Here is a 56884-nt window from a genome sequence, read left to right as displayed (position 1 = left end):
TAACGCCGATTGAAAACAGGACCACCGACCAGTATGGAAGGTGATCAATATGGACGATTGGGCGAAGATACGCCAACTGTTTTCGACGGGTGAGTACTCGAAGCGGGAGATCGGGCGGCTCGTCGGCGTCTCGCGGGGGACGGTGGAGCGGGCGCTGGAAACGGACCGGCTGCCGAAGTACCAGCGGCCCGCTGTCGGGTCGAGTTTCGACGCGTTCGCCCCGCAGGTTCGGGCGTTGTTGGCCGTGACGCCGTCGATGCCGGCGTCGACGTTGGCCGAGCGCGTCGGCTGGCCCGGGTCCGCGTCGGTGTTCCGCGAGAAGGTCGCCGGCGTCCGGCCGGAGTATGTCCCGCCGGATCCCGCGGACCGCCTCGTTCACGAGCCGGGCCGGCAGGTCCAGTGCGACTTGTGGTTCCCGCACGAGCCGTTGCCGCTGGGACACGGGCAAGAGGGCATGCCGCCGGTGCTGGTGATGACGTCGACGTTCTCCGGGTTCTTCCAGGCGCTGATGTTGCCGTCGCGGAAGACACCCGATCTGCTCGGCGGGATGTGGTCTCTGCTGCAAGCCGCGCAGGCGGTGCCGAAACGGCTGCTTTGGGACAACGAGACCGGCATCGGCCGCGGCAAACTCACCGAGCCTACGGCCGCGTTCGCCGGGACGCTGGGCACCGCGATCAAGCTCCTCAAGGCGCTTGATCCGGAGTCCAAGGGCATGGTCGAGCGCCGCAACCGGTTCTTCCGCTCGTCGTTCATGCCGGGCCGCGGCTTCGCCTCACCGCAGGACTTCAACGAACAGATGGCGGCCTGGCTGCCGATCGCGAACGCGCGGCACTCCCGCTCACGGCGGGCCAGTCCGATCGACCTGATCGCCCAGGACCGGGCCGCGATGCGCCCACTCTCACCTGTGGTCCCAGATGTTTTGTTCCGCAACACGGTTCGGCTGCCGCGGGATTACTACGTTCGGGTGCACTCGAACGACTACTCCGTCGCGCCGGCCTTGATCGGCAGGCTTGTGGACGTGACCGCTGACCTCGAGCGCATCCACGTCGCTCACAACGGTGTCACCGTCACCTCCCACGACCGCGCTTGGGCCAGGCAGTTGACCGTCACCGACCCCGACCACGTCGTCCAGGCGGCCGTGTTGCGCCGCCAGTTTCAGACGCTGCGCCGCCATCAACGACCCCAGGCTCACGTCGCTTTCGTCGAGACAGCCAGCCTCTCGTCCTACGACGACGTGTTTGGTGTTGACACCGGTCGCGGCCTGACTGATCTGAGCCTGATCGCATGAGCGCGACGGCATCTCAGATCGAGTACTGCGCCCGCGCGCTGCGCGCCCCGAGGATCGGCGACGCGTTCCGGCGCCTGGGCGACCAAGCCCGCGACGCCGGCTGGTCGCACGAGGAATACCTCGCCGCGGTCCTTTCCCGCGAGGTCTCTGAGCGGGAAGCGTCAGGTGCGGCGCTGCGGATCAAAGCCGCCCGGTTCCCTGGGCACAAGACGTTGGAGGACTTCAACTTCGATCACCAACCCTCCGCCGACCGGAACCTGATCGCGCACCTGGGCACGAGCACCTTCGTCACCGAGGCGAAGAACGTCGTCCTCCTCGGCCCGCCCGGCACCGGCAAGACACACCTCGCCGTCGCACTCGGCGTTCAGGCCGCCAAGCACGGCCACCGCGTCCTCTTCGACACCGCAACGGGCTGGGTCGCCCGCCTCCAGGACGCCCATTCCCGCGGGAAACTCGCCGCGGAGCTGACCCGGCTGCGCCGCTACAGCGTCCTGATCTGCGATGAAGTCGGCTACATCCCGTTCGATCAGGACGCTGCGAACCGGTTCTTCCAGCTCATCGCGAGCCGCTACGAACACGCGTCGCTGATCATGACGAGCAACCTGTCATTCGGGCTCTGGGGCGAGGTCTTCGGCGACCCGACCGTCGCCTCCGCGATGATCGACCGCATCGTCCACCACGCCGACGTGATCAGCCTCAAAGGCACCAGCTACCGGCTCAGAAGCCACCAGCCGACGCCCGGTAGGCATAGTAGAAACACACACAGTGGCCCTGTTTTCAATCGGCACTATTGGCCCTGTTTTGGGTCGGCGTTAACAACTCTCGCTGAACCGCCCCGTTCTGGGTCAGATCCGAGCTTCAACAACATACACCGGGTCCGGAAGCGCCTTGGCGTTCATCCGACTCGGTCAGTCCAGCCTGAGCTCCTGCACGGCAGGAACTCAGCTGGCGACGGGAGGTTCGGGCACTTGGGTCAACGGGACATCTCGCTCCGTTACCGCCTCTGTGAACCAGAACGCCAACTGGTCCAACGGGTGGCAGCGGGACCGTGGGAGCGGATACACCAATGAAGGCCGTTACTGCGAGTTGATCTAAGGCTCTGCAAGCTGTAGCCGTCGGCCGTTGGCTGGCGGCTACAGCTCGTTATGGGCACGTCCCAATGCGGGATCACCGTCCGCTACACCACATCCCGGGGGGGGGGGGGGGGGGGGGGGGGGTGACCCCTGGTTCGAGCCCTTCTTGGCGAGGAGTACATCGCGTGCCTGTCCACCGAAAAGCCTACATACGGTGCAGTTGACATTCGCTACGATCTAGACCAGGAAGCGGTTTGTGCCGCAGTTTTGTTCTCGGCTCATTATCGCCCTGTGACAATGCGGCTCGCAAGAAGGCGAAGCGTCTGAGAAAACTCAAAAATCACGCATAACGATTCTTCGGCGCCGTTGAGACCATCAAAATGGGGGGAGCCAAATTATGAGAGTTGCACGGGGAGTAGCGAACTTAGCGATCGGCGGCGTGCTGGCAGCGGCTTTGGCAGTGGTTGGCGGGACCGCGGCGATGGCGGAGGAGCCGGCCGCGTCTGTGCCGAGCGCGACACAATCCATTGAAGTAGTGCCCGGCGAGGCTGTGACCATAACAGTTGAGTTGGTCCAGGACCAGTCCGCGACCAACGATAACCTCGATGCCGCGGTCACCGAGGTGACAACTGACGTCACTACGGCCGCTCTCAGGTGCGGTGAAAACGTCACCTACGGCGACGACAACTACTTCACGCTGACCTACTACAACTGCTCATCCGTTTCGATAAAACTCAAGCCGGACTACTTCTTTGTCGACGGCACGTGCAAGGTTGTAACACCGTACGGATCGACGAGTTGGATCATTTACGTGAACGTTGGCAACAGCTACATCAAGATGATCTCTTGTTGATAGCCCCCGGACACGCAGTGATGTTTAGAGGGAACGAAAAGCTCAGCGCGCAAGCTCACCGCACACGCGCACAACGCGTAATAGGCCCCCGACCCCGCTTGATCAGGCTTGCCATGGCCATCGCAGCGATGGGCCTGATCGGCGGTTCGGTGACAGGGTGCACATCGAACGGTAGTCAATCCACAGGCGGTAGGTCCTGCCTCTTGGGAACGTGGGACCTTGACTTTGTCGCGTCAGCGGAAGCGAACTCCACCGCGGATACGACGACCGGAAACCACACGATCATTTTTGATGACGACACTGTAATAGTCCAGGTCGATGTGTCCAGTTCGGTGAAGACTGTCGTGGAAGGTGTCGAAGCAACCGTTGACCAGAGCATCAAAGGATCCGCGGAGCAACGATACAGCGTCCACGGCTCCGAACTGAATTACGGGGAGGTCGTCTGGACGAAGGGCTCCGGAACGACAACGGTCGCGAAAGGCGGCGAAACAACGACTGACGAGCAGGACTTCACTCCTACGCCGGACACCACCGCCGAAATGGGATGCGAGAGTGACAAGCTCATCTTGACCAGTACGCCAGAGAGCGACGTTACCGCGGGAATAGCGACGGTAGAACAGATCTTCACCCGCCGTTGAGAATGCACGGGACCGAGTCCATCATCGGGCCGCCGTGCTCGCCGAGCAGACCGAAGGCCGCCGCGACCTCGGCGTCGCCATCCTCCTCAATCCCGACTGACCATCCCTCGGCGGGACACGGGTGGGACTTGCTTCCGGAACATCGTGCAGGAAGTCCGTTCGGACCACTAGACGCGCGTAATCGTCCCTTCAATGTTTCCCGGGCCCGGGGCGTTAGTCACGGCTTTCAGCGAGTGCGCGGTACACGCTGGCGCGGCTCATGGCCTGGTTCGTCACAATGTAGGCAATCGTCTTACCCGAGGCGCGCAACGTGCGGACGGCCTCGATTTTCGTGGGGATCAAAACTGACTTGGCACGCCCCGTTGTGAGCCCCTTGGCTTCTCGTGCTGCTCGGGCTTCGGCGGCGCGTTCGTTGATGTTCTCGCGTTCCCATTCCGCGATCGACGCCATGATGTTGCGCACCAGCTTGCCGGTGACGCCCTCGAACTGTTCCCCGGGCTTCAATGAGTGGACGGAGATGCCACGGTGTTCGAGCTCCTCGATCGTTTGGAGGATGTGCAGCACCGTACGGCCGAGACGATCGAGGGAAGAGACCGTGATGGTGTCGCCGCGCCGAGCTGTTTTCAGCAGGGCATCAAGTCCGGGACGGGTCTTGAACTTGCCACTGATCTCGTCTTCGTAGATCCGGTCATCGGGAATCCCAAAATCATGCAGCGCCTTGGTCTGCCGTTCGTACGACTGTTTCACGCTCGACACTCGCCGGTAGCCGAAGGCATAGTGTTCCGCGGCCGGCTCGATGCCGTTTCTCTTCATCATCGATTTAACGTATCGTTTCTATGCCCGTGATGATTCTTTTGATACATGTAGCAAATGCTATCTTTTCGTGTTCAAAGAAACACTATTCCTAACTGTGCGTAGCGTCTCAACTTCCATGGATATGAAACGGTGGGGCTGCGGCCGAGCATCGCGGACGTTGCCTCAATACTGTTCCATTACTGGTCAGACCCCCAACCAAAGACGCGGCCGCCGGAGCAATGGCTGTCTATCGGTTGCCTCGGTCAGATCAGCAACGAGACTCTGCAGGTTGCCCCGGTGACATTGGGATAAGCGGTCGCTGGATCGTGAATAAAAGACGGTGGTGTCCGGTTGTGGTGGAAGTACGTCTGAGAGTAGTCGGAGATACCCGCTGCCGTCAGCCAGTCACAATCAACGGAAAGTAGCCAGTCCATGGATCTCAGTAATTTGGACCTCACCAAAAGGCACGGAATCATCACGGGCGCGGGGCAGGGCATTGGTCGGGCACTCGCCCTCGAATTTGGTCGCCGTGGGGGTCATCTGCTGCTCGTCGGTCGGCAGTTGGACACTCTCGCAGAAACTGCGCGGCTCGTGGCCGCCAAAGGCGGAACCACTGAGGTCCTGGTTGAAGACCTAACTCAGCCCGGCGCTGTTGAGCGGATCGCAGACTTGGTCTCGTCGTGGAGCATCGTTGATCTTCTCGTCAATAACGCCGGAAATGTGCGCGCGGGCAGGCTCGAATTGACAAGCGATGCGGATGTCCACTCGATGATCGATCTGAATCTCACTGCTCCGATTCTGTTGACCAAGACCCTGCTTCCCGCGCTTCGGCACAGCGGGAAAGAACGCGGCAGCATCCTTGTGAACATCTCAAGCGGGATTGCGCTCGTCGGCATGCCGTTCTACTCGATCTATGCTGCAACGAAATCGGGTATTTCGCAGTTTGGCGAGTCGCTTCGCCGAGAGTTGATCGGAACGGGTGTGCATGTGGCAACCGTCTATCCCGGCGCGACCGACACGGCGATGATGACCTCACAGACCGCCGGTGCCGAGCTCGGGTGGGGACGTCGACCGCTCGAGGACGTCATCACCGACCTCATCGCTGCGCTCGAGGCTGGCGAACATGAAATCAACACCGCACCGGAGAGTCGTCGCGAGATGCAGCAACTTAATATCACCGATCCGATGGCGGTGGATGCCGCCCTCGCGCCCGGCCTCGAGGCCCTTGAACTTGCGGTACGCGACCACCGCAGCATCTAGTAGACCAGCCCCTACCGAGGGCTAGGTGTTGTCCCCCCCGATCGCGCTCACAACGTCGGTGGGACCAACATTTAGTTCGAGCCTCCAACTTCTCCACCGCCAGGACCCATCATCGGTGGCAAGAGCCGCCCGCCATTCCGGATCGGCTCGGCGACGAACTGCCGCGCTGGCCGAATGACCGTCGCGAAACCCCACAGGATACGAGACACTCGGGCCGCTGTGGAGTCTGCGAGCTCAGCTCAATGGGTCATCAAGCGATCGCACGAAACCGGGTTCGGAATGTGACATGGGTGGCCCTCCTGTAGCCGTCACTTTGGACTATTTCTGCGTTGTTTGCGATACGGAGGCTGGATGACGGGTTGTGTGACAGTTTCTGTCTTCCTCGAGGGTGAGCCGCCTCTGTCGCGCAATCGAACGTTTAAATGACAGGGGTCGAGCATGCTCGTCGGATACATGCGCGTGTCAAAAGCTGATGGTTCGCAGAGCACTGATCTACAACGAGTCGCACTCCTGGCCGCCGGCGTCGCTGCAGGGGATCTCTACGAGGACATGGCATCCGGCAAGAAGGACGACCGGCCACACCTGGCGGCTTGCCTGAAGGCGCTGCGTCATGGTGACACGCTCCTGGTTTGGAAGCTGGACCGGCTCGGTCGAGACCTGCGGCATCTGGTCAATACGGTGCATGACCTCACCGACCGTGGCATCGGCCTCAAGGTGCTCACCGGAGAGGGCGCAACGATCGACACCACGACGGCACCTGGGAAGCTCGTCTTCGGAATCTTTGCTGCTCTCTCCGAGTTCGAGCGGGCGCTCATCTCTGAGCGCACAATCGCCGGGCTTGCCGCAGCTCGAGCACGGGGGAGGACGGGCGGGCGGCCGTTCAAGATGACGCCGGCCAAGGTCCGCCTGGCCATGGCCGCGATGGGGCAGAAGGAAACGAAGGTTGGCGACCTCTGCAAGGAGCTCGGGATCACCCGGCAGACCTTGTACCGCCATGTCTCACCTGCGGGGGAGCTGCGGTCGGACGGTGCGAAGCTCCTATCGAAGAAGTAGTGGCCCCACCTGGGGAGTGTCAGAAGGAAACCCTGACCGGGACAAATCCGACTCGCCGGACCTGGCGCTTAACTAGTTCTTACCGCCAACCTTGATTTCGAACGCCAGGCCAGGTTAGCGGTCAATGGCGAACGACGGCGGCGATGGCGGCGATCTCGACAAGAGCTCCTGAAACACCGAGTCCGGCAACTCGGGCCCCCATGACTAGAGCTGGAGTATCCGAAGCGAGTGCGGACCCGATGGCTTGATACGCCGTGGCAAGGTCAACACCGTCGACGAACAGCACCGTCCACTGCACTACATCTTCTATAGTTGCATGAGCTGCGGCCAGCGCAATCTTGACGTTTTCTAGGGCGCGAATGGACTGCACCGCAACATCGCCTTCACCGATGAGTGAGCCGTCTGCGGCGACGGAATTTTGACCGCCAACGTAGATCGTGGTTGCGCCGGCCGGCACGATGGCGACGTGACTGAAAGCCTGACTGTGGACAAGCCCCTCAGGGCGGATGCGCTCAATGGTCATATCTCTCACGATTACACGACATACCGATAGGGGCCACTGGGAGAGTTCGAAACGGGGCCCATGAGACGAACCCTGTGCGGTCACTTCCCGCGACTTGAGGAGAAAGTCCCGGCGTGCGCAAGGGAATGTGGTTGCATGGCCAAATGGGAACGAGGGGATGGGTGGCTACCGCGTTGTGTGGGCTGGCCATCTTCATGGCATTGCCGCCAGCTGCGGCGATTTACGCGGTCCGAGATCCAAGCTATTCGTGCCTTGTGGACGCACTCCCGGCGTCTCGCGAAAGCGTAGACCCCGGACAGCCGATCGTTGGCCGGATCACGTTGATCCCGCTGGGGCTGCAGTGCGAATTCACGTCCATGACCGGACAGGCAATGACCTTGAAACCCGATGTGGTGTTGACCGCTATGCTCGCCACTTCAGCTGCTTCCGTTTTCGCGGCTGGCTTGGTGCTGGTCCAGGGAGCAGCCGTCGGCGAGTCCTTCTGGATGCAGAGAGACACCGGGAAAGTCCTAGCGAAACGGTCTAGGGCTGCGTGCACCCACGGACCGCGAAACGAAACTCTTGCGGGCCGATTTCGTAGTCGATACGTTGGCCTGAACCTGGGGGAAATGTGGCGGACAAGTTCACGTGCGCGAAGATGGTCGCGGTGGCCGCTGCCGCCCTGAGCCTGATGGGCTGTTCAGCTGCCGGTGGCTACTCCGACCTCATGAGAGAGCCCAGCGCAGAGGACGCTATTCCGAGCGACCTTCCTTTGCCTGCATTGGACGGGTTCGACCTTGACAGCGTGCGATTTGTGCGTTCCCTTGACAAGACACGGCTGTATCTGGCGCAGGGAACTGACCTCCCTGTCTGCCTGCTCGCGTACAGAGGGGCCACGGATTTTCAAGGCGCGTGCGGCTCAGATATGACGACAATGAAGTCGGCAAGCTTTGAAGTCATGATCGTGAAGGATGGCACTCTGAATCGAGACGGCTGGACGAAAGTAGGCGAGAACATCCTCGTCAAGAACCACTAGTTCACGCCGCGGCCATAGCCGGTGCTGAACGCGACAGACTGCCTTGTTGACGGAACCCTTTGCGGGCGGGTCTGGTGCTGGGTCGTGCTAGATGGGGCGGATCATCGGTTTGAGAGTGACGAGTCCTGGTGGGAGGTCGCGGTGCCACGCTTCGATCTCTGCCGTGATCGCCCGTGGTGTCGCAATGATGTGGTCGACACCGTCGTCGTTGATTTGGTCGATGAGTGTTGACAGCGCCCAGAGCTCGACCTGGTGGGCGAGGTGTTCGCCGGCATCGCGGTACTGCTGTTGGGTCCATCTCGACTGAACCAGGGTGAGGAGATCGCCGTGTAGCTCGGTGAGAGACTCCCGTACTGCATCGGGGTCCGGTGCGGAGATGACTACTCTCCAGGTTTTGTCGGGGGCGCTCAGATAGCGGCGACTGACGATCGCACCGCTGGCAAGCAAGGCTCCTTCGACTGCGCGTGAGTGTTCGTCGTATCGCGGTGGTGTCCGATCGCCCGGTGCGGTGTTGGCCGGTTCGACCGTGAAGCCGTCATCGAACTCGGGGGCGCCGAATGCGTCGACGGTGAACTTCGTCCCGTCCCAGCCGCCTGAAACTGATACCCACGAGTCCGGCTGTTGACCGGTGACTCCTGGGATGAGAACGAGGGGGATGCCGAAGGTGTGGATCTCGTGCTCTGAGGCATCGGTGGGCGGTCGATCGTGCGTGAATCGAGGGATCAGAGCGAAGGTTCCACCACAGTTGATGAGCCAACCGGTCGCCGTGTGTGTCAACATCTGAGTCCTTGCCTGTTAGGTTCAATGCGTCTGCAGGAGTTCCCAGGGCTGAGGCATCCTTTGTCACGATGCTCCTTTGGTCCGAAGATACGCCCAGTCACGCTAAGCCTGTCTTTCCAGCAAGGTGGCGCTGTTGACGTGCTGACTCGTTCGCTCGAGACCGATCGTTTCGGGGAATGCGCTGGCGGAGTCGGCATCAGAGGAACGGTCAATTGGACAGTGGTGGCGGTGCGTTCGAGGATCCGTTGCCATTCACGTTCTGACCTGACGCTGCTGTCTACGGGTGCGCGAAGGGCTCGATCGATACCCCCGGCGCTGGAGCCCGGAACCCGGGGGTGTCGCAAGACACCTCTACGAGGTATATCCAGTTGTCGCCGTCGAACCCACCCGTCACTCGCAGTTGGTCGCTGTCAACCAGTCCAGCGATCTGGGCCCCGTAGGCGAACAAGTCGTAATCCGGGTCGAAGCTGGTGGCAGGGAAGGTTGACGTCCAGACCCGCGCGTAGCGTTCAGCGGTAGTCCACGGGTCCTCGTCCATATCGAACCAGGAGTTCTTTGCGGAAAAGGCAACTTCGTAGCCGTCTGACCTTTTCGCCCAGTGCGGGGTACCACTCAAGTCCTCGGACTTGGTCCAGCAGGCGGACTCCGGTGGCGCGGCGCGCTGCACGTCCCACGTTCCCTCGATTGCGTCGAAGGTGGGCTGGATGGAGCCCGCGATCGTGTCGGTGATGTTCGACCACTTGGTGAGCGTGCCGCCGGACGCAGCGGCCGGCGACACTTGGGCATCAGTGGATTGGGAAGCGCAGCCGGTAGCGCCCAATTAAAAAAGCGAGACCTCGGCCGGGTGCTTTTGCAATTCATGCGACGGTGAAGGTCTCCCCGTTCCTCGGGAGCCAGGTGCCACCGTTGACCTGAGGGCGTTCAAAGACGATGGGCCTGCCGCGCGCCGTCGGCCAGTTCGTTGAGTCCGTGACTTGCACGTGCACGTGAGGCTGCGTGCTGTTGCCCGAGTTCCCGCATGATCCGATGTTCTCGCCGACCATGACCACTGATCCAACTGCGGCGCTCACCGATCCGCGCTGGAGATGAGCGATGAGCACAAAAGGCCCGGCCGGCTCAAGCGCGATGACCACGTGATTGCCCGCGATCGCGCGCACGCCCTCTCGAACTCGGCGAGTCTGGGAGAGCGCGTAAGGAATCAACGCCAATTGTGAGCGCCGGGCCTCGTGATCCAGCTCGCCGTCGACCGCGGCGACGACAGTGCCCGATGCTGGCGCCAGGATCGGGGCGCCGAATCCGACAAAGACCACGGGGGGCTCCGTCGCTAATACGGAGCGCCAATCCATGCTTTGCCGAATGGCCTCGTTCGTCGATGGCGACGAAGTCGATTGCGAATGTCGTGCCGAATAGATGGGTGCCATGGCTGGGAACACGGTTCGCCGGACTGTTCTCTGCGATCCACCGGCCCTGGAGCGGAAATCGCAGCGCAACGGGGGGAGTGCGCAACATGCCAGCACCTCCGGCCGCGCATAGTGGTGTGGCCCGTTCGAGCGACACGCTCAGTGTAACGAGAGGCACGACTCCACCGGGCCCGACTAGATTGGTCCAGGTTGAGGCGGGCCGCCCGTAAGCCGGACGGACAGCGCGACAGATCCGTGAGCATGGTCTCAGGAGGATCGAACCGCGGGAAGCCTTATGATCCGATCCGGGCAAAGCTACGATGAGATCATGACCATCGAAGACACCGGTCCCCGTCCTCAAGCATTCGATCTGGAGACCGAGACCCTCAAGAACCCGAACTACCGCACCGTGGCTTGGAGTGGCACCTACCTGCAGGTCACCCTCATGTCGATCCCGGTCAACGGGGTCATCGGGCTAGAAAAGCACCCTGACACCGACCAGTTCATTCGACTCGACCGCGGCCGTGGCCGCGCCCAGATGGGACCAAGCAAGAACGAACTGACCTTCGACGAGGAGGTAACCGATGGGTGGTGCGTCATCGTTCCAGCTGGCAGCTGGCACAACGTGACGAACATCGGAGATGAGCCCATGCAGGTCTATACCGTCTATGCGCCGCAACACCACAAGCCGGGCAAAGTTCACCAGACCAAGGCGATCGCCGACGCCGACACCGACGATGCACCCGCCGACTGGTCCGTTCAACCAGAACCCGTCGCTGACCAACACGCCTGAACGGAGCAGCCCGACCAGGAGCCCCGCCATCGCCGCGTTGACGGCAGCTACGCTCGCCAGCACCTGCCCCGAGCAGCGTAAGTGCGATTGCTGCCGGCGGCGTCGCGTTGGGGGGCAAAGATCGCGCAAGGCCGCACCGGCGAACTCGCTGTCATCACGGGCGCCGAACTCGCGATGATGACCGATACGGCAGCCCTCGGACACGCCCCGCTCGGCCTCGCCGTATTCAACCGGGTGGCCCGGACGACAACGCCCGAATCTGTAACCTGGGTGAAGGACAGCGGCCGCGCCGATGCTGTTCGGTAGGGGAACGTCATGCGGGCGGGTGCGTCGCATCTGTTCGCCAGACCGCGCGGAGGATTGCGATGGTGTCGTCGAGGGAGACGAGTGCGCCTTCGCTTGCTTCCGCGAGCGCGCGGGCGTGCTCGATCACTGCCTGAGGCGCCCGGGAAGCCCCGGGGGCCACGCGGGTGCCGGCGGCGGTGCGGGTGACGATGAGTCCGTCGCGTTCCAAGGACTTGTAGGCCTTTGCGGCTGTGGCCTGTGCGACGCTGAAATCTCGAGCGGTTTGTCGGACGGTTGGCAGGCGTTCGCCGTCACCGAGTTGTCCGGAGCGGATCGCTCCGCGGAAGAGCGCATCGATTTCGTCCGCAGAGCTTGGCGTGGTCCCGGTCATCGCTGTGGTCCGTTGGTCGAGATTTCATGCTCCGGTGTTGCGATGCGTGAGCGTCGTGTTGCGAGTGCGGCTCGGGCGGTGTCGACTGCAAGTCGGAGGAGGAACGCGACTCCGCCGGCCTGGAGGGCATAGCCCAGGAGGTTCATGGGGCGGGCGATTGCGTCGTAGCCGCCGGCTACGAGAATGCGCGGGTAGGACTGATTGTCGGATACCCACTGCTCGTCCAAGCCGACCAGAGCTTGCCCGGAGGAACCGGTGTGCATCCACACGGCTCCGAGCGTTGTGATGAGTCCGCCGAGCAGGATGAACGTGAACAGTCGAGCGGTTAGTTCTCGTTCCGAGCGCACGCTGGAGGCGGTCGATCGGGCGAACACGGGCCGGTTGGCGTCCGTGTGAAGCACGGCGAAAAAGACGGTGCAGGCCAGTGCCAGCGCGACGAGAGTGGCGAGATGGTTCGGCCATCCTGCCCCGGACAGGTAGCCGTACCCGCTGTTGAAGCTCATGTAGATCGGCAGGTTAGTGTAGTCGGGAACGTTCCCAAAGAACGGTCCGTCTTCGGGCGCGGTCCTGGCGATCGCAATCTGCCACACCGCAGTCAGCGCGAGCAATGTCGCGGTGATTCCGGAGATCCAGAGCAAGGTGCGAGACGCGAACGCATGCCACGGGCGGCGCGGAACAATTGAACGCTCACCCGGTGCGGGAAGAGGGATCCGTCGAAGGGCTACGGCCGCCGCAGCCACCACCAGTGTCGCCGCGAATAGCGGGGCCGGCCGTCGCCACCAGCCGTCATACCCGGAAACGTCAGACGTCGACACGGCGATCGCGCTGACCGCCGTCGCGACGACAACCACGAGCAAGGAACCCGCCACTCCCGCCCAGGTGAGAGTGGCCGTGCGCAACCTGGTCTGGGGGAGTGAAACCATCCGCCGGGGACGAACCCACGACAGAGCGAAGAGGACCAGGCCGAAGGTGATGGCCAGTTCCAGAGGTAGCAGATCTTGAACGGCGTGCACGAAGAGAAAGAGGAAGTTCATCTAGGCCCCCAGAAGATCGAATCCCTCGCGAGCATCGCGAGCATTGTGCTGTAAAGGTAGCACAAGATTGTGCTATCCAAACAGTGCAAGTTGGCGCGGGGAAATTCGTGTCCGATCGGCGAACCGTTAGCGCGGCAGCAAGGGATGGCTAGCGCGACCGAGTCTCTGTTGCGCGCAGTTGGTCTCCGCGCAACAGAGCCCCTCGAGCGGTTTATCCAATCAGTTCCAGAACGGGGCCTTCGTGCAATGCCTTGTAGATGTCGTCGCGGATGGTGTTTGCTTCGGGGTCGGTGAGCGTCTTGGAGAGGGGCCGAAGCGTCAGGCGGACGAGTGCGTTCGCCTGATCCGGCCGAAGTCTCAGCCTGTCCTGCGCGCCGCGGGGGAGATCCGCGTGCGCGGTCACGTCCAGGACTTCTACCGATTCGAGGTCGTCTATGCGATCACCCAATGCCGCTCTGGCTCGATCGCCGAGGGTTTCGGCGTCGGCATCCACGTCGACGACGATCGAGATGTCGCGGCGGATCGGCGGCATGACCGAAACGGCCTGCCAGGGTGAGAGGTTGAGCATTTGCTGGCCGATCCGTGGATCCTCCGCCCGCAAGAGATGAATGTCGGGGATGCCTTTTCTCAGCATCAATGCCCGGTCGAGACCCATGCCGAGAGCAAGTCCCGACCAAGCATTGGGGTCCAGGCCTGCCGTAGTGAGGATGTGCGGTGCGATCAATCCGCACTCGGCGAGCTCGAGCCACTCAGCACCCACCAACACATCGACCTGACAGCCGTGGACCGTGTAGGGATGCACTGCGGGAACAGCGCGCCACTCCGCACCAGGCAGGACGGCCTCCACCAGGGTTCCGATCATCGTCTGCAGGTCCGCGGCTGTGAGCATCGTGGTAGAACTCACCCGCCACAGATCGACCTGGTGCGGGGCCCCGACGTGAGTGCGGTCGATGGCGTCGCGGCGATAGACCAGACCGGGCAGCACCAGCAGCCGGTCGTAGCTGGCCTGCGTCGACAACTCGTGCAGCAGGGTGGGAATCGACGCCGAGGTGTGGCTGCGAAGCATCACCGTGGGACTCACATAGCGCGAGTACCGCTGATCCCTGGTGACCGACGCTGGGTCGAAGCCCAGCTTGTCGTAGTTGTCGACGACAGCCACGAGTGGACTGTGCCGGATGGTCTCGGCCGAGATGCCCCAGTGGCCGGCGAGAGCGGATGCGACGTCGTCGAGCAGCGTTTGCATCGCGTGGTGGCCCTGGGCCGGGTTGGAGAGGTCTCGAAGGTTGAGCGCGTCGGTGAGTTCCGTCGCGGAGAGATATGACGTCATGGTCTGGTCCTTTGATGAGATCGGATGGGGGAGCCACCCCCGACCGATCTGTCGCTGGACCTAAGCGCGTGCGACTAAGCCCATGCGACCGGTACCCGGTCGAGGGCGAAGAAATCGCAGCGCTACGTTCATGGGCTCAGCATACGCACAAGAACGCTGAGACTGTGCGGATTACTGAATGTCGCTTCTTCGAGCCGACCTCCAGAGTTGTGGTGTCTGACCTGGGTGCGCGAGTCAGGCATCACCGCCTGCCGTTTCGCTTGGGAACGTTCACCGGGACGCACTCTTGTGCTGCCTCCGAGTACTGGGCGCCTTCGAACATCCACTATTTCCGTCCAGGAGTGGGGCCGAGATCCGGGGGCTGACACGATAACGTCGAATCAACGAGCAGAGGAGACGTGATGCCGGCAACAGGCGAGGGCCGACGAGTCTTGTGGCTGGGGCTCCTTGTGGTCTGGTCTGCGCTCATCGCAGTGGGAATCACCGTGATGTACACGGGCCTGAGAAAGGCCGGCTACTTCGAGCCGACCGAAGAGGCTCTGGAACTCGCCCGTGTGGGGAAGCTCCAGGTCTATGCCGGCTCGGCGGCGCTAGTCGTTGCCGCTGGCTGGGCTCGGATGATGCTCACTCCAATCTGGGCCTGCATCCTCGTAGCTAGCCCCGCCGTTCTGGTTGGCGGTCTGACGCTTGCAATTGACAACTCTCTTTTGCCCCACCTCGCCGCTTTGGTTACGTTTCCGATGGCCGTCGCCGGCCTCATCAGCGGTCTGATCCTTGCCAGGCCGCTGGGCCGCGTGAACTCTGCGCCCCCTCGCTCTCCGGCTGAGGCGGCGGAGTCAGGCTGACTCAAACGCCGCACCCTGAGGAAGCCGCTGAAGGTTCGCCCGGGAGTCGCTCGTGGGGGAGTCAGGCACCTGCTGGTTGACCTCGCGCTGTGGGTCGATGCGCGGCGGGTGGTGGGGCCCCGTAGTGGGGCAGGGCGCGCGCAAGCTGATCGGTTCCTGCGTGTTGCCGTGTGCAAGGATCAGCCGCATGAGACGTCAATCGTGGGCCGAGTACGAGCGCACCCTGCTGCTCGGAGGTGCGTGGCTGCCTGTGACCGGCTGCATCCTGTTCGTGAACGCCCCGGTGGAGCGGTGCGTCGAGATACTGCTCACTGGTGTCCGCGGCGCGCACGTCCTGAATCACTACGGCCACCCGCTGCGGGTCCGGCCAGTCAGCGCGGATTCTCTGGATGACCTCTTGACCAACCTGCTGCCCTTGGAGGGCGCCGAGCACCGGCACAACCTGCTCATGGCGACAGCGAACCCGGAGTGGACGGCGATGTTTGCTTCGGATTGGCGCGGACAGGACCCTCAATCTCCGATGGCCTGGTTCGCCGTGGCCGGAGTCGAGTCGGTAAAGGTGGTCGACATCCCGCACACCTACGACCGGACGACCCATAGCGGGTTCTACGGTTCGCGGAAGATAGAGATGTACTCGCTCACCGCCGAGAACGACGTCATCGGCCACTCTCTCGGGGTGCGGGCCGTGGACACCCGGCGCTGGGAAGTCGTGGAGCCAATCCCGCCCTTCCCCGTCGGCAACATCTGGGATCCGACGGCGAAACGAATACTCGACCGTTTCACTCACGAACACCTCGTGGAGATGACGGCCCTGTTCGGGTTGCGACCCTTCGATGAGGACTTCTACGTACCCGAGCGTCGGGCGCTGATCGTCGAACGCACCGACCCGGTCCAACCGAACGAACGAACATTCACCCTTGCTCAGGCTCGGGGCGAGGAACCGGTCATCTGGTAGCGCCCAGCGAACCTTCTGTAGATACAGATTCCCTTTCCGCGCCACTGAGGGAAAATACCTGAGCGTTCTCGTGGGTGAAGTTTGAGCTCTGCAGACCGCTGTTATTGGGCCGGTGCCGTCCTACCTCGCCGTACGATACGTGTGACAGCTACCGGAGGCCCGATTGATCGAACTCATTGCCACACGTGCGTCTGGAAGACCGCGTCCACGTGGGCAGGCACCTGCCGAACATTCACTCTTGCGCTCGATGACGGCAGCTCCGACGTCGCCAATTTCAAATTCAAGTGATGATGACGCAGAGCGGTGAAGAGGCGGAGTCGGCTCGCGGCGTGGGCTCGGTTCTGGCCTGGGCAGGGATCCTCGTCCTGTGGTCGGCCCTCGTCGTTTCATGCACTCTGCTTCTGGGCCGTGGTGCTTACATGACCGTGTACTTCGCAGCAACGGGCGAGGCACTCGCAGAAGCCCGGACCGGCAACCTGTTGATCCTCGTCGGCTCACTCGGCCTGTTCCTCGCCGCGGTGTGGGCGCGACTGATGCGCGTGCCGCTGTGGGCCTGCATCCTGGTCGCTGTTCCGGCGGCTCTTGTTGGTGGGCTCACGCTGGTTGCTGGCGCCACGCTAATTCCGGAGCTCAGTTACCTTCTGGCGGTACCCATTGCCGCTGCTGCCCTCATCAGCGTTCTGATCCTTGCCCGGCCGATCCGCCGCAACCCAGTGACGATTGAACGCACCTCATCCAGGTCCGACGAGGCGTGACTCGCGCTGGCTCCGGGTGCCCCAGCGCGTCGATTGATGGTCAGGAATCAGACTGAGCTTCCGCCCGCCGGCGGCGAGTGCTGATCACTATCCATCTGAAGATGGCAGCATTAATCACAGCCAAGAGGAAGAATCCCAGGTAGTACAACGCCGCGTTCAGGGACAGTGCTCCGACGGCCAATTCTTCTGGCCCCGATCCTTGCGATGAACCCAGTGAACCTGCGACGTAATACGGAGTTGATAGCGGCAACGTCAACACAACGATGACTAGAACCATCGCTTCGGCTGCGCCCGTCCCCGTCCCCGTCCCCGCGTTCACGTCAAAGGCGCGCATCACGCACACCGACGCAACGAGCCCGCCGACTGCCGCCAGGTAAACGCCCATTATCGCAACGGCCCAAGAGGGCAGGCGGCGCTTCCGAGTCGGTTTTGTGCGGTCAGTCGTCATCTCCGAAAGCTACAGGCCGCGCCCGACCCCGGGCAATAAGCTGTGGCAATCGTGCCCTATTGTCCTTCGAGTTTTTCCAAACCATCAACGAGTGTCAGTTGACGGACGTCCACGGGCACAGATTCGGCGCTAATTCGTCGAGGTTCCGAAATATCGGGGGAGTGGCGTTTGGGAACCCGCAACGCGACTGGTCAACGGCCGATCACCGAATGAATATGGTCGATGCCTGGTCCAAGACGTTCCCTGTGGCGAGGATTCTGACGTCTCGGTTCGCTATTCACCGACCGTGCCGTCGATCGCTTCGCGCAGAAAATCGGCGTGGCCGGCGTGGCGGGCGGTCTCCTCGACAAGGTGCAGCAGCACCCATCGGAGCGAGAAGTTGCGGCCATCGCCCAGCGCCTTGACCGACAGCTGATCCAAGCCTGTCGATTTGGACACGACTGCCCGGCTCCGATCACAGGCTTCGCGGTAGCGACTCCGCAACTGCACAGGATCGAGAAGAGCGGCAGTGCGGAACTCCCAATTCGGGGCGTCGTCCCAGTCGACGCTGGCCCATGGCTCTCGATCAGGGAGGCCAGCAAAGCGGACCTCCATCCAGTCCTCTTCCACCAGCGCCAGATGGTAAAGCAGGCCCGCGAGGGTGAGTTCGGACGGGGAGTGCTTTTGTGCCAGGTGCTCACGGGTCAGGCCGTCGGTCTTCGAAAGCAACGTCTCACGCTGATAATCGAGGTACTGCGTGAGCATGCCGAATTCCGCGCAGTTGGGATCAGGATCGATTCGCATTCGCTCATCCTGCCAGGGAGCGGAGACGCGTCGCTAGGCGAACCTCTACCGGTCACGCGCATTCCTCAGCGGACATGACCCCGGAAGGCTCAGGCCTTACGAGCCGCCACAGAGAACATCAGCGGCACCCTCTCGCGATTCGAGGCCAAAGCAAATCCGGCCGGCGTCTCTACGAGTGGGGGCAACGGCTTCCAGGGCATAGCGGCCCGTCCACCCTCGCAGGCCGTCGAGGTGCGAGTGTGGTCGACCACGTGCTGCCCGCGGAGGTTCCTTGGCCGTCCCCAGCCTGATCAATCCGTGCAACGTTCGGCTCGCGGCCTCAAGCGTCGTTCGGTCAAGGCCTCGACGGCTTGGAGGCTCAGCGCGTGACCGCGCCGTGCCTCCACGCCGTCAGCTCGCCGGGACGCGACCTCCGGGGTCAGGCGGCCATCGCCCCGTAACGCTTGTGGCCCTTGACGTCGTAGCGGTCGAGCATCATGACCTTCGACCAGACGCGGATGAATTCGCGGACGAACCGCTCTTGCCCGTCGCTGCCCGCGTAGGCGTCGGCGATCGACCGCAGTTGCGCGTTCGAGCCGAATACCAGGTCATTCCGGGATGCCCTCCAGCGAGCCTCGCCGGTCGCCTGAACCCGACCAGTGAAGGTCATCGCGGTCTCGTCGTCCTTCGTCCAGATGAGGTCGGTGTCGGTCAGATTCACGAGGAAGTCGGTCGTCAGGGCTCCGACGTGATCCGTGAGCACACCCACGTCGGACCCGTCCCAGTTGCTGCCGAGCACGCGGAGCCCGGCGTGCAGGACGGTCCACTCCGGTGCGGTGAGAGTGAACAGGTTCGCCTTGTCGAGGAATGCCGCCTCGGGCGCGACGCCCGGAGCAAACTCTTCGAAGCGCTCCGACACGAAGTTGCGGAACCCGTCCGCAATGGGTCGCAGCCACTCGAACATCTCGATGTCGGTCAACTCCTGCGTCGTGTCGACACGGCCTGGCGTAAACGGCACGCTGGCGTCAGATCCTGCTGCCCGTGCCGCCTGCTCCACGGCGGCGCTGCCGGCGAGGACGATGAGGTCGGCGAGAGATACCTTCCGTCCGTCCGACGTCGCCGTGAAAGCCGCCTGCACGTTCCGCAGCGCGTCGATGACTGGGACGGTGCGTCGGTTGACCGCCCAGTCTTTCTGCGGCGACAAGGCCAGGCGGGCACCGTTCGCCCCTCCGCGCTTGTCGCTGTCGCGGTAGGTCGAGGCGGCGGAGAACGCCGTGTAGACGAGGTCGGACACGGACAGCCCGGTCGCGAGGACGGCTTCCTTGAGCGCTGCCACGTCGGCCTCGTCGAGTGAGGATCCTGCTGCGTCCGGGAGCGGGTCCTGCCAGAGCAGGTCGTCTGCGATGGTGACCTCCGGGCCGAGGTACCGGTGCTTCGGCCCCATGTCGCGGTGCGTGAGCTTGTACCAGGCCTTCGAGAACGCGAGGGTGAACAGATCGAAGTCGGCCAGAAAACGCTCGCATATGGCCCGATACTCCGGGTCGACCTTGAGTGCGATGTCCGAGGTCATCATCATGAGCGGGTTCATCTGACCGGGTACGTGGGCGTCCGGAGTCTTCGGCGCCTCCGGGTCAGTCGGTGTCCACTGCAGCGCGCCGGCCGGGCTTTTCGTCTGCTCGTAGTCGTACGCGAACAGGTTCTCGAGGTAGGTGTTGTCCCACTGTGTCGGGTTCGGAGTCCAGCTGCCCTCGATGCCGTTGGTCGAAGTGTGCTCGGCACTGCCGGTACCCACCGGGTTGTGCCAACCGAGCCCCATCGACTCGATCGGGGCTTTCTCGGGTGACGGTCCGATGTCGGATGCGGGTACCTGGCCGTGGCTCTTACCGAACGCGTGGCCACCGGCGATCAATGCCACCGTTTCCTCGTCGTTCATCGCCATCCGCGTGAACGTGATGCGAATGTCGCGTGCTGAGCCCAGCGGGTCGCCGTTCGAATAGGGCCCCTCAGGGTTGACGTAAATGAGCGCCTGGTGCGACGCGGCCAGGGGGCTCTGCAGGTCGTAGTCCGCGTCGCCGTTCTGACCATGCCAGCGTTCGTCGCGGCTCACCATCTCGTCAGGGCTCGCGACCGCGTGCGGGTTCCAGACCTCCGGGCCCCACCAGGTGCCGTCGTCCGGTTCCCACGCATCGAGTCGTCCACCACCGAAGCCGTACGTCGGCAGGCCCATCAACTCGAGGGAGCAGTTGCCGGTCAAGACCATCAGGTCGGCCCACGACAGAGCGTTGCCGTACTGGTGCTTGATCGGCTGTAGGAGTCGTCGTGATTTGTCGGTGTTGCCGTTGTCCCACCAGCTTCCGATTGGTGCGAACCGCTGCATCGCGGTGCCCGCTCCGCCACGGCCGTCGGCAATTCGGTACGTGCCGGCGGCATGCCACGCCATTCGGATCATCTGTGGACCGTAGTTGCCGTAGTCCGCCGGCCACCAGTCGACCGATGTGGTGAGCAGTCGCTTGATGTCCGACTTGAGCGTCGTGAGGTCGATCGTGGCGAAAGCCGCCGCGTAGTCGAAGTCCGCGCCGAGCGGGTCGGCGTCTACGCCATTCCGGTGGAGAAGCTCAACCCGGAGACGCTGCGGGTACCAACTGTCCAGGGTCGGCGACTGACCGAAGGTGCCACCGAGGTGGTCGCCACCTGCTGGCAGCGCACCGCTCATGTGGAAACTGCATGTGTTGGTCTGGTCGTCAGTGCCCATTGATGCTCCCTGTGTGCTTTAGCTGGATGAGAAACGGTGTCGTCGGGGTCACAATTTTACGATCAGCCGCCGCATCGCAGCAGCGTCAATCTGTGGTGCAGCGATGCTTCGACGCTGCTGTGAGGCGGTGCGTCGCGGGCTGCCGACGTGACGGGAAGCCCGATAGAAAGATCGTATTCCCGCAAGGTGTGCGTGGCATGCCAAGAAAGTGACTGACTTCTAGACGGCGGTGGTGCGGTGGCCGAGCGCACGACGGCCAAACATAATAAAGCCCTGCGCCGATTGCTGCGGTGCGGGCGATGCGAAGCCCGGTGAAACCGACGCCGGAGGATGGGGGCTGTCGAGAGCTTGATTTCCGCGAATCGTGTTCCGCTCGCGGTGACCTGGGAGCACCCCCGCCAGAGGCTCCTAGTGGGGAACGGTCAGCGGGTAGCCGAGTCGAGGTGTTTTAGGACGCGGCGCAAGTAGGCGCCCCCTATGCTTGCGGCAGAACAGGACAAGTCGCTCCATGGCGAGCGGGCTTTATATTGGGGAGACGTGCCATGGCTGCCAGTAGATGCTCTGGTCTCCGCTCTCTCGTTCTAGTCGCACTGGCCTTCGGCCTGACTGTTCCTGTGACAGGTTGCGTGCCGGCCGTGCCAGGCAAACCTCCGCCTTCGGGAAATCCCGCGGTGCGCGAATACGTGGAGTCTGCCCTCGACTTCATGGATGAAAACGGCCTCTACGCCACTCGCAGGAAGTGGAAAGAAGCTCGAGCTCTCGCATCGGTGAGCGCGTCCTCCGCAGAGACCATCGCGGAAACCCACAGTCCACTGATGCGGGCAGTGTCGGCCGCCGGAGGAAGAGCGCATAGTCGCTTCGTCCTGCCCCCAGGCCAGTTGGGCTCGGTCCAGTTGCCGCCGACGGGCGAGAACCGGCCAGTCGTCAGCTTTGCCACGGGTAGCATCGCTGCCATCGATGTTCCCTGGTTCAGTAGCAGCGACACGAGAGAAGGCCAGTCCTACATCGACGCTGGTGCGCGGGGGATTTCAGACGCAGAAACGCGGGCACGGTGCGGGTGGATCGTGGACCTGCGCGGCAATGGGGGCGGCAATTCCTTCCCCATGCTCGGGGCTGTGACGCCATTGCTCTCCCAGGGCACCGTGTTGTCGTTCATCCGCCGGAATGGCAAGTCGGAAGTCGTGCGCATAGATGGCTCCGCCGTAACATACGAATCGGACGGATCAACCGAAACGCTTGCCACGTCACCCGTGACCGGCTCATCGCAAGCCGGTCGGAACATCGCCGTCCTGCAGGGTCCTGAAACCGCCAGCGCAGGCGAGTCGACACTCCTGGCATTCCGGGGTCAATCGGGCGTGCGCACTTTCGGAGAAACGACGACCGCGGGTTTCGCGACCGGGAACACGTTAAAGACGATGTCCGACGGCGCAGTTATCGTGCTGACGGTAGCCCGCATGGCGGACCGCACTGGGCTCACCTATCCAGACGGTATCGACCCCGACCAGCAAACAGGCGCCGCGGCCCTTGGCGAGGATCCGACCTGGGCCGGCGCGATCGACTGGCTCAACGCGAACTGCGAGCATCCGTAAGGCGGACGTCCATGGACGCAGAATCGGCGCCAACCCGCCGAATTTTCGACATCTCGGGGGAGTGGCGTTTGGGAACGGCTATCGGGAATCCCTCTCGGTCATGGGACGAAACCCTGAGTCGTGTGCATCATCGGTCCTGGCCAGTCTCTCGGAAGGTGTTCGGGTAGTTGTCGAGCCAGGACCAGTGACCGACGGGCCAGGTGATCACGAACGCCCGGCCGACGACATTGGTAATGGGCACGAAACCCTTGCTGGGCGTGGTGGTGTGGAGCCTGCTATCCGCCGAGTTGTCGCGGTTGTCGCCCTCGACCCATAGAGAAACTGCGGGGACTGTCACGGTGAAGTACTTCTCAGGAGAACGCGTCGTCCCGGAAGATGCTTTGAGGTAAGGCTCGCTGAGAGGCGCATCGTTGACGGTGATGTGGCCGGTGGCGTCGCAGCAGGCGACTTTGTCGCCGGGCAGGCCGATGACGCGTTTGATGAGATGGTCGTTCGTTTCTTGCGCGCCCAGGCCCACCTCGGAAAAAAACCATCGGATGCCATCGGCTACAGGATTGCCCGGCTGGACAGTGCCGTGTTCGGTTGCGCTTAGCCATCCACCGGGGTCTGTGAACACAACAACATCGCCACGGGCGATGGGGATGAGGTCGGGGACGAGTTCGTTGACCATGATTCGGTCTTTGACTTGCAGGGTGTTTTCCATCGATCCCGAAGGGATATAGAAAGAGCGAATGAGGAATGTTTTGATCAGGAACGATATGAGCAGGGCAACAAAGAATATGACGAAAAGGTCTCGGAAGAAGCGCACGATTCCGTGCTTACGGTTGGAATCACCCTGGGTTCTCTTGTCCCGCCTCAGGCGCATAAGTACGTCGTGATTCGTCAACTTTCCCCCTGCGCTGATGCTGCTGGGTTCAGTGTCACCCCTCTGCACTCCCGAACTCTTTTGCGGGACCCTCACCGGGACACCTCCACGGCGTCGACGGTTACGCCTTCTCGCGTTGCGGTTAAGCCGCAGGGTGCCGTGGCTTCCATTCAGCGCAGGCAGGATGTATCGTTTGTCGATAGCAGAGCACCGATTATCGATAGGACTCACATGCACAAGGCAACCATTGTCTCGTTGAAGGCCCTCATCGTCGCGATGATCGTCCTTCTCCTGGCCTGCCAGCTATTCATGGTCCCCGGTGTGGCACGGCAGTCCGCCGAGACCTACGCAGACCTCGGCTATCTCCAGACGCCGGGCATCATCGTTGCCGTGCTCTTCCTGCTCTGCGTGCAGGTCGTGCTCGTGTGCGTGTGGCGGCTCCTGTCAATGGTGCGCACGTCCGTCATCTTCAGCGACAACGCGTTCTTATGGGTCGACGTCATCCTCTGCGCCATGGTCCTAGCGACCCTCCTCATCGGGGTGTCGATGGCCACCCTCGCATCGGCGAATGTCGCCTCCCCATCGGTGATGCTGCTGTGCGCACTCGGCGTCGTCGTCGGCGCAGGACTCGCTCTGCTGATCCTGGTGCTCCGGGGACTCCTGCGAAACGCGCGACAACTGCAGCAGGACCTGTCGGAGGTGGTCTGATGCCCATCGTCATCAACCTCGACGTCGAACTCGCCAAGAAGAAGATGTCCGTCGCTGACTTCGCGGCCGCGATTGACATCACGCCGGTGAACGTATCTGTGCTCAAGAACGGCCGGGCCAAAGCGGTGCGCTTCTCGACCCTCGACGCGATCTGCCGCGTACTCGAGTGCCAGCCCGGCGACATCCTCATCTGGGTGCCGGACGACTCGGGGCCAGATGCCTCGGATCCGCACAACCCGGCGCGAACGAGCGATGCGGCGGAAGCCTCGTGAGCACGCCTGCCCCGATGAGCCAGTGGAGCGACATCGCCGTCGCGCGTCTTCTGGACGATGCGTCCTGCCCGTCCTGCGGGGTCGATGCCCTGCAGAACAGGCGCTGCCGCAACTGCGGCGCCGACCTCAACGGGAGAATCGGCCTCGAACTCTGGAGCGCCTCCCGGGACGCGGCCACCGCCCTGCGAGCGCGGCAGGCGGTGCTCGAGCGTGTGCCGCGCTTGCTCGCCGAGCCGTCTGGAGCCAGTGCAACCGAACCGTCGCCGGCGGCGACTCCGCCAGCATCTGCCGCCCTCGCTGCGCCCGCCGCAGCCAGCCCAGCTGCCGCTGATCCGCGCTCGAGCGCCACAGTTCAGTCGGTGCTGGCGGTAGCGGGTGCCGGGCTGTTCGCGATCTCGGCGATCGTCTTCACCTTCTTCAACCCCGACCTCAGCGATCGTGCGCTGCGCAGCGTGATCGTCGGCCTCATCACACTCTTGTTCCTGGGCGGCGCCTGGCTGCTCGCGCGGCGCAGGCTGCAGTTCTCAGCGGAGGCCGTCGGTGCGCTTGGAATGCTGTTCGTCGCCCTCGACGTGTACGCGCTTTCCGAACTGACCGTGAGCGGCCTCAGCCCGTGGGTGTTCACTGCGGTCGGCACACTCGCCAGCGGCTCGGTCATGGTGGCACTGTCGCGGGTGGCGCGCATCCGGACCTGGCTCTGGATCTCCCTGCTCGGCCTTTCCGTGGTGCCTTCGATGCTCGGGTACGCGGGCGGCACCGTGTTGTCGGCGGTCATCGGACACCTCGGCACCGCATTCGTCGCTCTCGCACTCGTCGCACTCGTCCGCGCCACGGCACGCAGATTCGACGGGCGCCTCCGGGCGGAACAGGTGACGTTGACGGTGGTGCAGGTGGTCGCCGTCGCAATCGTGCTCGCTCAGGCGAGACTGATCGAGGCCGACAGCACCACGGGATACTGGCTCGGGATCTGCGCCATCCTTGCCGCGATTGCGGTGCTCGCCGGCCTCGCCAGCCGCTATCTCGCACGCGGTCTCTGGAGCTTCGTCGCCGGGGCTGCCGGCGTCGCCGCATGCACCGGGCTGCCATTCGCCCTCGACCTCGGGGCCCATGGCGCCGAGCAGTGGTACTTCGCCTTCATCGCTGTCGCGGGCGCCGCAGGACTCATCGTCCTCGGCGCCCTGGCCCCGACCCCGGCGACGATCGAGCGGCGACGGTTCACCGGCGGCGCGTTCGGGATGGCCGTGGTCAGTGTCCTGGCGACGGTGCTCGTGGCGCTGCTGATCGGCGCCGCGAAGGTGCTTGGTTCCTTCAACGGCTCCGATCTCGTCGCCTCAGTGATTGACACAGGCGGCGTGCTCGCGGTCGTGCTCGGCCTCGCCGCCGGTGCCATTGGCTTCGGGGTCTTCGCCGCAATCACCCTGCACCGGGACATCGCCCAGGCGCCCCTCGCGAACGGGGGCGCAGCGCTCGCTATCTGGCTGGCGGCGCTCTCAGGGCTCGTGGTCGTCTGTGCCCCCGGCCTCTTGCCCTGGGCTCAAATCGCGATCGCCCTTGGGCTCGCGGTGGCCACGAGCGCCGCGCTCGTTCTCGTCCCGGGCATCCGGGCGGCTTCGCTCCGCTTTCGCCTTCCCCTGATCCTCGCGGCTCATGTGGCGGTCCTTCTCGCCGGCATCATCTCGTGGACCGACGTTCGCCTCGCGGCGTGGGCGGGCATCGCAGTCGTCACGGCCATCATCGCGCTCGCGCGACCCGTGCCCGCCGGGACTCGTTTTCTCCACGTCGCTGTCGGCTACGCCTACGCCCTCGTGGTCGTGGCGACAGCGCTCGGACAGCTCGGCATCGGCACGATCGCGCTCCTGTGCCTCACCACGTCGATCGGGCTGATCGGCGCAATCGTCGCGACCGCCCTTCCGCAAGTAAAACCCGCAGCCTGGTACTCGATCCTGGTCGTGACATCCGTGCCCTTTGTGATCGGCGTGATCCAGGTGGTCTTCGAGCGCAGTGGCTGGACCGCTCTCTCAACCGGCATCATGTTCCTGCTTGCGATGACCCTCCTCGTTTCCCGCCGGCCCGGACTCGGCATCGTGCTGCGCGCGATTGCCGCGGGCCTGCTCATCCCGTCCCTGGCCGTCGTCGTCGTATGCCTCGGCGCCCAGGTGCTTGTGGGCAGCGCCTCACCCGTGACGCTGCCGGTCATCGCAGCGATCGTCGCTCTCGCGCTCCCGAGCACTGGGGTGATTCGCTCGGCCCTCAAGCGACGCGGCATCGGCGAACCGGACGCCACGGTCGCGCGGATCGCCCTCGAGGTGTCTGCCATGCTCACCGGCGTAATCGCCGTCGGGCTCGCGCTCATCCGGGTGGCGGCTGGCTTGCCGACGACATTCCTCGTGCTCGTCATCCTCGCCCTCGGCGCAGCGGCGACATCGTTCTGGGCGAAGCGCCGCTACGGATGGTGGACCGCGGCTGCCTGCCTCACGGGAGCCTTGTGGTGTGTGTGGGCTCTGATCGGTATCGGCCTGCTCGAGCCATACCTGCTCCCGCCGAGCCTCGCAGCCACGACCATCGGCCTGCTCCTCACCGCGCGCGGCGCACAAGGCGTGCCGCTGTACACCGGCGGGCTCCTCGTCGCCGTCGTGCCGACCTTGGTGGTACTGGCGGTGCCGGAGGCAGGTGAAACCGTCGGTGCAGCATGGCGCGGCTTCGGGCTGGTCGCCGCGTCGTGGGTGCTGCTCGGGCTCGGCCTGCTGCTCGACCGGTGCGTGTCGCCTCGCGCCGAACGGCTGCGCACACTCTGCACGCCGACCCACGCGGTCGCGATCATCGCCGGGGCTGCCGGGGCTATCCAGGGCGTGCGCTTTGGCGTCGGTGCCGACGTGGTCCAGATCGCAGGAATACCGTTGGTCGTGGTGTGTCTCGGGATTGGCCTGGCCAGCGCCGTGCCAGCTGCCGCAGCGGCGCGGGCCATCTTGTCCCATGCCGAGATATCTCAACCGGCGCGCATCCGAGGGTGGTCTTTCGGTCGCCTGTCTGCTCGCTGGCTTTATGCCCCCGCCGCCCTGTACGTCGGGCTCGCTACCTGGACGGCCATCGAACGAGACTGGTTCACGATCTGGCTGATGTGGTCGCTCATGGTCGCCTACCTCGCCGCCATGGTCATTGTCGCGGTGCGGCTGCGAAACGGGCGGACAAGCCTGCCTCCCGTTTGGTTCATCTTCACGCTCGCGTTCGTCACTGCGATCGTGGCTTGGAGTCCGCGTGACTTGCGAGTCGAGTGGTTCTCGCTGCCCCTGGGCCTTTTCCTACTCTTCGCCGGCGTTGCCGCCATGCGCGGCAGGCAACGGGATACAGCTGACACTCAGCGCGGCACGCTCAGTAGCTGGCCCGCCCGCTGGCACGGCTCGTGGCCGCTGCTCGCCCCCGGGCTCGGCGTGATGTTCCTGGCCTCGATCCTCGCGACTTTCACCGACCCCCAGACCTGGCGGGCCATCCTCGTGATCGCGATTGCGCTCGTCGCCATTCTCGTCGGCTCGAGCCGGAAACTCGCGGCACCCTTCCTGCTGGGCATTATCGTGCTGCCCATCGAGAACATCTTCGTGTTCGTGGTGCAGATCGGCCGCGGCATCGAATCGGTGCCGTGGTGGATCACGCTGGCCGTCGTCGGCGCCGTGCTGCTCATCATCGCCGTCACCTATGAGCGTCGAGCCGGGGACGACAACAGCATCGCGGCGCGATTGGGCGACCTGGCATGAATTCCGCACGCCGAGGCGCCGCTGAGACGTAAAGGACGGCGACAACGGATACGGGAACGACTGCAGTGTCGCCGGATAGATAGTGCGCTACCCGAGTGGGGCCGAGCCAAAATGTAGATAGTCGGGACCTGTGTAGTCGAAAATTGTGACGCTGTGAATCTCGTCCATGTGTTGGCTTCCCCGAATCTCGATCTCTTGCGTACTGGCTGATGCCCTGACGGTGGAGATGTCATAACTGAGGCCGCCATCGGTGGTCCAGGCGCTATCAGTGTTCTTGACCAGCTCCCCTTCATTGAGGTAGAGCCTCAAGTTCGGAGAGGCTCCCGTGCTGAAGTCGCTGAGGGTCGCCCAGACAGTGCCATCGCTGCGACGTTCGATCTCAACGGAGCCGACGGTCTCGGTCCATTGAGTCACGAATTGCCCTGCAAGCGGGAGTTGCCGCTCGAATCCGCTCATTCCGGCGGAATTGTTTTGGCTCGTCTCCGTCGTCGGAGACGTTGAAGGCGTTGAGGTGGGCGTTGGCGTTGGCGTTGGCGTTGGCGTTGGCGTTGAAGCTTTCGATTCAATGCTCGGATTCGGGGCGCTGCCACAGCCGCTGGAGCAGAGCACGATCACCCCAGCCAGCACTAGTGCCGATGTCTGACGCAGAGCGAATCGCATGCGCTCGAACCTACCGGTCAGGCGGCCGTTGCCGGCGCATTCGGATACAAGGAGTTTCACAGAGGTTGTTCGCGCTACAACGCCCTTCCTGCCCCATGGGCAGTCACCCAACCCCCTCCGCGAAGAGAAATGAAGGTCGAGGTCTACCGAACCTTGTGTGTGAGTCGAAGGCCGAATGGGTGTGGCCCGGCGAGGTACCAAACGAGCGCGCCGAGCAGAGGCGCGAATACGACGGCGATCATCCAGAGGGCCTTCTCCACCTCGGACAGGTCGCGGGTTCGCGCAATCTGGACGATGGCGTACGCGATCGCAGCGAGGTAGAGGACGGCGACGACGGATGCGAGAGCGACTGCAAGTGCGGCTGGACTGTCCACCACGGTTCCGTTCGTTTGGATACTTCAAGATAGGGCCCCAGTGAAGATGCGTCTCCGGAACCTCCTGTGGGGGACTTGCACTCGCTACTTACCGGCAGCGGGCCCGTGACCTTCCGTGGGTTGGCTCGCCTCAAGAATGGCGCTCTTGCGCCGCCCCCAGCGGATGAAAAGCCCCAGAGCCACGACGACCCCAACCACAACGAGAACCTGGACTACCACCCAGAAGTTCCACCAAAAAAGAGCACTGAATTCCATTTCGCCCCCCTCGATTCGCGGACACCTGAGTGCCCTACTAAGAGCGAGCCTACGACCGCGAGGTCGTTCGGGTAAATACGCCGTCGATTGCTTGGCCAGGAGGGAACATCCGGAGCAGCTCGTAAGACGAACCCCTTCCTCGCGGCAACCAGTGGCTTCGCCTTGCCGTCGTCGCGGGCGGCGTCGTCGTCGGGTTCCCCCTCCTCACCTCATTCGCCCTCACTACGGCGTCGGCCAGCCACGGTGCCGTGGTCATTGCGTTCCTCCCGGCAGCGACGGCCGTCATGGCTGTAATCCGGGGAAGAGAGCGACCACTACTGCCGTTCTGGATCACGGCTGCACTAGGGGCGCTGGTGGCTGTGGCTTTCGCATCACTGCAGGGCGGCGGAGGCATCCGCTTGCAATGGTCCGACCTGCTCCTGTTCGGTGCCGTCGCGGCCGCCGCCATCGGCTACGCCGAAGGAGGCCTGCTCGCGCGCGAGATCGGATCCTGGCAAACCGTATCGTGGGCTCTCATTCTGGCCGCACCCCTCATGGTCGCCCTGATGACAATGGCTATCGTCGACCAGCCTCCTACCGGCACGCTTAGCCAATGGGCGGCGTTTGCGTACCTTGGAGTGGTGAGCATGTTCCTGGGATTCTTCGCCTGGTATCGCGGACTCGCTACCGGGCCCATGGCCCAGGTCAGCCAGGTGCAACTCACCCAACCTGTCCTCAGCATCCTCTGGGCCGCACTCATCCTCCGCGAAGAGCTCACCTGGCAGACCATCATTGGCGGCATCGCGGTCATCCTCTGCGCCGGCATCGCCGTTCGAACCCGCCGGGGTCGCGTCAGACTCACACGCTCCGCCGAGGACCGTGCGGTTCAATCATCACCAGTCGAGGCGATGCCCAGCACCAACCTCCCGTAAAGGGAACCCCTGCGCGACGGATCCGCGGCCAATCGGGCCGATTGCCGAGCGCCCAGATTCTGGGTCAGTGGGGGGACCGTAGCTGCTCGCCCGGTTGGAGCGCCGTGCCGGCTGCGCACCCGAGCTCTCCGGGCTGAAGCAGAATCTTGGGCACCTGCAACACCTGCACGCCGTCGACGTCTCGTTTCACGAGCAGGCAGTCGTCCCCATCGCCCATCGCGAAGCCGATGTCGCCGTCGACTACCGTCGCCTCGGGATCGAACGCGACCTCACGCTCACCGGTCGGCTGCGGCATCCGCTTGACGATCTCGGCGACTATGTCGTCAGCGGATGCCGCGGACGGCGCGTTTGTCAGCACCTCGACGACGAGAGCCTCCGCTCCGTCGGGAACAACGTTAACCAAGCGGGTGTCGACCGGAGGGGGGATGCGCTTTGCGTCCGGCGGGCAAGCGATGTCGTGGGCGACCGCTGTGTCGTCGCTCCATTCGCCGGGCTCCTCGGTTGCGACCCCCCAGAAATCGAACTGCGACTCAAAGCAAGCGACGTGCGGCCCTTCGTTCGGGGTGGGCTGTATCGTCGCACGAAACTGCAGCGCTCCAAATGGTTCGCCGTGGATCGCGCCGGGATATGGTTCGTAGCCGATCAACTCGACCACGGTCGAGTTCTCGGTGTCGGTGTCAGCCCAGCGGGCATAGTCATCGATCACGTCCGTCCCCTCACGGTAGAGACCCCGAGAGACGTCAGCGACTGCCTTGCGCGCCGACACTTGTGACACCGCGTCCGACCCCGGGACTGCCGCTCCCGCGCAACCAGTGAGCGTGCCGCACACCGCGAAGGACAACCATGCGACGGGGCTCGGACGGTGTCGGTTCGAAACGGAATGGCGCACGTTGTTGATCAAACCACAAGTCGGCAGGATGTTGTTGCGTGGGGGATGGCCCACATCAGCTCGGCGTCAACGCCGAAGGCGAAATCAAGCGGTAGTAATCATGTCATCGACGGTACCGCGGCTCCCCGCCCGCAAGGGGGAGGGTCAGCGGGCGGTGCTGCCCTGCTCCTACCTGCGGGGTGAGCCGTGCACGGCCGCGTCGGCTGTGCCTCCCGCCCGGGAGCGTGGGCCAGCGAAGCAGTGACAACGGCGTATCCTGCGCGCTACACTGCAGGCACGGCGGGGCCGAGCGCATTGGGAGATGGTGTGAAGGTTCTGGGTGCCGTCGCGGCCGGGCTGATGGCCTTGGGTGTCGCCGCGCTTCTCGTCGTGTTCCCCCTGGAAAACCGGGTCACCGAAGCCCTCGAGGCGCAGGCCACGCAGCTGGCTGTCCCCGCCGACTGGGAGCAGGTGAACGACACGGTTCGCCGCGAACAGTTCCTGTGTATGAGCACGAACCCGTGCCCGAGCATCTCCCGGCGGTGGGTGACGGACACCCCCGTTAGCGTCCACGACTTGGAGCGCATGGCGACGGGCGCGGGCCTCAGATTCTCGGTGGAGGGCACCTGCCAGCGGCCGCCGACTGCGTTCTCCGAAACGGGGGTTTGCACCTTGTACGGTGTCCGCAGTGAGAACCACTACCAGGTCTGGGTGAGCGACCGTCCGCAGGAGCCCCAGCAGGTCTCACTGGAAGTGCGTCCGAACCGCCCCTACCTCACTCAACCTCAGGGGTGAGGGCGTCCACCCTGTCCCGGAGGGTGGCGACTTCGGTGCGGAGCTGGTGCAGCTCGTAGGCCCTGTCGTCGAACCCTCTACCGGAACGCCGGTGAGGTCGCTTCTACGACGCCACCGACGGAACCTCCTAGAAGCTGTCAGACGCAGCGCCTGGCACGGGCCACCGCCACCTTAATGAACCTTCGGCAAATCGTGCTGTGCAAGCGCAGCAATGGCCTCTGGACTCAGATCACCGAGGGTCGCATCAGGTTAAAGACATCTGGCTGGGCCTCGAGGAGCCGGGCGTTCAAGGCCTGGACCCCATTCAGCTCGGCAAACAGAAATTCTTGATCGGAAACTGGGACCATCATGAGCCACGTGATGACCAGGTCGTCCGACTCCAGGTCCTCAATGTCGTTCCAGAGAAAAGGCAATACAAACAGTGCGTGTGGCACTGAAACGGCTTGATCAAATCCCGACATCACGTCAGGGAAGATCGTGTCTGGCCAAATTGAATGCTTGCCGGAGGCGATATTGAGTGCGCTTCCGATCAAACCGCTTTGGATCACTTTCCAATTGCTTCCAGCCGCAGCCAGGAGTTCTACCCCGAGGTTTTTCCCACCACCGGTTGAGAGGTTCGTGTACTGACTCATTCCGATAGTGGCGTAGGAGGTCACGCCGCACTGGGGGATGTTATCGCATTCGATCAGGTTGAGCGACGGCAGGCCTTCCTCCCCTCCCGGAGAGAGCAGGATCTTGGGCTCGACAGAAGGCGCAACGCCGAAAGCGGTCATGGTGTGACGCGTGATCTGTCTGGCTGTGAACATGGCTCTCAGAATTCCGCGAGGTTCGTGCGCGGCGCGGCGAGGCGAGGCGCGGTTCGTCTTCTTGGTGTCCGCCGCAACACCGTGCGGTTGTGGTCCAAGAAGATTCCCGGACGGAGCCTACTTAGGCAACTCGACCGGCTGCGGCCAAACGTGGACGTACCATATCCTCAATTGGCGTCACCGTCTGTGACCACTTCGATCCAGTTGGCTCACGCCGAACAGAATTTCGCATCGACGAGACCACTCGGAGTTCGAGCAAACGGTGTGTGAGACCGGATGCTCAGCAAGGATCTAAGGGAACGTCCCACGGGCACTCGCCATCGCGGTGCTGGGGTTCTCGTTTCATCTACGCCGATTGCAATTGATCCGCGACGGCCGCGGCTTTGGAGTTTCTGAGCAGCGGCACGGAGGCGACCATCACGAGGATGAGGGCCATTCCGCCGCCGATGATGAATCCAAGACGGGACTCTACGGCGTCCATGGCTAACCCCACCATGACGGCGGCAACGGCGGCACCAGCGTTGACTGCGGTGTTGATCCAACTGGATGCCTCGGTGCGTACTTCGACGGCGGTGATGTCGTCGGCGAGTAAGTAGCCGGTGACGAGCGAAGGGGCCAGGAAGAAGCCCACCACGACGAGCCCGAACCCGAGAACCGCGACAGACCCAAGAGCCGCTAGAAGTGCGCACAGCACGGTCATGAGAGTGCTCGAGATGAGTAGTCGCTTCACGAGCGAGTTCCTCCACGTCCGCTGGCCGTAGAGCAGACCTCCGACTGCGCTTCCGGCGGCGAAAGCGGCGAGCAGGATCCCGGCCAGGCCCACCGATCCTTGGCTGTCGGCGACTGCGGGTGCGACCACCTCCACGGTTCCGAGCACGACTCCCACGCCGAGAAGCGCGATCAGGATTGCGACGAACCCGCTCTGTCGTAGCGGCTGTGAACTGTTGCGCGGGGCAGTGGTGACGGCGCCGTGCCCTAGCGAGAGCGGGCTGCTTGTCATGCCGAGCGTTCCGAGAAGTGCCACCAGGGCTGTCGTGAGCAGTCCAACCGGCGGCGATGCCGCACCCACGACCGCAGCCGCGATCAACGGTCCCGTCGTGAAGAGTAATTCCTCACAAACCGCGTCGACGCTGAACGCCTTGGTTTGCACAGCTCCCGGCTCTGTAATGGAACCCCAGAGCACACGCATCGAGGCGCCGAGCGGTGGCGGAAACAACCCCACCACGGCCGCGAGGCCAACCAGCACCCCTGCTGGCGGCTCGGACTGGGCTGTCAGCGCAGCCATACCACTGAGGCCGGCGGCGAAGGCGATGGCTAGTGAGTTGAGTGCGAACCGCTGCCCGCGTCGGTCGACGAACCGTGCGCGGTAGGGGGATGCGATCACGTTCGCGAGTCCGAACGCCCCGGTGGCCGCGCCAGCGACAGCGAACGAGTCGGTGCTCCGCTGCACAGCGAAGAGCAGCACCAGGGTCACCATGGCAAACGAGAGGCGTCCGACAAGCGCGGGAACAAAGACCCTGAGTGCGCCGGCTGTACGCATTACCTCTAGGTAGCCGCCAGTCATGTGCGCGGGGCCGTGTCATGGTTCGAGACTTCGAACAGGGCAAGAGTTGCACTGATCCGGATGCCCTCTGGCGTGGCAGAGGGCATCGCCTCATCGTGGATTAGTCTTCCGACCTCGCGGGACATCTCGCGGATGCGATTCCATGCCTCGGGGGAGACCGTGACCTCGGCCTCGGTGAACACGAATTCGGATTCCGACACGTAGCGCGCGCTGCGGGCAATCAGTTCTGCCGCGAGAGAGCTCATCAGAGCCTGGTGCTCGTCGGCATGTCCCGAGCCGAGCACTTCGCCGCTGGCTGGGTCGTGCCGGTAGCGTTTGGCGGTCCCGCCGCGGATGCTCATCTCCTCGACAAGCTGCACGAGTCCGGCCTGAGCCAAACGACGTAGGTGGTAGCTCATGTTCGCCTGGCTCTCACCCAGAATTCGTGCTGCCTCAGTAGCGCTGAGAGCCTCCGCCGTCAGAATCGAAAGCAAGCGCAGGCGCAGCGGGTGGGCCACGACCCGCAGGCCATCGAGATTGTTGGGTGTGGTGGCATCCGGCATGCTCACACGATATTCCGAACCGGACCCGACCCCCAAATCGTTCTTTTGCGGTTTCTCATTCGGGAGATAGGCCTTGCTGAATCAGGCCATCTGCCTGGGCTCGATTGTCCGATAGCCGGAGCCCAACGAAGGCTCGTTGGGCTCCGTCCTGGGGACGTCAGGCTTGTGTCTGCGGAGACTCCCCGACAGTCGGTGACGTTGCTACGGGCGGCATCGCATGCGCTTGGGTCCGGGTGCGCCATGGCCTCTGACTGTGGATTGCCAGGACCTGTGCGCCGGGTGCGCGACGGTAGCGGATGCGATGGAACGGCGTGGGCGAAATTGCCCGTTTAACGGGAATCGGTGAGCAGCTGATACATGAGGTGGTCTTGCCACCGACCCGCTATTTTCAGGTATTCGGGTGCCGTTCCATAGCCCACGAAGCCCACACGTTCGAGGACTCGTTGGGAGCGCGCGTTGGGGATCAGCGTCTCGGCCTGAATCCTGTGCAGGCTCAATTCTTTGAATGCCAGCGCGGTCATTGCTCGAACTGCGTCGGTGGCATAGCCACGTCCGTTGCTCTCCTGTGCGACCCAGTACCCCATGTTGCAGGACTGAAAAGCTCCGTAGGTGATCCCGCTGAACGTGATCCGACCTACAACCTGCGAATCCTCGTCGAGAATCACGTGTGGCAAGGCCTCGCCTCGGCTGTGCCGAGCGAGCGCGTTTTCAACTTCCGCCTGCTGACCTGCCACCGTGAAGTAGGAGTCCGCGCGGACTGGGTCCCATGGAGCGAAGAAGAGCCGGCCTGTTAGCTGAAGGTCGGCAAGGCGCTCCACATCGTTGACGGATATGAGTCGAGTAGTAGCAGGCATTAGAGAATGCTCCCACACGCGACTCAAGTCATCCTTGCCCGCAAGCCGGACGATGATCGCGTCGGCGTAGTGCTCAATCGCACCGCCATAGAGCGGGTGCCCTCTTCTCGCCACGCACTAGTAAGTTGGCATAAGTTAGCTGATCGGTCTCGGCTCTGCCGCGGTCCCTGCGGTTGGTCAGTTGCGGGCATATTGGTAGCGCAACCAAGCACAGCGCGGCAGAGGTGCTCCCTGCCGGCAAGGGTGGGTTTACCTGCGCGCCCCGTATGCTTGCATCCGTGATCGCCGCCATCGCCTTCGTCACTCTGATTGGCCTGCTGGTTCTCTTCCAGCTTTCCCTCGCCTTCGGCGCGCCGTGGGGACGATTCGCGTGGGGCGGGCAGCATCCCGGCGTGCTGCCGCTCGGGTATCGGATCGCCTCCGGCGTCTCCATCCTGATCTACGGTTTCATCGCCCTGATCGCCCTCGACCGGGCGGGTGTCGCTGACGTGTTTCCCAACGCGTTCTCGCAAGTGGGGATCTGGGTGGTCTTTGGATACCTCACCCTCGGGGTGGTGATGAATGCGATCTCCCGGTCCAAACCGGAGCGGTATGCGATGACACCGGTCGCCCTCGCGCTCGCGATCCTCGCGCTGCTGATCGCGTTGAGCGGCCCCGCCGAGGAATCGTTCGCCGGCATGGTGATCGATGACGGAGACGGACCGGTGTTCTGCACGACGATCATGGAGTCCTACCCGCCCCAATGCGGCGCCGACTCCCATGCTATTACCGGGTGGGATTGGGCCGCGGTCGAGCACGAGCAGTCGCAAACGATCCGCTGGGGCGAGTACCGATTCAGGGGCGAGCGCGAGGGCAACACCATCTCCATCAGCGGTTCGACATCGCCGCTGCACTGACCGGGCGGAGGGAAGGAAACAACGCACCCATGAGGTGTAGCTGTCTTCGGTACGAACTCTGCGTCGGCCGTGATCATCCACGCGCTCTGATGCCCGCAAGCCGGACCCCTATCGATACGAATTCTGGCGCCGCCAACGAGTGGCGCCGGACATGGCGCTCTCGTGTCACAAGGGAACCTCTACCGGGCGATGGGTGAGTCGGTCGAGGGTACGTTGGGAGACGTGACTAGTCGTAATGGGCGAATCGCCCTGATCACCGGCGGCGTGATCGCTCTGATCCTTGGTGGAGTGTGGGCCGGGCAGGGCATAAATCTGATCCCGGGAAGTTTCATGACAGGTAGCCGCATGTGGCTTTCCATCGGGCTCATCATCGCTATCGTCGGCATCATCCTGATTGCGCTCGGCCTACGCCGGCCAGGGCCCCGGCCGCACGAGCAAGTGAGACTCCAACTATCGCGAGCCTAGATGGCGCTCCGACGCACGCTAGATGAACCCTGGACGGACGTCACCCCGCGCCCTCGACGGCGCGGCATTTCTGCGTAACCTGTGCACATGACGTCTCTGGCTACAAGATATGAGTCTGGCGAGTGGGCTGAGGTTTGGGCTGAGATAAGGCAGCTGGGACCAGTCCCGCACGCGCGTCAGACCGAGGTGGAAGACGTAGCACGTTCGACCATGAAGCGGGCGGGAATACAAATCGGACGCATCGTGGAGGTTCTCCTCGCTCTCGGATTCGAACCAGCGTCCTCGGGTATTCCCGTTGTCACCCCGCCACCGTGCGACGTGAGCGAACGGGTCGCGAAACTGGAACTTTTGTTGGGGCCGCTCCCCGCAGCGCTCAAGGCAAGTATGGGAGAGATTGGAGCCGTTTCTCTGTTGGGTGATTGCCCTGCAATTGGTCTCCACTATCACCAACCCCCACCCGCGCGAGTGAGCACGATGCCGCCTGGCTCTGACTACCCCGATCCGCTATGGCTGCCGTGCGTTGATCAGCTCGAGTCCGAGTGGGACGAGAGAGGCCATGACTTGCTAGAGCTGTCGACCTCATCGTTCGAATTCGCTCCTGATGAACTGCACAAGGCGAACATCAGTGGCGCAACACATGACATCTGGTTGCCCGACACTCACGCGGATCCAGTGCTTCTTGGTGTTGCGGGACGACCGAGCATCACCGTTGTGGAGTACCTCCGGCTCTCCGTCGCGTGGGGTGGATTCCCCGGTTACTCGTTCGGCCTAGCGCCACGGCCCAGAGTGCTGGAACAACTCACTTCGTCCCCGCTATTCTGACTGAGAGTGATGCACTCCGCGCAGATCAGCGAAGAGCGTCCGCAACGGAGTCTGAGACCGGCCTCAGGCCATTCCCCGAGCGGGGTTCGCAAGCCGGACGTTTCCCGGCATTCGTTTTGCCCGAGGTGGGGTAGCGGCTGATGATCGCGTCCGGGACCCGCGAGGGAAGGCTGGGCGAAGCCGGAGCCGATACTCCTGGAGGCGCGTCGGCCCAGACCAAAGAGGAATCAGGACGGGCGCACGTCCAATGCCACCCGCGGATTCCCCTGGGGATCCTCGCTGTTCACCGTCAGCTGATACTCATTACCGTCCTTGATAGCCCGCCCAGTGCACACGGTGGTCGGCCCGGTCGCGTCGGCTGGTCCCTACGTGATGCTCCTATAGTTGTCAATTGATATTTTGGACGGCTTTTTGCTCGTGGAGCCAGTCCCGAAATTGGCTCGCGAGGTAGTCGTCTCGGCTGAGTCCTCGTTCGATTCGGGAGAGGGTGCCAGGCCAGGTATTGAAGTGTCCGGCCGCCTCGCGGAGGGTGATGTGGAGGTCTTCGCGCGCGGTGCGTAGGTCGGTGATCGAGGGCGCCGCTTGTGGGTTGGTGAGTTGACGGTAGAGCTCCCGGGCGACGTATCGTTTCAGGCAGCGCATGATTTCCTTTTTGGTCTTGCCTTGAGCCGATCGTCGGGCCGCATAGTCTCTCGTGCGGGAGTCGGTTGCGAGGCGTGAGACGACGACGTGGTGGATTGCCGCGTTGGCCGCTCTGTCGCCGCCGCGGCTGTGCCTGTGCCGGCTTGTCTTGCCCGACGAGGCGGGTATCGGAGCTACGCCGACGAGTGCTGCGAACTGCGCTTCCGTGGCGATGCGTTTGGGGTTGTCGCCCACGGTAACGAGGAGCTGGCTGGCTACTTCTATGCCAACACCGGGGACATTCCGTAACAGAGGCGCGCAGTCCCGAAGAATCTCTGCCATCACTGCATCGGTGTCAAGAATCTCCCGCTCGAGAAATCGGTATCGGACAGCAAGTTTCTTCAAAGTGAGGGCCGTTGCGATCTCAGTGTCCGTGAGGTTTCCCATTGGACGGGAACGCTTCAACGCCGGGATGAGTTGCGCGGTGGTCAGCGGGCGGAACCGACTGCGCACGTGCTCCGGAGCGGAGACGAGTATCCCCTTGATCTGGTTGATGGCAATTGTGCGGGCCTTCATCGCTGAACTGCGGGCGGCACGGAGGACGCGGAGGCATTCAACGGGGCCGTCCTTGGTTTTCGGCGTCGACGTGCCTCGTCCGGCCAAGACCGATTCTGCTGCCTGATAGGCGTCTAAGGGATCCGATTTTCCGCGTAGACGCCGTGCTTGACGGTTGGGTCGGTTGACCTCGGGGACAGGGAGTCCTGCTGTTCGCAGAACTCGACTCAGTTCCGCCCCGTAACTGCCGGTTCCTTCGACGCCCACGCCGATGATCAGACCGAAGTGGGTAATGAAGGCGAGGATCTTCCGGTAACCCGAACTGACTGCCAGGAATTCTTCAGCAGCTAGGTGTTTGCCGTGCTCGTCGATGATGGCGGCAAAGTGAGTATCGGAGTGGGTGTCGACGCCGACGATGACATTCGGTGGGTCTGTTGCCATGATGAAGTTGCCCTTCCATTGCGTCCATCTGGGTAAAAGATGAGCACGTTGGCCAGGTGGGCAGACAAGACGGTAATGGGAATTCGCTTCAGGCTCCTATAAAGTCATGTCCGCCTGGTCAGCGCACCTTGAGCAGCCTCAAGACCGCGGACAGATCACGTAAAAGACAATCCTTGAAGGACGTCAGTCAGGGTTAGAGTCACGCAGCCTCAAGACTCTTCTCATCATTACCGTCAGGGTGAGTTGAGGCCAGTAGCTCAGAGCAAGTCCGCCGTTTGACGTAGGGCGAGAACCAGGAAGTCCGATCATGTCCAGCCCTTCTTTGATCGTCGTGCGCGACGATAGTTCGATGAGTAAGAACAGCAGTCCTGGCCCGCGTGCGGGTGGCCCGAGCGCGCGGCGCTCGTTCACGCCGGCGCAGAAGCTAGAGCACTTGGCCGCTTACGAGGACGCGATCTCCCGGAATGGGGGCGGGGCGTATCTGCCGGAGCAGGGCATCTATTCCTCGCAGATTACCGAGTGGCGAAAGCTTCGTGATGCGGGCGTGCTGCAGGGCAAGAAAGCCGGAGAGAAGATTGGCCGGCTCACGCCAGAGCAATCCGAGATCGCCAGGCTCCGCCGCCAGCTCGATCAATCCGAACAGCGCCTGGCCACGACGGAGGTGGCGTTGGAGATCATGTCAAAAATGCACGAGCTACTCGAAAATCTTTCGAAGAGCTCGCGGGACGAAACACCGCAGACGAAACCGTGATGACCACCTACCGTGAACTGACCCGCCGGGGTATTTCGACCCGCACCGCTGCCACGTTGGTGGGGATACCGCGGGCGACGGCAACCCGGGCGCCACGAACCCCGGCTGCCGGGCCGGCGTTGGTGCCAATGAACAAGCTGGGCGTCCTGGAGCGGGCCCGGATCCTGTCCGTGGTGAACTCGGCCCGGTTCGTGGACTTACCGCCGATCCAGATCTACGCGCAGCTGCTGGACGAGGGCGTCTACCTAGCGTCGATCTCAACGATCTACCGGATCTTGGCCGAGAACAAACAGGTCAAGGAACGCCGCCGCTTGGCCCGCCACCCGCCGCGGGCGATCCCGAAACTGCTAGCCACCGCCCCCGGGCTCGTGTTCTCGTGGGATATTACAAAGCTGCCTGGCCCGATCAAGGGCAAGTACTACGACTGCTACGTCATGATCGATATCTACTCCCGCTACATCGTCGGCGCCGTGGTCCACGCGTCTGAGTCCGCGGTCCTGGCCGCGGAAATGATGACGGAAACCTTCGGCATCCACGGCACCCCGCAGGTCGTCCACGCGGACCGGGGAACGTCACGGTCACGGATCCCGTCAAATTGATCAGGAGCGAGAGGGCCGCAGCGTCGGACGGCTTGGGGACCTCGATGACCCCCAGATCGTCGATCTCCCCGAAGCGTGGTAAAAACTCTCGACCGACCGACCGACCGACCGAGCGGCACTGGAGGTGCTGTTGGCCGAATTGTCGTCGCTGAATGCCGACGAGAGGTCTGACAGGACTTCGCAGGGAACCGTGAACGGAACGTTCGATGCCTCGGGCCGTGTTCGTTGGGAGGTCGTCGGTGAATTAGGCCATCCTGAATGCATGGTGCACAGAAGCTGGTTGTCGATTTGGGGCGCTGCAGTGGTTCTGGCTTCCCTCAGCGCCTGTTCTTATGTTCCGCCGACCTCGTGGCGGGTCGTGCCCATCGAGTTCGACAACGCCTTGGACGTCGGTCCAGAAGACCGGATTGACGTTACCTATTCCATGACGAACATGACCCAGGACACTGCGGGCGGGTTCTGGACCGAGTCCGCCGGGTCTCGGTTGCACCTGAATAGTGCTGGCGACACCCTGCGCCGATTCAATGACGAGATGTTTACGAGAGTTCATGGAATATCAGCCATCTCCCCATCGGTCCTCGCTGTGTCCAGAACGGGCAAGGCAGGGACCGAGATCGAGACGGGAATCTATCTCTACGACACGGATGCTGAGACGTGGACACCTGTCGACGTCGATGCGACCACGATTGGCGACGTGGCGGCCGGGGCTGATGGGCGACTGGTTTTCGTCGATTTTCTGGGCGAGATGGTGCCCGAAGGTGCGATGACTCCGCTCGAGTCGGCTTTCATGTGGCCTTTCGCGATTCGAACCGTGGCGAAGAACGGGCAGCAAACGACTGTGCTGGGTGCGGAATCGGGGGTCACCGCCGCCGCTGTTGCTATCGATATCGATCCCGCCGGCACGGTCTACGTCAGTACGGAGAGGGAAACGTTTGCGATCGGCGCCGATGGAACTCGTTCACCGATAGCCACATACCCGCCTCGAAATCCCGTGCTCGCCGTGAACGCGGTCGGCTATGTGCTCACAGCGGCACCGACGAATACGGATGCCACCGAGAGGCCAATCGATTGGAAGATGGTTCGCGCGTCTTCACCGGCCAGAGGCGTCATGGCCAAGAAGGGCGACTGCCCGCAGTCAAGTGAGCAGGGAATCAGAATTCTGACAGGTGAAGAATCGACGTCCTTGCCGTTTTCCTGCAACACGAACGGTGCCGTCTGGCTCAATGACACTACGTTCGTGCTCTCAATCGGTGACGAATCTGGAACGATCCTCGCCAGAGTGACCCCACCCGAGGAACCCACGAAACGCTGACCAGCACGTCGCTGCGGAAGCGGAACCCAGTGTGAGTGGTCATCCCAAGACGTATGAAGACTTTCACCGGGGGCGGCCGCGCGGCCGGCTTCGCGTGGTTGGACCGCGGCCGGCCGACGCGGTCTCAATGAAACGTTTTCGGAACAGTGGCTGCAATGATGTGGAAATGGATAAGCAAAGTCGCTCCATCAGGGCTCTCGCAACGCTGCTGGTCGTGACATCAGCAGCGTTGCTTTCGGCGTGCAGTCAGCAGCCAGGTACTGAGGTCACTGCCCTTGGACGCGCTCAGACTTCAACGGATGAGTTGCCGGCCGGCCTCGACGCCGATGAAGAATTGGGAGTGGCACCCGACTCCTCTCGTCTGCTTTCGGAGCAAACAGGAGTGGACTACTTCGCAGCGCGCTCCGCGTCCGGCAAGGAGGTTTGTCTCATCGTGTTCGCGTCACTCTCTGCGTGGACAAGTGCGTGCTCGACTGAGTTGCCGATTGAGCTCTACTTGGCCGGGGTTGGATCTGCGCAGTTGATCTCCGAGTCCAACCTTCCCTCGTCAGATAGCTGGACCCAGGTGGCGGACAATCTTGCTATCGGCAAGTGAGCACCGGCAATTCAGGCAACAAGGTGTGCTGGGGTGCCCGTAAGCCGGACAGTAGGCAGCACCGTGCTCGCAGTCGCATATACCCGGCAGGACTGTGACTTTTTGCGCTCTGTGGCGGCGTTCTTTGATCGCTATTTGGCGCATTGAGTTGTACACCCACGACGCTCCGGGGCGTCAGCGTCCTATAACCCAAGAGTAAATTGCCCACTGTCGTGATGTTCCCCGCAAGAGGAAGGTCCAGGACGCCAGCCAGCTGCCGAAGTTCCTCGGTCTGGGTCAGTAGCCGAATCCGCTGAGGCGGTGCTGGTCGTTTACGGTCGATACTCTTTGGGCGGCGGCGATGTTGGCAGGTCGCCTGGCGCAGCTCGGCCTCCGAAAGTCATGGTGGCGATCGAGGACAGCCCGGCACCGATGCCCTTGGCGAGGAACGACAGGATTGCCCCAAGTACTTGCCATAGCCCAGCATGGCCACGTGACTGAGTCATGCGGTACCTCGATCTCTAGGTCGTGTGCGTCTCGGCGTCGAAAGCCTGCACGATCGCGCAGCTACTTCTCGGCGCGTGCTTGCCACTCTACGAGGGTGACCAACGTGTGACCAGTAGGCACAAGTACAAGATCGTCTGTACGTCTCCCTGGTGGCACCAGCATCTAAAAGAGCGTGACATTCTGCCGTCACGCGTGGACTCATCCGCTGTCCCGCAAGACGGACGATAACCGCGGCAGCACTTGTGCGATCCCACCCAAGGGTCGAGCGTGCCGATGTTGCGTCACAAGGGAACTTGCTGCGGACGCTTTCGGCGGCTGATTCAGCCGCGCCAGGTCGGTGCGCTCGTCGTCGCAAGGGGATCGTCATAGAACAGAGCCTTGTTGGCACCATCGCGGAGTGGCGGTCAGGCGCGCTGACTCCGCAGCAAGCCATTGCGGAGGCTAGGCGTGCGGCCACGGCAATGAATCGACTTCCTGCGGAGGGCAAGGCGTAGGCGGCGCGTTTGTCAGCCGTTGAATGCCAACGGCACTGTTCCGACGTAACCAGTGTGTGACCGCACGGAAGCCGGTCCGCTTGCGGACGTCTGATGACGGCTCGCCTAATGAGCTGACCGTATTCCCGGGCGAACGCCTCCCGACGAAGTTCCCCCACCGTCTCGTTGCAGATAGCGAGAGGCGTCGCGCCACTGCTAGGTTGCTTTCGTGCAAGCACCTGACTCGATCCCCGCAGTCGCCGAGCCCACGGTGATCTTCGTGATCAACCGGGAATGGTCCCCCGACGCAAACGAGCGGGCGACGTACGATGCGACTCGCATGTACTGGCGCGTGGGCGCGGACACTCGGCAACGTGCGGTCTACGCGCTTGGTGTCGCAGGCGGTGTTGTCCGAGGCGCATATCGAATCCAATCCTGGCATTCCGGTGACGAAGAGGGGCGGTGGGGCTTCGATGGAGTGCCTGCGCCAGAACTCGGCGCCGTAGGGACGAGCGTCGAACGGCTTGCACCGCCCAGGGGCGGGGCGAACCCTGTGCGTCGTTACCTCGACGGCATCCCAACGAGCGATGAGAAGCCGGTGCAGGTGATCGCCCGGGAACTGAACGTGGAGCCGCTCGCGCGGATCATGTACGGCCAACGCGAGTTGTTCCACAGCAACTTCCTCGCTTGGTTCTTCGACGCTCTGCCGAAGCTGGCCGATGCTGTGTTCCGCGATCTCACGACCGACGACGTCACAGGCTTCACCAAAGTGCGGCGCGTTGAACGAGAACGAGAGAACCTCGACCTCGTGCTCCATTGGCCGGACGCGGCGCCGTTGGTCATCGAGAACAAGGTGTTCTCGCTTCCCGAGCGAGCTCAGCTCGACGAATACCGCGCCAAGACTGGGCGGTGGAAGGGTGAGCCCGCGCATCACATCCTGCTGAGCATGTCTCCACCGCATGAGCCTGTCGAGGGCTGGACCTACCTGAGCTATCAGGAACTCGCTGAACGCATCGACCTCGCCCTCTTTGACAATGAGGACAGCAGCTACGAGGTCGAAACGGTCAGACGGTACTCGCGAGTCGTGAGGCTCCTGAGCGCGCTACTCGACACCACTGTCGTGCACTCCATGGAGGAGTCTGCGTGGATGGACAGTTCGCAACTCGCAGAGATTGACTCGACCCAAACTCGTACCGCGCTTCGAAAGCTCCGCGCGCGGCGGGTGCAGGCTGTGCTCGCGGGGGAAGGACCGGCGGTGGGATGGACGGAGGCCGCCATTAGCCACGGCCAGCCTCTAGTCGGCTGGCGACGTCACGTTCGGGTTGGTGGCATCGAAATTCAAGCGGGGTGGCAGTACCAGGAAGGACAGTTTCGGTTGTGTGTCGTGTTGCCACACCTCGAGGGTCGCTCCGGAGAGGACAGAGACGCCCGCGAGGAATTCGCCACATCGCACCCGGAGCTGTTCGATTTCGCGCCGCTCTACGAGGTCCTCGCATCGCCGGATGGGCAAGTCATGCCGCGCGAGCGCTTCGGGCACTTCGCTCCGTCGTTCGTGTACCGCTACGTGAAGGCGCCGGACCAGACCGTCCAGCAGCTCGTCGCGGCGACCCACGCGATCAATGCCGCATTTGAGGCGTGACGAGCTGCTCGCCGATTCTGTCCGCAGGCCGGACGTCTACGGTCGCAGGTTCGACGCCCAGTCTCCGAGGTTTCGGAGTTTCAGGGGAGTGGTGTTTGGGAACCTTTCGTGAGCAGGCAGGCTTTCAGGGGCGGGCCTACACTTAGCGGCAAGGCTGAACGGCGCCGTTCCACGGTCTGCCCAGTCCTGCGTGCTTTGCAGTCGGCTGGACACAGCACCATGTCGGACGCTGAAGGCTACAAGCGGAAGGTGGGCAACATGATCGGGGACCGGGACCGGGACGTTCAAGAGGCTGAGAGCGTTCAGGAGGACGAGGACGAGGACGTTCGGGAGGACGAGGACGTTCGGGAGGACGAGCCTGTCCCAGGTCTGGCGGTTCCTCTGGACCGTTGGCGAGCCTTGCCAGCTCGGGTGCGAGTGGAGGACCAGAGCTTGTCCGTTCCAGCTTCGGATGCACCGGACCCTGAGGGTGGCAGGAACCCTGACAATGACTGGCTGCTCCGTGGTGTGTAAGCGGAACCGCCATCGGGACGGTCTGGGTCTGATTCTTCAGAGCGATGCCGGCCAGGTTCGCCGAGTGGCGAGGCGTGAGGTCAGGAAGAGCGCAACGCCAATGACTCCGAGGATTGCGGCGAACGTGATTCCCCAGTCCCACACGCTCGACTGGGTGTGCACCAGGAGGAGTTCGTGATCGGTCGTGAAATAGGAGCATCGGACTCCAACGGGAAAGAACGAAAATGCACCGTCCGCGGTCCATCCTGCTGAGGGCAGAGCCAGGTTGCCTAGCTCGGGATTCTGATAGCAGGATTCACCGATACCCGAATGTGAGATGAACGCGAACTGCAGCCCAGCCAAGGCCATGAGGGCCATCGACGAAATGCCGAGGATCCAAGACCGCGCAGTCACGGCGAGGAGCACGGGAAAAGCCGGTCTTTGCAGTTGCATTTCGTCTACCCCCTCCTGAATAAACTACGTGCTGCCAGACACCGGGTAAGCGCTTTAAGACTGGAACGAAGGAAGTCGCCGGCCTACAGAGTCAAGGCCCGTAGCCGAACGGAAAGCGGACATCAAAGGCGTGAGCCGTGCACCGATCGGACGTCGATCGCCCCGCCATAGCCGTCCTCTTCGAATTCCAGCCCGATCTTTTCCGCTGCTCATGTGGAGGCTCTGTTGTCGCGGTGGATGATCGCGACCAGGTGACCTGGCCTCAAGGTATCTCGGGCGAAGTCGCGGCAGGCGGCTGCGGCCTCGGTTTTCGGCACCGGCTACTGACGCGGGAGCCAGAACGGTTTGTTCGGCCGGCTGCCGATTTCGTGGTCAGGTACGTGTGGGCGGAAGCTACCGAGGTGGCATGCATCGGCCGGTGGCTGGACAGCAGTCGAGCACACTGCCCGTGGAGAGATAAAATCGAATGATCATGGCGCCTCCAACGAACAGCTACCGGCGAGTCAGCACTCAGGACGAAGCTCACGGGCACCTTGTGGAGATCGACGCCAGGTACTCCGAGTGAGTGCGGCCGCCGTACCCCACGCACGCTGGGGTGAACCCCGCCGCGATGGCCAGGTTGAGTGAGTTGACGGATGAGCGGCCACGGACACCGCACCGCAGGAGCGAAACAACGGAGCCGCTCACGTGAAACCGATCACCATGTGCGGACAAGTAGGTACCGACGCGCAATCCGACATCGACCACACGCTGGCGCTTATGCGGGAGATGCAGGCCGTGGTGGTCCCCAGCCCGATCCTGAGGGTGTACGCACCGCGCCCCACGGTGGCGTTTGGCCGTCGGGAAAGCCTCATGCCGTCGTTTGCAGCCGCACAGGAGGCGGCTCGCGACCATGGCTTTGCGCCCGTGATCCGGCTTGCGGGCGGGAGGGCGGTGGCCTACGACGAAAGCTGCCTCGTCATTGATCTGCTGACGCCGTCCGATCGGCACATAGCCAATGAACTCGTTTTCGACGTGGTGTCCGAGTCAATGCGGCGGGTACTCGTGGATTTGGGCGTCGACGCGCGTGTGGGGGCGGTCCGACGCGAATACTGCGCGGGGCCTCACAGCGTGAATGCACGCGGAGAGGTGAAGCTCGTCGGAATCGCCCAGAGGGTGACCCGAGGAGCACGGCTCGTCACGGCGTCTGTCGCGTTGGGTCCCGCGATGCGACTCCGCTCCGTTGTGGACGCCGTGTACGCGGCCATGTCGCTCGACTGGGATCCGCAAACATTCGGGACGTTGGCTGGCGAAGGGGTGCAGGCCTCTCCGGAGGAGCTCGCACAGGGCGTCATAACCGGCCTCGCTCTGACGCACACAGAGTGGGCTGAGCCGTTCGTTTGAGTGCACGGAATTCCTCTCTTGACGCCCCCGTTCTGCCCTTGTCCGCACGTGATTTCTTCACCGACCTCGATCAGGGTGAGGTGGTTGTGCTCTGGTGCTCGGAGCCTTCGACACCGTCAAGCCAAAACATACCGGAGAGTCCGATGGTGATGACGGTGATGACCGCGACCAGGCTCAGCGCCCGGACGTAGGTGGAGAAAGGTGCTCGTCGTAGCCACCCCTCGCCACGCAGGAGGACGACAGCCAGGACCGGCGTGCCGACCTCCAACACGCAGGCCATCAGGTCAGCCAGGCCGACCTGTTCGGGGACGCCGCTTCCCCTGACATCGTGCTGCTGGACCCGTCGATGCCGGGTCTTGACGGCATCGACGCGACCCGCGAAGTGCTTGCGGTTCGGCCTGCGACCAAGGTGTGTCTGCCCTTGATGCCGGGGCGGGGGTTACCTACTCAAGGACGCCGACCCCGACGGCCTCATCAGGGCCCTGCGCGACGCACGCCATCGACTTCGTCTCTCTGAAATCGAACCCTCTCCGCGAAGGGAAATGAAGGTCGAGGTCTATCGAACCTTGTGTGTGAGTCGAAGGCCGAACGGGTGTGGTCCGGCGAGGTACCAAACGAGCGCGCCGAGCAGAGGCGCGAATACGACGGCGATCATCCAGAGGGCCTTCTCCACCTCGGACAGGTCGCGGGTTCGCGCAATCTGGACGATGGCGTACGCGATCGCAGCGATGTAGAGGACGGCGACGACGGATGCGAGAGCGACTGGAAGTGCGGCTGGACTGTCCATGACGGTTCCGTTCGTTTGGATACTTCAAGATAGGGCCCAGTGAAGATGCGTCTCCGGAACTTCCTGCGGGGGACTTGCACCCGCTACTTACCGGCAGTGGGCCCGTGACCTTCCGTGGGTTGGCTCGCCTCAAGAATGGCGCTCTTGCGCGGCCCCCAGCGGATGAAAAGCCCCAGAGCCACGACGACCCCAACCACAACGAGAACCTGGACTACCACCCAGAAGTTCCACCAAAAAAGAGCACCGAATTCCATTTCGACCACCCCTCGATTCGCGGACACCTGAGTGCCCTACGCAGAGCGGACCTACGACCGCGAGGTCGTTCGGGGAAGTACGCCGTCGATTGCTTGGCCAGGAGGGAACATCCGGAGCAGCTCGTAAGATGAACGCCCTACGGCACAGGGTCGCGAGCCTCGGCACCTAAAATCACCTCATGACTAACCACGGCGAATTCCAGATTGCTGAGTTCGGTTTTCCGGGCCCACTTCGGGAGCGGCTGATCGCCGCAATCCTGGCCGGCACGAAGACCTCCACAAGTTCGACCCTCGTGGAGTACTCGATTGAGGACGAACAGTTGCCGATCATCGGGAACAAGCAGACGGTCGTGGATTCCCACGATGCCGCGGTGGCAATCATCCAGACAGTTGCGGTCGAGATTGTCCGACTTGCTGACGTCGGCCTCGAGCATGCGCGCGACGAGGGCGAAGGATTCGTCTCCGCAGCAGCCTGGCGCCGCGGTCACGAAGCCTTCTGGCACGGCACGGAGATGCGGGCCTTCCTCAACAGCCCAACCTTCACAGTCGATGACGACACGCTTGTCGTGCTGGAGCGGTTCCAATTGATTGAGGCGCTCGGCCAAGCAAACCGATAGCCCTCATACCGGCAGCCCAACACTTTTACGGATCGCTGGAGTGATTCCGTCGTCTGCAAGGGCGAGACCTGAGAGACTCACCGCATGACAACCCAGACGAGTACTCAGAAACGACGTGCTGTGTCTCCGGTGCTTATCGGGTTCGTCGGGATGATCGTCGTTCCACTCTGTATTGTGCTCGCGACGACCTCCTGGGATGCACCAGACGGAGCAGATTTCGTCCGGATGGCCTTCGGTACCGTAATCGCTTCCACCTTGGCGACGGTGGCCGCGTGGTGGCTGGCGTGGAACCGGATGAGAGCGGGTCGGAGTGACCGCTACTGGTTCTGGGGTGTTGCTGGCATCGTCACTTTCTCCTCGATCGGCAGCATCTTCAGTGTGGCTGAGACTCTGCTGGCGCAACTGACCCGTCAATAGAGCGCCAATCCGCCGCCCGGCAAGCAGCGCCATTCGCAGTCGCGGCCGCCCCCGTTCCCGGGTCGGCGAGGCGACGAGGACAACTCGGCGCACCGCCTCATCATGACTCTCAGCCAGGACCGGCCATGAGCTTCGTGCCCCCTCAACGGGGGTTTGCTTATAAGAACCTATCTTCCTATAGTTGTGTCTATGGCACGCAGACGACCAGGTACTCTCTTTCCGATCGAGGTGGACATTTTGGAGAGCGGGCTCACGCTCCAAGCGAGCGAGGGCAGCTTCTACGGCTTCGCCCTGGCGAAGCAACTCTCCTCCCATGATGGTTTCGCGCTCACGGCTCACGGCACGCTCTACAAGGCGTTGTCTCGGATGGCGGAATCCGGCATCCTCGAAGCCAGCTGGGAAGACCCGGCCAGTGCCGAGTCCGAGGGACGGCCCCGACGCCGGCTGTACACCGTGACGGCGGAAGGTTCACGCGCCCTGGTCAAGGCGCAGGCGGAAACGAACCGCAAAGAGGCAAACGTGCCTCGGATCGCACAGGCAGGGGCGACTTTCGCATGAGCGTGTTGACGTCTATGCCCTACCATCACGCCGTTCGCCGGGTCTCTCGCTGGTGCTCGTGGTACACACGCGAAGTTGATGCCCAGGTCGCCGCTGGTCGTCGCGACGAACTCGCCTCGGACCTGTATGAGCACGCGATCTGGGCCGATGAATCGGGAACAACGCCGCGCGCGGTGGCTCGCGCAATTCTCAGTCGTGCGCTGCGGGGCGCACCTGCTGACCTGAGCTGGCGTCACGCGCAGCGAAGGCAAGTCGCCCTGGCGGACCCGACCGGCTTTCGCCGACACCGGGTCGAGGGCGCCGTATCGGCGCTCGTTCTGGTCGTAGCTTCCGCCGTGCTGGGCTGGGGTCTCTTCGTGCTCACCCGGATTGCGCTCAGCGTGATCGGGGAACAGATCCGGCCGGGCTCCGCAACCGCACTGACCATCGCCTCGTCCACTGTCCTCGCTGTCGGCGGACTAGTGCTGCTGTCTCGGCGCCGGACACGTGTCCTCGGCGCGCTCGTCATGGTGCTCGCTAGCTTTGGACTCGTTCACTTCGGCCTTTTTCAGCTCTACTCCCTCAGTGCCACGGTGGGTGCCTTGACCTTCACGATGCCAGGGTGGGGACTCGCCAGCAACAGCCTCATCGCAGGGCTTGGCTTGTTCTTCACTGCGGCAGCGATCTGGTGGTGGCCGGAACACCGGACCGCCCCTGCCGACACCGGCACCCGACTCAAGACAATTGGAGAGATGGCTCGATGAAGAAGAAACTCGCACTCGGAATCGGTTTGGCCGGAGCTGGGCTTCTGGCCCTCTCGCTGACTGTCTTCGGGATGGGCGCGGCGGCGACGCTCAATCCTGCAGCCCCGGACTCACCATCCGTACGCGCGGCCGAAGCCGCCGTCGTTCCTGCCGAGGCTGTTACCCCCACACCAACCGGCACCCTGGGCACGTCGGTGACGTCGGAAGCGGGCGCTATCGAAGCTGCCGACAACGCTGATCCGATGGCATCCGAGGCGTTCAAGGCGATGACCCCCGATGAACAGGCCAACGGCAGGGAATGGGTGGAGACGCAGACGATCGTTGGTGCCTGCATGAAAGACAAGGGATACGTCTACACCTTCGAACCGTTCTGGGAAAGAGACAGCGCTGTGCTTCCAGTGATGTGGGAGGACACTCTTCCAACCTCCGAGCGGGCAGCCGCCCGCCTCGCACTCGACGGTGACACCGGAGGCGGCGCCGACTACCACTGGGACGACGCTGGATGCTGGGGCTACGCCGTCCACGTTATGGGCAACGACAACAACCACTGACGAGCCGCTGTTCCGGGGGAAACAGGTGTGCCCAAGCGGTCGATTCCAAGGGGGGCCGGTTCATTGGCCGGTCGGGAGGTTAGTTCGTGAGAACCAGTGAGTCCGCGAGACGGCGTGGCAGGCAGTTGGATCAGCCAATCCGGCATGGACAGTTGACGCGTCGGGGGCCGTGGCGGACGGTAGCGAAAACGCTTGGATTCACCTTAGGTGTCCTTCTGGTCAGTGGGGGTTCCGTTGCCGCGGTTGCCACCTGGGACCTTGCGAGCAGTGTCAAGCCTGGCGTTCATCTGGCCCAGGCGCCCGGAGACAAGGCCGCTCCCGGCGCGGAGGTGAGCGCGATCGCCGGCGGGGTGAACCTGCTATTGACTGGCACTGACACCCGCACCGGCCAAGGCACGGCCTTCGAGAATAGTGCCGGGTTGGAGGGTAGTTCCGGCGCGGGAAACAACGACGTTACAATTCTGCTGCACATTGCACAGAATCATCAGAGCGTGAGCGTAGTCAGTTTTCCCCGCGACCTGATGCTGGCCGTTCCAGCGTGCCCGCAGCCGGACGGCGGAACCACACCGGCATCCAGCCGGGTGATGCTCAACACAACTCTGTCCCGTGGCGGACTGTCCTGCGTAGTGCTGACGATCGAGAAGCTGATTGGTATCCAGATTCCCTACGCCGCTCAAGTCAGCTTCGACGGTGTAACCGCCATGTCCGACGCCGTCGGAGGGGTCACTGTCTGCCTGGCAACACCGGTCAACGACCTGTATACGAATCCGCCGCTGCACTTGGCGGCCGGCCAGCAGACTCTCGTCGGTGCGGACGCTCTCTCGTTTCTGCGCAGCAGAAAGGGTGTGGGCGATGGCAGTGACCTGGGTCGGATCAGCAACCAGCAGGTCTTCATGGCCGCCTTGGCCCGGAAAGTCGTAAGCGGTGGCATCCTCGCTAACCCGATCACGCTGTTCTCCCTGGCTAAGGCCGCGACCAACAACATGGTCCTCTCTGACACGTTGACGAATCCGACGACCCTGGTCCAGATCGCTGTCGCGCTCAAAGACACCGGTCTGGCGAACATGGTCTTCCTGCAGTATCCCACCGTGTCTGACCCAACCGAGTGGGGACGGGTCATCGCCGAGTCCAGCGCCGCCGAAGTTCTGAACATGGCGTTGGTCGCGGATCAACCGTTGCAGCTCACCGGCGACCCGGGACCAGGGGCGGTACGCGCGAGCAGCGCACCGGTCGTCCCCGGTCCTGTGACAACCGCGACCCCACAAGCCACCTCGACGTCACCACCCGCGTCAACGCCTGCGGCGACCCCTGCTCCCGCTACGACTGATGCAATGCTGCCGACCAGCGTCACCGGACAAACCGCAGCCGAGCAAACTTGCACGAAGGGCAACTAGTGTCCAGCGCAGTTAGTCCGTCGTGGCGGTCGTTTGAGGGAGTCGAGAATTTGTTCTGCTTCGTCCAGATGAACGAGCTCGGGTTTTCGTTCCGCTCTTTGACCTAGCTGCGGATGTCAGCTTCGAGCGCTTGAACGCTGCGATGATCTGGGCACTGAAGGTGGTCAGCGGTTGCGTATGCGAAGAAGCATGCCCGTAAGCCGGACCTTCATGGGGCACAGAATTCGCCGCGAGGGCTTCGAGCCGGCTTTGATCAGCTGGGTGGTGTTTGGGAACGGTGAGCGGCGCAGAGCCACGCCTGAAAAAGGTCTCAGCTAGAAATCAATCCAATGACCATCTGGAGCCTGCGAAACCGCTTTCACGGAACTACTTGAAGCGTGCCTCTCCGCATAGGAAACCAATACCGCGGCAGCAATCGCCGCCACGACCGCCAGCACGAAAGCAATCCCGACGATGACCACCAACCAGGAGGCGGATCCTTGCACCGAATCCACTATTCCTGCAAGGGATCCCAACAGCATGGTTCCCGCGGCTGCCCCTACGGAGGCCAACGAAACGCGCATGCTTGGCCGTCTCTCAAACCGCCGGTCTAATAGCGCTACGGAGGCCCAACCTCCAACGACGGCTGCCGCCGCGACGAGCAATCCAATCAGCCCGTACGAGACCGTCGATCGCAGGACATCCTCAACAGCTAGGTAACCACGCCAATCCGGGTTCCCAGAGACGGCCATCATGCCGAAGAGCGCAGCACCCAGGAAAAAGCCGACCCCCAGCCCAATGACCGCGACACGCCAATACCGCTTGACCATGCCTCGAGCATATGCGCGCACGGCGCGCAAACTCGGTATCGATCGGAGTTTGTGCGATGCCCGGCCCCTTCATCGGCGCCGTCGCCCGTAAGCCGGACCCTCATGGAACAGAGCCAAGGCCTGTGGTGGCGTGAACGAGCTGTGCAGGCGAGTGCGGAATTTGTGCTGCCGAGTATGGAAATCGACACGAAACGGCCAGGGAGCTTCTGCTGAAGGGACCGTCCCGTTTGCTCCGCCCGGGAGAATTCGCAGTCAGGCGCGTCTAAAGGAACGCCCGTCCTGTGAATAGCGTCGGGAGCCTCACGCCCTCCGCCTCCACATCTGGATGACGTTGTCCGCAGCCTCTGCCTCGACCACCACCCGCTCCCGTTCCCGCTCCGCAGCCTGACGCGCCCAGACCTTCCCTGCCACGTCCAGCAGGTCCCACATCTGCTCGCCGGTCACTGAAACCCCGCGGGCGCCGGTGCGCCGGGTTCGGCCGCGGATGAGGGCGTAGTGGGTGCGGAACACGGGCGCCCCGATCGTTGCTTGGGCGTCGTGGAAGAACACCACGTTGGATACTGGCCCGCTGCCGTCGTCGAGAGAGAGGAAGACCACGCGCTTGCCGCTACGCATCGGGGGAGTGTGGGTGGCACGTCGGACCCCGGCGACGAGTACTTCGGTTCCGCCGGGCAGGTTCGCAAGCTCCGAGGCAGGTGTGACTCCGAGTTGTTTGAAGAGGGGGTAGAAACGGGTCATTTGGTGCTGGCTGACGGCGAGGCCGAGGTCTCGGAGTTCCACGTCTGTTTGGGTGCGGCCGCGGAGGTCGAGGGCGGTGACTGCCCGGTAGAAGTCGGGCAGCGGCAGATCAATGTCGAAGGCGAGCTGGTCGGGGCCGACGGGGAGGGCGCGGCCGCCGAGGCCTTGGATGTGGGCGAGGAGGTCGCCGCGGCGGGCCCGGTCGTAGCCGATGAATGAGTCGAGGGCGCCGACCCGGGCCAGGGCTTCGAATGTGCGTCGGCGCGGCCGCACCCGATCGCGGAAGTCCTGCAACGAGGAGAACGGTTGGTGCTCGGCGATCCGCTGCCGCTCCACCGCGCTGGATCCGGCGAGTTCGGGCAGGGCAAGGCGGATGGCGAGCTGCCCGTCGCCCAGCTGCTCGACCCGGTAGTCCAGCGCGGACTTCTGGACGTCGAGGCCGAGGACGGGGACGCCGAGGTTGCGGGCTTCGGCAACGATGAGGTCCTTGGGCCACATGCCGGGGTCGTGGGTGAGGAGCCCGGCGAAGAACGTGGCCGGGTGGTGCGTTTTCAGCCAGGCGCTCTCGTACGTGGTTCGGGCGAATGCCGCGCCGTGTGCTTTGGCGAACCCGAAACTGCCGAACCCGGACAGCACCTTCCACGCCCGGTCCACGACCGGCGCCGGGAACCCGCGGGTAGCCGCCTGCTGCCGAACGTACGCTTCAATCTCGGCAAGGTCGCCAGATTTCCCGAGGTGCCGACGGAACACATCGGCCTTACCCATGCCGCAGCCGGTCAACTCGTCGAAGAGGCGCATTACCTGCTCGTGAAAGACGACGACACCGTTGGTTTCGGCCAAGAAGGGCTTGAACCGTGGGTGCATGTGGTCGGGTGCGACTTCCCCGTGCCGCGCCTTCAGATACTGGAGGGGCATGTTCGCTTGCATGGGGCCGGGTCGGAACAGGCTGATCTCCACGGTCAGGTCGTTGAACACTGCCGGTTGGAGCTTCCCGATCAGTTCCATCTGTCCGGGGGACTCGAGTTGGAAGACGCCGAGGGTGCGGGTGGTGCGGAGCATTTCGTAGGTAGGTTCGTCGTCGAGGGGAACCCGGTCCAAGTCGATGGTCTCGCCGGTAAGGCGCCGGTGCTCCTCGATCGCAAAGGCCATTGCCGATTGCATTCGGACGCCGAGGATGTCGAGCTTGATCAGGCCCATCGGGTCCATATCGTGCTTGTCGAACTGGGACATCGGCAGTCCCATCCCCGAGCGTTGCACCGGGGTCCGGTCGAGGAGGGACGTGTCGGAGAGGATGACGCCGCACGGGTGCACGCTGATGTGGCGGGGGAGCCGGTCGAGCTTCGCCGTCAGGTCCACCAACTGGTCCAGCTGCTGCGACTCGCGCACCTGCTGGGCAAGGTCCGCGAGCTCGGGTTTCTCCTCGAGGGCCCGGCGGAAGTCGCGGGCGTTGAACCGCCACATCTGCTTCGCGATCGCCGCGACCTGGTCCTCCGGCATGCCGAGGGCGAGCCCGGCGTCCCGGACTGCGCCCCGCCCCCGGTACGCGTTGGTCATCGACATCAACGACACCCGGTCGGCACCGAAGACCTGGAACACTTCCCGGTAGATGTCATGACGCCTGGCGGATTCGACGTCAATATCAATGTCGGGGAGGGTCTGGCGCTCGGGGGAGAGGAACCGCTCCCAAATGAGCCCGTTCTCAATCGGTTCGACCGACGAGGTGCGGAGCGCGTAGTTGAGGACGGAGCCGACACCGGACCCCCGCGCTTGCACCCGGACTCCCATGCCCCGGATCAGGTCCGCGACCCGGGCGACGGTCAAGAAATAAGCGGCGAACCCGAGGTGCTCGACCGTCTCCATCTCATGTGCGAGCTCCTCGTGTGCGGCGCGGGCGAGGGTGGTGCCGGCGTAGCGGTCGTCGATGCCGTGGCGGGCCCGTCGCCAGAGCTCAGCCACCGGGTCACCGACCACGCCGATGATCGAGGCTTCCGGCATCCTCGGGGTGCCGAGTCCGATGTCCGCGGCCGGGTCCAGGGCGCACCGGTCCGCCAACTCCTGGGTGGTTCGGAGCAGTTGGTCGAGGGCGCCGGGGTTCCGGGCGCCGGCGTCGACGACCATGCGGGCGACCTGGCGCATGTGCTGTGCGTCTTTCAGCCAGGCTTGCCCGTTCGCCGGCGGTTCCTCGAGTTGGGCGAG

General features: G+C 63.3%; 55 protein-coding genes and 3 pseudogenes (1 of these 58 cut by a window edge). 33 read left to right on the top strand and 25 right to left on the bottom strand.

Going from position 1 to position 56884, the window contains the following annotated elements; translation table 11 throughout:
* From E3T25_RS14035 to E3T25_RS14015, 5 genes and pseudogenes are all read left to right on the top strand, one after another.
* On the top strand, positions 1 to 13 hold the end of the coding sequence (locus E3T25_RS14035) for a hypothetical protein (protein WP_166785026.1). The gene continues 596 nt to the left of window position 1, outside the view; only the last 13 of its 609 coding nucleotides appear in the window; its start codon lies off the left edge, out of view; its stop codon occupies positions 11 to 13.
* 36 nt (positions 14 to 49) lie between these two features.
* A complete protein-coding gene (gene istA / locus E3T25_RS14030; RefSeq protein WP_134374967.1) occupies positions 50 to 1288 on the top strand; it encodes an IS21 family transposase in 1239 nt (412 codons plus the stop codon).
* Positions 1285 to 2025, top strand: a pseudogene (gene istB, locus E3T25_RS14025) (IS21-like element helper ATPase IstB); the annotation flags it as partial. The gene istA and the pseudogene istB, both read left to right, overlap by 4 nt.
* Before the next feature lie 733 nt (positions 2026 to 2758).
* Positions 2759 to 3214: a hypothetical protein gene (locus E3T25_RS14020; protein ID WP_134374965.1), complete on the top strand. Its 456-nt coding sequence runs from the start codon at positions 2759 to 2761 to the stop codon at positions 3212 to 3214.
* Positions 3215 to 3327: 113 nt separating this feature from the next.
* Positions 3328 to 3852 carry a hypothetical protein gene (locus tag E3T25_RS14015; RefSeq protein WP_134374963.1) on the top strand — a complete coding sequence of 175 codons (525 nt, stop codon included), beginning with the start codon at positions 3328 to 3330 and terminating at the stop codon, positions 3850 to 3852.
* 213 nt (positions 3853 to 4065) lie between these two features.
* Here the strand turns inward: E3T25_RS14015 and E3T25_RS14010 are convergent, their stop codons facing one another.
* On the bottom strand, positions 4066 to 4665 hold the full coding sequence (locus E3T25_RS14010) for a recombinase family protein (RefSeq protein ID WP_166786021.1): 600 nt from the start codon (positions 4663 to 4665) through the stop codon (positions 4066 to 4068).
* A gap of 414 nt (positions 4666 to 5079) precedes the next feature.
* On the opposite strand from E3T25_RS14010, the gene E3T25_RS14005 reads away from it, so the two are divergent.
* Both E3T25_RS14005 and E3T25_RS14000 read left to right on the top strand, forming a co-directional pair.
* Positions 5080 to 5907: an SDR family NAD(P)-dependent oxidoreductase gene (locus E3T25_RS14005; RefSeq protein WP_198412294.1), complete on the top strand. Its 828-nt coding sequence runs from the start codon at positions 5080 to 5082 to the stop codon at positions 5905 to 5907.
* A gap of 438 nt (positions 5908 to 6345) precedes the next feature.
* A complete protein-coding gene (locus tag E3T25_RS14000; protein WP_134374959.1) occupies positions 6346 to 6960 on the top strand; it encodes a recombinase family protein in 615 nt (204 codons plus the stop codon).
* 121 nt (positions 6961 to 7081) lie between these two features.
* Here E3T25_RS14000 and E3T25_RS13995 read toward each other — a convergent pair whose 3' ends face one another.
* Positions 7082 to 7483 carry a RidA family protein gene (locus tag E3T25_RS13995; RefSeq protein WP_134374957.1) on the bottom strand — a complete coding sequence of 134 codons (402 nt, stop codon included), beginning with the start codon at positions 7481 to 7483 and terminating at the stop codon, positions 7082 to 7084.
* Positions 7484 to 8093: 610 nt separating this feature from the next.
* Here E3T25_RS13995 and E3T25_RS13990 point away from each other — a divergent pair.
* On the top strand, positions 8094 to 8498 hold the full coding sequence (locus tag E3T25_RS13990) for a hypothetical protein (RefSeq protein ID WP_134374955.1): 405 nt from the start codon (positions 8094 to 8096) through the stop codon (positions 8496 to 8498).
* A gap of 87 nt (positions 8499 to 8585) precedes the next feature.
* Here E3T25_RS13990 and E3T25_RS13985 read toward each other — a convergent pair whose 3' ends face one another.
* The 3 genes from E3T25_RS13985 to E3T25_RS13975 all read right to left on the bottom strand — a co-directional run bounded on the left by E3T25_RS13985 (position 8586) and on the right by E3T25_RS13975 (position 10588).
* Positions 8586 to 9278: a hypothetical protein gene (locus tag E3T25_RS13985; RefSeq protein WP_134374953.1), complete on the bottom strand. Its 693-nt coding sequence runs from the start codon at positions 9276 to 9278 to the stop codon at positions 8586 to 8588.
* Between the two features lie 277 nt (positions 9279 to 9555).
* Positions 9556 to 10056 carry a hypothetical protein gene (locus E3T25_RS13980; RefSeq protein ID WP_134374951.1) on the bottom strand — a complete coding sequence of 167 codons (501 nt, stop codon included), beginning with the start codon at positions 10054 to 10056 and terminating at the stop codon, positions 9556 to 9558.
* A gap of 79 nt (positions 10057 to 10135) precedes the next feature.
* Positions 10136 to 10588 carry a M23 family metallopeptidase gene (locus tag E3T25_RS13975; protein ID WP_241980900.1) on the bottom strand — a complete coding sequence of 151 codons (453 nt, stop codon included), beginning with the start codon at positions 10586 to 10588 and terminating at the stop codon, positions 10136 to 10138.
* Positions 10589 to 11006: 418 nt separating this feature from the next.
* On the opposite strand from E3T25_RS13975, the gene E3T25_RS13970 reads away from it, so the two are divergent.
* Both E3T25_RS13970 and E3T25_RS13965 read left to right on the top strand, forming a co-directional pair.
* The gene (locus E3T25_RS13970) at positions 11007 to 11471 is read left to right on the top strand and encodes a cupin domain-containing protein (protein WP_134374949.1); all 465 of its coding nucleotides are present in this window, start codon (positions 11007 to 11009) and stop codon (positions 11469 to 11471) included.
* Between the two features lie 81 nt (positions 11472 to 11552).
* A complete protein-coding gene (locus E3T25_RS13965; protein ID WP_134374947.1) occupies positions 11553 to 11777 on the top strand; it encodes a hypothetical protein in 225 nt (74 codons plus the stop codon).
* 7 nt (positions 11778 to 11784) lie between these two features.
* On the opposite strand, the gene E3T25_RS13960 is transcribed toward E3T25_RS13965, so the two are convergent.
* The 3 genes from E3T25_RS13960 to srmL all read right to left on the bottom strand — a co-directional run bounded on the left by E3T25_RS13960 (position 11785) and on the right by srmL (position 14508).
* Positions 11785 to 12147, bottom strand: a complete 363-nt coding sequence (locus E3T25_RS13960) for a GntR family transcriptional regulator (RefSeq protein ID WP_134374945.1) — start codon at positions 12145 to 12147, stop codon at positions 11785 to 11787.
* The gene (locus E3T25_RS13955; RefSeq protein WP_134374943.1) at positions 12144 to 13181 is read right to left on the bottom strand and encodes a hypothetical protein; all 1038 of its coding nucleotides are present in this window, start codon (positions 13179 to 13181) and stop codon (positions 12144 to 12146) included. Before E3T25_RS13955 ends, E3T25_RS13960 begins: the two co-directional genes overlap by 4 nt.
* A gap of 211 nt (positions 13182 to 13392) precedes the next feature.
* On the bottom strand, positions 13393 to 14508 hold the full coding sequence (gene srmL, locus E3T25_RS13950; RefSeq protein ID WP_134374941.1) for a PheS-related mystery ligase SrmL: 1116 nt from the start codon (positions 14506 to 14508) through the stop codon (positions 13393 to 13395).
* A 401-nt stretch (positions 14509 to 14909) separates the two neighbouring features.
* On the opposite strand from srmL, the gene E3T25_RS13945 reads away from it, so the two are divergent.
* From E3T25_RS13945 to E3T25_RS13935, 4 genes are all read left to right on the top strand, one after another.
* The gene (locus E3T25_RS13945; RefSeq protein WP_134374939.1) at positions 14910 to 15353 is read left to right on the top strand and encodes a hypothetical protein; all 444 of its coding nucleotides are present in this window, start codon (positions 14910 to 14912) and stop codon (positions 15351 to 15353) included.
* A gap of 187 nt (positions 15354 to 15540) precedes the next feature.
* Entirely contained in the window at positions 15541 to 16308 is a 768-nt protein-coding gene (locus E3T25_RS13940) for a hypothetical protein (protein ID WP_134374937.1), read from the top strand.
* Positions 16309 to 16449: 141 nt separating this feature from the next.
* Positions 16450 to 16596 (top strand): PxKF domain-containing protein, encoded by a 147-nt coding sequence (locus tag E3T25_RS17990; RefSeq protein ID WP_194087076.1) that lies wholly within the window; start codon positions 16450 to 16452, stop codon positions 16594 to 16596.
* The gene (locus E3T25_RS13935) at positions 16596 to 17063 is read left to right on the top strand and encodes a hypothetical protein (RefSeq protein ID WP_134374935.1); all 468 of its coding nucleotides are present in this window, start codon (positions 16596 to 16598) and stop codon (positions 17061 to 17063) included. The genes E3T25_RS17990 and E3T25_RS13935 overlap by 1 nt, the downstream gene beginning before the upstream one ends.
* A 40-nt stretch (positions 17064 to 17103) precedes the next feature.
* Here E3T25_RS13935 and E3T25_RS13930 read toward each other — a convergent pair whose 3' ends face one another.
* From E3T25_RS13930 to katG, 3 genes are all read right to left on the bottom strand, one after another.
* Positions 17104 to 17511, bottom strand: coding sequence for a hypothetical protein (locus E3T25_RS13930; RefSeq protein ID WP_134374933.1), 408 nt, complete (start codon positions 17509 to 17511; stop codon positions 17104 to 17106).
* Positions 17512 to 17784: 273 nt separating this feature from the next.
* Entirely contained in the window at positions 17785 to 18294 is a 510-nt protein-coding gene (locus tag E3T25_RS13925; protein ID WP_134374931.1) for a DinB family protein, read from the bottom strand.
* A 418-nt stretch (positions 18295 to 18712) separates the two neighbouring features.
* Positions 18713 to 21025 carry a catalase/peroxidase HPI gene (gene katG, locus E3T25_RS13920; protein WP_134374929.1) on the bottom strand — a complete coding sequence of 771 codons (2313 nt, stop codon included), beginning with the start codon at positions 21023 to 21025 and terminating at the stop codon, positions 18713 to 18715.
* A gap of 671 nt (positions 21026 to 21696) precedes the next feature.
* Between katG and E3T25_RS13915 the strand changes: the two genes are divergently transcribed.
* Positions 21697 to 22614: a S41 family peptidase gene (locus E3T25_RS13915; protein WP_166786020.1), complete on the top strand. Its 918-nt coding sequence runs from the start codon at positions 21697 to 21699 to the stop codon at positions 22612 to 22614.
* Positions 22615 to 22741: 127 nt separating this feature from the next.
* On the opposite strand, the gene lepB is transcribed toward E3T25_RS13915, so the two are convergent.
* The gene (gene lepB, locus E3T25_RS13910) at positions 22742 to 23422 is read right to left on the bottom strand and encodes a signal peptidase I (protein WP_233191095.1); all 681 of its coding nucleotides are present in this window, start codon (positions 23420 to 23422) and stop codon (positions 22742 to 22744) included.
* A 288-nt stretch (positions 23423 to 23710) separates the two neighbouring features.
* On the opposite strand from lepB, the gene E3T25_RS13905 reads away from it, so the two are divergent.
* The 3 genes from E3T25_RS13905 to E3T25_RS13895 are packed head-to-tail and all read left to right on the top strand — an operon-like array spanning position 23711 to position 28208.
* Positions 23711 to 24187, top strand: a complete 477-nt coding sequence (locus E3T25_RS13905) for a DUF2975 domain-containing protein (RefSeq protein ID WP_104099213.1) — start codon at positions 23711 to 23713, stop codon at positions 24185 to 24187.
* Entirely contained in the window at positions 24187 to 24459 is a 273-nt protein-coding gene (locus tag E3T25_RS13900) for a helix-turn-helix domain-containing protein (RefSeq protein ID WP_104099214.1), read from the top strand. Before E3T25_RS13905 ends, E3T25_RS13900 begins: the two co-directional genes overlap by 1 nt.
* A gap of 14 nt (positions 24460 to 24473) precedes the next feature.
* Positions 24474 to 28208, top strand: a complete 3735-nt coding sequence (locus E3T25_RS13895) for an SCO7613 C-terminal domain-containing membrane protein (protein ID WP_134374925.1) — start codon at positions 24474 to 24476, stop codon at positions 28206 to 28208.
* Between the two features lie 87 nt (positions 28209 to 28295).
* Here the strand turns inward: E3T25_RS13895 and E3T25_RS13890 are convergent, their stop codons facing one another.
* Entirely contained in the window at positions 28296 to 28664 is a 369-nt protein-coding gene (locus E3T25_RS13890; RefSeq protein WP_134374923.1) for a DM13 domain-containing protein, read from the bottom strand.
* 347 nt (positions 28665 to 29011) lie between these two features.
* The gene (locus tag E3T25_RS13885) at positions 29012 to 29245 is read right to left on the bottom strand and encodes a PLDc N-terminal domain-containing protein (protein ID WP_158250188.1); all 234 of its coding nucleotides are present in this window, start codon (positions 29243 to 29245) and stop codon (positions 29012 to 29014) included.
* A 386-nt stretch (positions 29246 to 29631) separates the two neighbouring features.
* Here E3T25_RS13885 and E3T25_RS13880 point away from each other — a divergent pair.
* Positions 29632 to 30408: pseudogene (locus E3T25_RS13880) on the top strand (DMT family transporter); the annotation flags it as partial.
* Positions 30409 to 30472: 64 nt separating this feature from the next.
* Here E3T25_RS13880 and E3T25_RS13875 read toward each other — a convergent pair.
* Positions 30473 to 31114, bottom strand: coding sequence for a hypothetical protein (locus tag E3T25_RS13875; RefSeq protein ID WP_134374922.1), 642 nt, complete (start codon positions 31112 to 31114; stop codon positions 30473 to 30475).
* A gap of 489 nt (positions 31115 to 31603) precedes the next feature.
* On the opposite strand from E3T25_RS13875, the gene E3T25_RS13870 reads away from it, so the two are divergent.
* Positions 31604 to 32071, top strand: coding sequence for a hypothetical protein (locus tag E3T25_RS13870; RefSeq protein WP_134374920.1), 468 nt, complete (start codon positions 31604 to 31606; stop codon positions 32069 to 32071).
* A 224-nt stretch (positions 32072 to 32295) separates the two neighbouring features.
* Here E3T25_RS13870 and E3T25_RS13865 read toward each other — a convergent pair whose 3' ends face one another.
* From E3T25_RS13865 to E3T25_RS13850, 4 genes are all read right to left on the bottom strand, one after another.
* Positions 32296 to 32844, bottom strand: a complete 549-nt coding sequence (locus E3T25_RS13865; protein ID WP_166785028.1) for a suppressor of fused domain protein — start codon at positions 32842 to 32844, stop codon at positions 32296 to 32298.
* A gap of 379 nt (positions 32845 to 33223) precedes the next feature.
* The gene (locus tag E3T25_RS13860; protein ID WP_166785027.1) at positions 33224 to 34417 is read right to left on the bottom strand and encodes an MFS transporter; all 1194 of its coding nucleotides are present in this window, start codon (positions 34415 to 34417) and stop codon (positions 33224 to 33226) included.
* Positions 34418 to 34437: 20 nt separating this feature from the next.
* On the bottom strand, positions 34438 to 34983 hold the full coding sequence (locus E3T25_RS13855; RefSeq protein ID WP_134374914.1) for an ArsR/SmtB family transcription factor: 546 nt from the start codon (positions 34981 to 34983) through the stop codon (positions 34438 to 34440).
* A 329-nt stretch (positions 34984 to 35312) separates the two neighbouring features.
* Positions 35313 to 35837, bottom strand: coding sequence for a GNAT family N-acetyltransferase (locus tag E3T25_RS13850; RefSeq protein ID WP_134375035.1), 525 nt, complete (start codon positions 35835 to 35837; stop codon positions 35313 to 35315).
* Between the two features lie 278 nt (positions 35838 to 36115).
* Between E3T25_RS13850 and E3T25_RS17555 the strand changes: the two genes are divergently transcribed.
* Together E3T25_RS17555 and E3T25_RS13840 are read left to right on the top strand one after the other, a co-directional pair.
* Positions 36116 to 36733, top strand: coding sequence for a hypothetical protein (locus E3T25_RS17555; RefSeq protein WP_241980899.1), 618 nt, complete (start codon positions 36116 to 36118; stop codon positions 36731 to 36733).
* Positions 36734 to 36955: 222 nt separating this feature from the next.
* Positions 36956 to 37198, top strand: coding sequence for a hypothetical protein (locus E3T25_RS13840; protein ID WP_134374912.1), 243 nt, complete (start codon positions 36956 to 36958; stop codon positions 37196 to 37198).
* Between the two features lie 1209 nt (positions 37199 to 38407).
* On the opposite strand, the gene E3T25_RS13835 is transcribed toward E3T25_RS13840, so the two are convergent.
* A complete protein-coding gene (locus E3T25_RS13835; RefSeq protein ID WP_134374910.1) occupies positions 38408 to 39637 on the bottom strand; it encodes an IS110 family RNA-guided transposase in 1230 nt (409 codons plus the stop codon).
* A 349-nt stretch (positions 39638 to 39986) separates the two neighbouring features.
* On the opposite strand from E3T25_RS13835, the pseudogene E3T25_RS17550 reads away from it, so the two are divergent.
* The 4 genes and pseudogenes from E3T25_RS17550 to E3T25_RS13810 form a co-directional block, all read left to right on the top strand.
* Positions 39987 to 40963 (top strand): annotated as a pseudogene (locus E3T25_RS17550) (DDE-type integrase/transposase/recombinase); the annotation flags it as partial.
* A gap of 148 nt (positions 40964 to 41111) precedes the next feature.
* On the top strand, positions 41112 to 42299 hold the full coding sequence (locus tag E3T25_RS13820; protein WP_134374904.1) for a hypothetical protein: 1188 nt from the start codon (positions 41112 to 41114) through the stop codon (positions 42297 to 42299).
* A 166-nt stretch (positions 42300 to 42465) separates the two neighbouring features.
* Positions 42466 to 42894: a hypothetical protein gene (locus E3T25_RS13815; RefSeq protein WP_134374902.1), complete on the top strand. Its 429-nt coding sequence runs from the start codon at positions 42466 to 42468 to the stop codon at positions 42892 to 42894.
* Positions 42895 to 44082: 1188 nt separating this feature from the next.
* A complete protein-coding gene (locus E3T25_RS13810; RefSeq protein ID WP_134374900.1) occupies positions 44083 to 45492 on the top strand; it encodes a PD-(D/E)XK nuclease family protein in 1410 nt (469 codons plus the stop codon).
* Between the two features lie 549 nt (positions 45493 to 46041).
* Here E3T25_RS13810 and E3T25_RS13805 read toward each other — a convergent pair.
* The gene (locus E3T25_RS13805; protein ID WP_134374898.1) at positions 46042 to 46437 is read right to left on the bottom strand and encodes a hypothetical protein; all 396 of its coding nucleotides are present in this window, start codon (positions 46435 to 46437) and stop codon (positions 46042 to 46044) included.
* A 687-nt stretch (positions 46438 to 47124) separates the two neighbouring features.
* On the opposite strand from E3T25_RS13805, the gene E3T25_RS13800 reads away from it, so the two are divergent.
* Positions 47125 to 47820, top strand: coding sequence for a lipoate--protein ligase family protein (locus E3T25_RS13800; protein ID WP_134374896.1), 696 nt, complete (start codon positions 47125 to 47127; stop codon positions 47818 to 47820).
* Positions 47821 to 47890: 70 nt separating this feature from the next.
* Here E3T25_RS13800 and E3T25_RS13795 read toward each other — a convergent pair whose 3' ends face one another.
* The gene (locus tag E3T25_RS13795) at positions 47891 to 48100 is read right to left on the bottom strand and encodes a hypothetical protein (protein ID WP_134374894.1); all 210 of its coding nucleotides are present in this window, start codon (positions 48098 to 48100) and stop codon (positions 47891 to 47893) included.
* Between the two features lie 276 nt (positions 48101 to 48376).
* Positions 48377 to 48607, bottom strand: a complete 231-nt coding sequence (locus tag E3T25_RS13785; protein ID WP_134374892.1) for a PLDc N-terminal domain-containing protein — start codon at positions 48605 to 48607, stop codon at positions 48377 to 48379.
* 433 nt (positions 48608 to 49040) lie between these two features.
* On the opposite strand from E3T25_RS13785, the gene E3T25_RS13780 reads away from it, so the two are divergent.
* The 6 genes from E3T25_RS13780 (at position 49041) to E3T25_RS13755 (ending at position 53141) form a co-directional block, all read left to right on the top strand.
* Positions 49041 to 49478, top strand: a complete 438-nt coding sequence (locus E3T25_RS13780) for an ASCH domain-containing protein (protein WP_134374890.1) — start codon at positions 49041 to 49043, stop codon at positions 49476 to 49478.
* 84 nt (positions 49479 to 49562) lie between these two features.
* Complete coding sequence (locus E3T25_RS13775; RefSeq protein ID WP_134374888.1) at positions 49563 to 49895, top strand: hypothetical protein; 333 nt, start codon at positions 49563 to 49565, stop codon at positions 49893 to 49895.
* Between the two features lie 189 nt (positions 49896 to 50084).
* On the top strand, positions 50085 to 50453 hold the full coding sequence (locus tag E3T25_RS13770; RefSeq protein WP_134374886.1) for a PadR family transcriptional regulator: 369 nt from the start codon (positions 50085 to 50087) through the stop codon (positions 50451 to 50453).
* A gap of 173 nt (positions 50454 to 50626) precedes the next feature.
* A complete protein-coding gene (locus E3T25_RS13765; protein WP_134374884.1) occupies positions 50627 to 51196 on the top strand; it encodes a hypothetical protein in 570 nt (189 codons plus the stop codon).
* A complete protein-coding gene (locus E3T25_RS13760; protein ID WP_134374882.1) occupies positions 51193 to 51747 on the top strand; it encodes a hypothetical protein in 555 nt (184 codons plus the stop codon). Before E3T25_RS13765 ends, E3T25_RS13760 begins: the two co-directional genes overlap by 4 nt.
* Positions 51748 to 51872: 125 nt before the next feature.
* Complete coding sequence (locus tag E3T25_RS13755) at positions 51873 to 53141, top strand: LCP family protein (protein WP_241980897.1); 1269 nt, start codon at positions 51873 to 51875, stop codon at positions 53139 to 53141.
* A 314-nt stretch (positions 53142 to 53455) separates the two neighbouring features.
* On the opposite strand, the gene E3T25_RS13750 is transcribed toward E3T25_RS13755, so the two are convergent.
* Together E3T25_RS13750 and E3T25_RS13745 are read right to left on the bottom strand one after the other, a co-directional pair.
* Positions 53456 to 53950 carry a hypothetical protein gene (locus E3T25_RS13750; protein ID WP_134374878.1) on the bottom strand — a complete coding sequence of 165 codons (495 nt, stop codon included), beginning with the start codon at positions 53948 to 53950 and terminating at the stop codon, positions 53456 to 53458.
* Positions 53951 to 54250: 300 nt separating this feature from the next.
* A partial coding sequence (locus E3T25_RS13745) for a helix-hairpin-helix domain-containing protein (protein ID WP_134374876.1) occupies positions 54251 to 56884 on the bottom strand: 2634 nt, incomplete at its 5' end.

The sequence above is a fragment of the Cryobacterium sandaracinum genome, from assembly GCF_004403415.1.
Classification (GTDB): domain Bacteria; phylum Actinomycetota; class Actinomycetes; order Actinomycetales; family Microbacteriaceae; genus Cryobacterium; species Cryobacterium sandaracinum.
The sequence above is the reverse complement of the archived record's forward strand: the minus strand, read 5'-3'. Positions and strand labels throughout refer to the sequence as shown.

Bases quoted from the DNA above. Each gene is read 5' to 3' on its own strand.
- istA (WP_134374967.1), top strand. From the start codon at position 50: ATGGACGATTGGGCGAAGATACGCCAACTGTTTTCGACGGGTGAGTAC.
- E3T25_RS14020 (WP_134374965.1), top strand. From the start codon at position 2,759: ATGAGAGTTGCACGGGGAGTAGCGAACTTAGCGATCGGCGGCGTGCTG.
- E3T25_RS14015 (WP_134374963.1), top strand. From the start codon at position 3,328: ATGGCCATCGCAGCGATGGGCCTGATCGGCGGTTCGGTGACAGGGTGC.
- E3T25_RS14010 (WP_166786021.1), bottom strand. From the start codon at position 4,665: ATGAAGAGAAACGGCATCGAGCCGGCCGCGGAACACTATGCCTTCGGC.
- E3T25_RS14005 (WP_198412294.1), top strand. From the start codon at position 5,080: ATGGATCTCAGTAATTTGGACCTCACCAAAAGGCACGGAATCATCACG.
- E3T25_RS14000 (WP_134374959.1), top strand. From the start codon at position 6,346: ATGCTCGTCGGATACATGCGCGTGTCAAAAGCTGATGGTTCGCAGAGC.
- E3T25_RS13995 (WP_134374957.1), bottom strand. From the start codon at position 7,483: ATGACCATTGAGCGCATCCGCCCTGAGGGGCTTGTCCACAGTCAGGCT.
- E3T25_RS13985 (WP_134374953.1), bottom strand. From the start codon at position 9,278: ATGTTGACACACACGGCGACCGGTTGGCTCATCAACTGTGGTGGAACC.
- E3T25_RS13970 (WP_134374949.1), top strand. From the start codon at position 11,007: ATGACCATCGAAGACACCGGTCCCCGTCCTCAAGCATTCGATCTGGAG.
- E3T25_RS13960 (WP_134374945.1), bottom strand. From the start codon at position 12,147: ATGACCGGGACCACGCCAAGCTCTGCGGACGAAATCGATGCGCTCTTC.
- E3T25_RS13955 (WP_134374943.1), bottom strand. From the start codon at position 13,181: ATGAACTTCCTCTTTCTCTTCGTGCACGCCGTTCAAGATCTGCTACCT.
- srmL (WP_134374941.1), bottom strand. From the start codon at position 14,508: ATGACGTCATATCTCTCCGCGACGGAACTCACCGACGCGCTCAACCTT.
- E3T25_RS13945 (WP_134374939.1), top strand. From the start codon at position 14,910: ATGCCGGCAACAGGCGAGGGCCGACGAGTCTTGTGGCTGGGGCTCCTT.
- E3T25_RS13940 (WP_134374937.1), top strand. From the start codon at position 15,541: ATGAGACGTCAATCGTGGGCCGAGTACGAGCGCACCCTGCTGCTCGGA.
- E3T25_RS13935 (WP_134374935.1), top strand. From the start codon at position 16,596: ATGATGACGCAGAGCGGTGAAGAGGCGGAGTCGGCTCGCGGCGTGGGC.
- E3T25_RS13930 (WP_134374933.1), bottom strand. From the start codon at position 17,511: ATGACGACTGACCGCACAAAACCGACTCGGAAGCGCCGCCTGCCCTCT.
- E3T25_RS13925 (WP_134374931.1), bottom strand. From the start codon at position 18,294: ATGCGAATCGATCCTGATCCCAACTGCGCGGAATTCGGCATGCTCACG.
- katG (WP_134374929.1), bottom strand. From the start codon at position 21,025: ATGGGCACTGACGACCAGACCAACACATGCAGTTTCCACATGAGCGGT.
- E3T25_RS13905 (WP_104099213.1), top strand. From the start codon at position 23,711: ATGCACAAGGCAACCATTGTCTCGTTGAAGGCCCTCATCGTCGCGATG.
- E3T25_RS13900 (WP_104099214.1), top strand. From the start codon at position 24,187: ATGCCCATCGTCATCAACCTCGACGTCGAACTCGCCAAGAAGAAGATG.
- E3T25_RS13895 (WP_134374925.1), top strand. From the start codon at position 24,474: ATGAGCCAGTGGAGCGACATCGCCGTCGCGCGTCTTCTGGACGATGCG.
- E3T25_RS13890 (WP_134374923.1), bottom strand. From the start codon at position 28,664: ATGAGCGGATTCGAGCGGCAACTCCCGCTTGCAGGGCAATTCGTGACT.
- E3T25_RS13865 (WP_166785028.1), bottom strand. From the start codon at position 32,844: ATGACCGCTTTCGGCGTTGCGCCTTCTGTCGAGCCCAAGATCCTGCTC.
- E3T25_RS13860 (WP_166785027.1), bottom strand. From the start codon at position 34,417: ATGCGTACAGCCGGCGCACTCAGGGTCTTTGTTCCCGCGCTTGTCGGA.
- E3T25_RS13855 (WP_134374914.1), bottom strand. From the start codon at position 34,983: ATGCCGGATGCCACCACACCCAACAATCTCGATGGCCTGCGGGTCGTG.
- E3T25_RS13850 (WP_134375035.1), bottom strand. From the start codon at position 35,837: ATGCCTGCTACTACTCGACTCATATCCGTCAACGATGTGGAGCGCCTT.
- E3T25_RS13835 (WP_134374910.1), bottom strand. From the start codon at position 39,637: ATGGCAACAGACCCACCGAATGTCATCGTCGGCGTCGACACCCACTCC.
- E3T25_RS13815 (WP_134374902.1), top strand. From the start codon at position 42,466: ATGGATAAGCAAAGTCGCTCCATCAGGGCTCTCGCAACGCTGCTGGTC.
- E3T25_RS13805 (WP_134374898.1), bottom strand. From the start codon at position 46,437: ATGCAACTGCAAAGACCGGCTTTTCCCGTGCTCCTCGCCGTGACTGCG.
- E3T25_RS13795 (WP_134374894.1), bottom strand. From the start codon at position 48,100: ATGGCCTGCGTGTTGGAGGTCGGCACGCCGGTCCTGGCTGTCGTCCTC.
- E3T25_RS13785 (WP_134374892.1), bottom strand. From the start codon at position 48,607: ATGGACAGTCCAGCCGCACTTCCAGTCGCTCTCGCATCCGTCGTCGCC.
- E3T25_RS13780 (WP_134374890.1), top strand. From the start codon at position 49,041: ATGACTAACCACGGCGAATTCCAGATTGCTGAGTTCGGTTTTCCGGGC.
- E3T25_RS13775 (WP_134374888.1), top strand. From the start codon at position 49,563: ATGACAACCCAGACGAGTACTCAGAAACGACGTGCTGTGTCTCCGGTG.
- E3T25_RS13770 (WP_134374886.1), top strand. From the start codon at position 50,085: ATGGCACGCAGACGACCAGGTACTCTCTTTCCGATCGAGGTGGACATT.
- E3T25_RS13760 (WP_134374882.1), top strand. From the start codon at position 51,193: ATGAAGAAGAAACTCGCACTCGGAATCGGTTTGGCCGGAGCTGGGCTT.
- E3T25_RS13750 (WP_134374878.1), bottom strand. From the start codon at position 53,950: ATGGTCAAGCGGTATTGGCGTGTCGCGGTCATTGGGCTGGGGGTCGGC.